This window comes from Mesorhizobium sp. M0761 (assembly GCF_040320205.1).
In the GTDB taxonomy this organism is placed as follows: domain Bacteria; phylum Pseudomonadota; class Alphaproteobacteria; order Rhizobiales; family Rhizobiaceae; genus Mesorhizobium.
This window is the reverse complement of sequence record NZ_JAMYPF010000015.1, coordinates 112,097-158,804: the sequence shown is the minus strand read 5'-3', so window position 1 is coordinate 158,804 and position 46,708 is coordinate 112,097. Positions and strand designations below refer to the sequence as shown.

48 protein-coding genes (1 of these 48 only partly in view) are annotated in these 46,708 nt (G+C 64.0%); 30 read left to right on the top strand and 18 right to left on the bottom strand.

Annotation, left to right across the window (positions count from 1 at the left end; genetic code table 11):
* The first annotated feature begins 298 nt into the window (after positions 1–298).
* Both NKI32_RS22955 and sbmA read left to right on the top strand, forming a co-directional pair.
* Positions 299–1,414: a YbfB/YjiJ family MFS transporter gene (locus tag NKI32_RS22955; RefSeq protein WP_352626054.1), complete on the top strand. Its 1,116-nt coding sequence runs from the start codon at positions 299–301 to the stop codon at positions 1,412–1,414.
* A gap of 115 nt (positions 1,415–1,529) precedes the next feature.
* Complete coding sequence (gene sbmA, locus NKI32_RS22950; protein WP_353003706.1) at positions 1,530–2,798, top strand: peptide antibiotic transporter SbmA; 1,269 nt, start codon at positions 1,530–1,532, stop codon at positions 2,796–2,798.
* Between the two features lie 26 nt (positions 2,799–2,824).
* Here sbmA and NKI32_RS22945 read toward each other — a convergent pair whose 3' ends face one another.
* A complete protein-coding gene (locus NKI32_RS22945) occupies positions 2,825–3,829 on the bottom strand; it encodes a polysaccharide deacetylase family protein (RefSeq protein ID WP_023834492.1) in 1,005 nt (334 codons plus the stop codon).
* 193 nt (positions 3,830–4,022) lie between these two features.
* On the opposite strand from NKI32_RS22945, the gene NKI32_RS22940 reads away from it, so the two are divergent.
* Positions 4,023–4,685: a tetratricopeptide repeat protein gene (locus tag NKI32_RS22940; RefSeq protein WP_023729304.1), complete on the top strand. Its 663-nt coding sequence runs from the start codon at positions 4,023–4,025 to the stop codon at positions 4,683–4,685.
* Positions 4,686–4,761: 76 nt separating this feature from the next.
* Positions 4,762–6,192, top strand: a complete 1,431-nt coding sequence (der, locus tag NKI32_RS22935; RefSeq protein ID WP_023692116.1) for a ribosome biogenesis GTPase Der — start codon at positions 4,762–4,764, stop codon at positions 6,190–6,192.
* A 239-nt stretch (positions 6,193–6,431) separates the two neighbouring features.
* Here der and NKI32_RS22930 read toward each other — a convergent pair whose 3' ends face one another.
* Positions 6,432–7,340 (bottom strand): LysR substrate-binding domain-containing protein, encoded by a 909-nt coding sequence (locus NKI32_RS22930; protein WP_023738457.1) that lies wholly within the window; start codon positions 7,338–7,340, stop codon positions 6,432–6,434.
* A 117-nt stretch (positions 7,341–7,457) separates the two neighbouring features.
* On the opposite strand from NKI32_RS22930, the gene NKI32_RS22925 reads away from it, so the two are divergent.
* From NKI32_RS22925 to NKI32_RS22895, 7 genes are all read left to right on the top strand, one after another.
* Positions 7,458–8,753, top strand: coding sequence for an MFS transporter (locus tag NKI32_RS22925; protein ID WP_023745507.1), 1,296 nt, complete (start codon positions 7,458–7,460; stop codon positions 8,751–8,753).
* Between the two features lie 136 nt (positions 8,754–8,889).
* Positions 8,890–10,074 carry a cell wall hydrolase gene (locus NKI32_RS22920; RefSeq protein WP_353003703.1) on the top strand — a complete coding sequence of 395 codons (1,185 nt, stop codon included), beginning with the start codon at positions 8,890–8,892 and terminating at the stop codon, positions 10,072–10,074.
* A 265-nt stretch (positions 10,075–10,339) separates the two neighbouring features.
* On the top strand, positions 10,340–10,732 hold the full coding sequence (locus NKI32_RS22915; RefSeq protein WP_023668486.1) for an AtpZ/AtpI family protein: 393 nt from the start codon (positions 10,340–10,342) through the stop codon (positions 10,730–10,732).
* 65 nt (positions 10,733–10,797) lie between these two features.
* Complete coding sequence (locus NKI32_RS22910; RefSeq protein WP_023745505.1) at positions 10,798–11,556, top strand: F0F1 ATP synthase subunit A; 759 nt, start codon at positions 10,798–10,800, stop codon at positions 11,554–11,556.
* 68 nt (positions 11,557–11,624) lie between these two features.
* Positions 11,625–11,849 carry a F0F1 ATP synthase subunit C gene (locus NKI32_RS22905; RefSeq protein ID WP_006206606.1) on the top strand — a complete coding sequence of 75 codons (225 nt, stop codon included), beginning with the start codon at positions 11,625–11,627 and terminating at the stop codon, positions 11,847–11,849.
* Between the two features lie 92 nt (positions 11,850–11,941).
* Complete coding sequence (locus NKI32_RS22900) at positions 11,942–12,541, top strand: F0F1 ATP synthase subunit B (protein WP_352512927.1); 600 nt, start codon at positions 11,942–11,944, stop codon at positions 12,539–12,541.
* Between the two features lie 10 nt (positions 12,542–12,551).
* Positions 12,552–13,043 carry a F0F1 ATP synthase subunit B gene (locus tag NKI32_RS22895; RefSeq protein WP_023668483.1) on the top strand — a complete coding sequence of 164 codons (492 nt, stop codon included), beginning with the start codon at positions 12,552–12,554 and terminating at the stop codon, positions 13,041–13,043.
* Between the two features lie 253 nt (positions 13,044–13,296).
* On the opposite strand, the gene rnhB is transcribed toward NKI32_RS22895, so the two are convergent.
* On the bottom strand, positions 13,297–13,995 hold the full coding sequence (rnhB, locus tag NKI32_RS22890) for a ribonuclease HII (protein ID WP_023726390.1): 699 nt from the start codon (positions 13,993–13,995) through the stop codon (positions 13,297–13,299).
* Between the two features lie 154 nt (positions 13,996–14,149).
* A complete protein-coding gene (locus NKI32_RS22885) occupies positions 14,150–15,304 on the bottom strand; it encodes a PA0069 family radical SAM protein (RefSeq protein ID WP_023754078.1) in 1,155 nt (384 codons plus the stop codon).
* Positions 15,305–15,454: 150 nt separating this feature from the next.
* Here NKI32_RS22885 and NKI32_RS22880 point away from each other — a divergent pair, with 150 nt between their 5' ends.
* Together NKI32_RS22880 and NKI32_RS22875 are read left to right on the top strand one after the other, a co-directional pair.
* Entirely contained in the window at positions 15,455–15,958 is a 504-nt protein-coding gene (locus NKI32_RS22880; RefSeq protein WP_023684377.1) for a glycosyltransferase, read from the top strand.
* A gap of 252 nt (positions 15,959–16,210) precedes the next feature.
* Entirely contained in the window at positions 16,211–17,185 is a 975-nt protein-coding gene (locus NKI32_RS22875; RefSeq protein WP_023745502.1) for a hypothetical protein, read from the top strand.
* On the opposite strand, the gene NKI32_RS22870 is transcribed toward NKI32_RS22875, so the two are convergent.
* From NKI32_RS22870 to NKI32_RS22840, 7 genes are all read right to left on the bottom strand, one after another.
* Positions 17,175–17,606, bottom strand: a complete 432-nt coding sequence (locus tag NKI32_RS22870) for a GFA family protein (RefSeq protein ID WP_023818988.1) — start codon at positions 17,604–17,606, stop codon at positions 17,175–17,177. The genes NKI32_RS22875 and NKI32_RS22870 overlap by 11 nt on opposite strands.
* Before the next feature lie 126 nt (positions 17,607–17,732).
* The gene (moaB, locus tag NKI32_RS22865; protein ID WP_023692108.1) at positions 17,733–18,287 is read right to left on the bottom strand and encodes a molybdenum cofactor biosynthesis protein B; all 555 of its coding nucleotides are present in this window, start codon (positions 18,285–18,287) and stop codon (positions 17,733–17,735) included.
* Positions 18,274–19,167 carry a 4-(cytidine 5'-diphospho)-2-C-methyl-D-erythritol kinase gene (locus tag NKI32_RS22860; RefSeq protein WP_353003701.1) on the bottom strand — a complete coding sequence of 298 codons (894 nt, stop codon included), beginning with the start codon at positions 19,165–19,167 and terminating at the stop codon, positions 18,274–18,276. The genes moaB and NKI32_RS22860 overlap by 14 nt, the downstream gene beginning before the upstream one ends.
* Positions 19,168–19,193: 26 nt before the next feature.
* Positions 19,194–19,379, bottom strand: coding sequence for a membrane protein (locus tag NKI32_RS22855; protein WP_023668475.1), 186 nt, complete (start codon positions 19,377–19,379; stop codon positions 19,194–19,196).
* Positions 19,380–19,451: 72 nt separating this feature from the next.
* On the bottom strand, positions 19,452–20,309 hold the full coding sequence (locus NKI32_RS22850; RefSeq protein WP_023823454.1) for a S49 family peptidase: 858 nt from the start codon (positions 20,307–20,309) through the stop codon (positions 19,452–19,454).
* A 120-nt stretch (positions 20,310–20,429) separates the two neighbouring features.
* On the bottom strand, positions 20,430–21,224 hold the full coding sequence (locus NKI32_RS22845) for a tRNA1(Val) (adenine(37)-N6)-methyltransferase (protein ID WP_353003700.1): 795 nt from the start codon (positions 21,222–21,224) through the stop codon (positions 20,430–20,432).
* On the bottom strand, positions 21,224–21,448 hold the full coding sequence (locus tag NKI32_RS22840) for a putative signal transducing protein (protein ID WP_023692106.1): 225 nt from the start codon (positions 21,446–21,448) through the stop codon (positions 21,224–21,226). The genes NKI32_RS22845 and NKI32_RS22840 overlap by 1 nt, the downstream gene beginning before the upstream one ends.
* Before the next feature lie 221 nt (positions 21,449–21,669).
* Between NKI32_RS22840 and NKI32_RS22835 the strand changes: the two genes are divergently transcribed.
* The 5 genes from NKI32_RS22835 to NKI32_RS22815 all read left to right on the top strand — a co-directional run bounded on the left by NKI32_RS22835 (position 21,670) and on the right by NKI32_RS22815 (position 26,877).
* On the top strand, positions 21,670–22,686 hold the full coding sequence (locus tag NKI32_RS22835) for a polyprenyl synthetase family protein (RefSeq protein WP_023668471.1): 1,017 nt from the start codon (positions 21,670–21,672) through the stop codon (positions 22,684–22,686).
* 87 nt (positions 22,687–22,773) lie between these two features.
* Positions 22,774–23,442 (top strand): GntR family transcriptional regulator, encoded by a 669-nt coding sequence (locus tag NKI32_RS22830; protein WP_023702055.1) that lies wholly within the window; start codon positions 22,774–22,776, stop codon positions 23,440–23,442.
* A gap of 351 nt (positions 23,443–23,793) precedes the next feature.
* Positions 23,794–24,384 (top strand): biotin transporter BioY, encoded by a 591-nt coding sequence (locus NKI32_RS22825; RefSeq protein WP_353003698.1) that lies wholly within the window; start codon positions 23,794–23,796, stop codon positions 24,382–24,384.
* Between the two features lie 109 nt (positions 24,385–24,493).
* On the top strand, positions 24,494–24,910 hold the full coding sequence (locus NKI32_RS22820; RefSeq protein ID WP_023740684.1) for a DUF1284 domain-containing protein: 417 nt from the start codon (positions 24,494–24,496) through the stop codon (positions 24,908–24,910).
* A 191-nt stretch (positions 24,911–25,101) separates the two neighbouring features.
* Positions 25,102–26,877 (top strand): tetratricopeptide repeat protein, encoded by a 1,776-nt coding sequence (locus NKI32_RS22815; protein WP_353003711.1) that lies wholly within the window; start codon positions 25,102–25,104, stop codon positions 26,875–26,877.
* Positions 26,878–27,082: 205 nt separating this feature from the next.
* Here the strand turns inward: NKI32_RS22815 and NKI32_RS22810 are convergent, their stop codons facing one another.
* A complete protein-coding gene (locus tag NKI32_RS22810; RefSeq protein WP_023687114.1) occupies positions 27,083–27,544 on the bottom strand; it encodes a GNAT family N-acetyltransferase in 462 nt (153 codons plus the stop codon).
* A gap of 200 nt (positions 27,545–27,744) precedes the next feature.
* Here NKI32_RS22810 and NKI32_RS22805 point away from each other — a divergent pair, with 200 nt between their 5' ends.
* The 3 genes from NKI32_RS22805 to glyS all read left to right on the top strand — a co-directional run bounded on the left by NKI32_RS22805 (position 27,745) and on the right by glyS (position 32,275).
* Positions 27,745–28,665 carry a glycine--tRNA ligase subunit alpha gene (locus NKI32_RS22805; RefSeq protein WP_023696573.1) on the top strand — a complete coding sequence of 307 codons (921 nt, stop codon included), beginning with the start codon at positions 27,745–27,747 and terminating at the stop codon, positions 28,663–28,665.
* A 397-nt stretch (positions 28,666–29,062) separates the two neighbouring features.
* Positions 29,063–29,464, top strand: coding sequence for an endonuclease domain-containing protein (locus NKI32_RS22800; protein WP_353003696.1), 402 nt, complete (start codon positions 29,063–29,065; stop codon positions 29,462–29,464).
* A 306-nt stretch (positions 29,465–29,770) separates the two neighbouring features.
* Positions 29,771–32,275, top strand: a complete 2,505-nt coding sequence (gene glyS / locus NKI32_RS22795) for a glycine--tRNA ligase subunit beta (RefSeq protein ID WP_353003694.1) — start codon at positions 29,771–29,773, stop codon at positions 32,273–32,275.
* 75 nt (positions 32,276–32,350) lie between these two features.
* On the opposite strand, the gene NKI32_RS22790 is transcribed toward glyS, so the two are convergent.
* Both NKI32_RS22790 and NKI32_RS22785 read right to left on the bottom strand, forming a co-directional pair.
* The gene (locus NKI32_RS22790; protein WP_352512920.1) at positions 32,351–32,734 is read right to left on the bottom strand and encodes a hypothetical protein; all 384 of its coding nucleotides are present in this window, start codon (positions 32,732–32,734) and stop codon (positions 32,351–32,353) included.
* 165 nt (positions 32,735–32,899) lie between these two features.
* Entirely contained in the window at positions 32,900–33,352 is a 453-nt protein-coding gene (locus NKI32_RS22785) for a hypothetical protein (RefSeq protein ID WP_352512919.1), read from the bottom strand.
* A 372-nt stretch (positions 33,353–33,724) separates the two neighbouring features.
* Here NKI32_RS22785 and NKI32_RS22780 point away from each other — a divergent pair, with 372 nt between their 5' ends.
* From NKI32_RS22780 to NKI32_RS22770, 3 genes are all read left to right on the top strand, one after another.
* Positions 33,725–34,690 (top strand): L-threonylcarbamoyladenylate synthase, encoded by a 966-nt coding sequence (locus NKI32_RS22780; protein ID WP_353003691.1) that lies wholly within the window; start codon positions 33,725–33,727, stop codon positions 34,688–34,690.
* Positions 34,691–34,708: 18 nt separating this feature from the next.
* Entirely contained in the window at positions 34,709–36,139 is a 1,431-nt protein-coding gene (locus NKI32_RS22775; protein ID WP_353003688.1) for an FAD-binding oxidoreductase, read from the top strand.
* 183 nt (positions 36,140–36,322) lie between these two features.
* On the top strand, positions 36,323–36,889 hold the full coding sequence (locus tag NKI32_RS22770; RefSeq protein WP_023668457.1) for a DUF6101 family protein: 567 nt from the start codon (positions 36,323–36,325) through the stop codon (positions 36,887–36,889).
* A 174-nt stretch (positions 36,890–37,063) separates the two neighbouring features.
* Here NKI32_RS22770 and ubiA read toward each other — a convergent pair whose 3' ends face one another.
* Positions 37,064–38,047, bottom strand: a complete 984-nt coding sequence (ubiA, locus tag NKI32_RS22765; RefSeq protein WP_353003709.1) for a 4-hydroxybenzoate octaprenyltransferase — start codon at positions 38,045–38,047, stop codon at positions 37,064–37,066.
* A gap of 51 nt (positions 38,048–38,098) precedes the next feature.
* Complete coding sequence (locus NKI32_RS22760; protein ID WP_353003686.1) at positions 38,099–39,010, bottom strand: LysR family transcriptional regulator; 912 nt, start codon at positions 39,008–39,010, stop codon at positions 38,099–38,101.
* A gap of 91 nt (positions 39,011–39,101) precedes the next feature.
* On the opposite strand from NKI32_RS22760, the gene NKI32_RS22755 reads away from it, so the two are divergent.
* Together NKI32_RS22755 and purD are read left to right on the top strand one after the other, a co-directional pair.
* The gene (locus tag NKI32_RS22755; protein ID WP_353003684.1) at positions 39,102–39,896 is read left to right on the top strand and encodes a phytanoyl-CoA dioxygenase family protein; all 795 of its coding nucleotides are present in this window, start codon (positions 39,102–39,104) and stop codon (positions 39,894–39,896) included.
* A 145-nt stretch (positions 39,897–40,041) separates the two neighbouring features.
* Positions 40,042–41,328, top strand: a complete 1,287-nt coding sequence (gene purD / locus NKI32_RS22750; protein ID WP_353003682.1) for a phosphoribosylamine--glycine ligase — start codon at positions 40,042–40,044, stop codon at positions 41,326–41,328.
* A 3-nt stretch (positions 41,329–41,331) separates the two neighbouring features.
* Here the strand turns inward: purD and NKI32_RS22745 are convergent, their stop codons facing one another.
* A complete protein-coding gene (locus tag NKI32_RS22745; RefSeq protein WP_023723281.1) occupies positions 41,332–42,444 on the bottom strand; it encodes a glycoside hydrolase family 25 protein in 1,113 nt (370 codons plus the stop codon).
* A gap of 447 nt (positions 42,445–42,891) precedes the next feature.
* Here NKI32_RS22745 and NKI32_RS22740 point away from each other — a divergent pair, with 447 nt between their 5' ends.
* Together NKI32_RS22740 and NKI32_RS22735 are read left to right on the top strand one after the other, a co-directional pair.
* The gene (locus NKI32_RS22740) at positions 42,892–44,661 is read left to right on the top strand and encodes an acyl-CoA dehydrogenase family protein (protein ID WP_353003679.1); all 1,770 of its coding nucleotides are present in this window, start codon (positions 42,892–42,894) and stop codon (positions 44,659–44,661) included.
* A 31-nt stretch (positions 44,662–44,692) separates the two neighbouring features.
* Positions 44,693–45,445, top strand: a complete 753-nt coding sequence (locus NKI32_RS22735; protein ID WP_353003677.1) for a crotonase/enoyl-CoA hydratase family protein — start codon at positions 44,693–44,695, stop codon at positions 45,443–45,445.
* 8 nt (positions 45,446–45,453) lie between these two features.
* On the opposite strand, the gene pdxH is transcribed toward NKI32_RS22735, so the two are convergent.
* Entirely contained in the window at positions 45,454–46,083 is a 630-nt protein-coding gene (gene pdxH, locus NKI32_RS22730) for a pyridoxamine 5'-phosphate oxidase (RefSeq protein ID WP_353003674.1), read from the bottom strand.
* A 28-nt stretch (positions 46,084–46,111) separates the two neighbouring features.
* Here pdxH and NKI32_RS22725 point away from each other — a divergent pair, with 28 nt between their 5' ends.
* Together NKI32_RS22725 and NKI32_RS22720 are read left to right on the top strand one after the other, a co-directional pair.
* The gene (locus NKI32_RS22725) at positions 46,112–46,573 is read left to right on the top strand and encodes an RT0821/Lpp0805 family surface protein (RefSeq protein ID WP_023731327.1); all 462 of its coding nucleotides are present in this window, start codon (positions 46,112–46,114) and stop codon (positions 46,571–46,573) included.
* Between the two features lie 125 nt (positions 46,574–46,698).
* On the top strand, positions 46,699–46,708 hold the beginning of the coding sequence (locus tag NKI32_RS22720; RefSeq protein WP_353003672.1) for a DnaJ C-terminal domain-containing protein. Its footprint extends 920 nt past the window's final position; the window shows 10 of its 930 coding nt (coding positions 1–10); the start codon lies at positions 46,699–46,701; its stop codon lies beyond the right edge, outside the window.

Below are 46,708 nucleotides of genomic sequence, written 5' to 3'. Positions count from 1 at the left end.
AAACCATCGCCGGTCCTCCGGCGGACAAGAAAACTGTCACCCATGCTATCGGTCCATTCTGTTACCTATCTATCCGGTTCGGACATAACCCCCTTCTCCCCGTCACTATATGGGGAGAAGGTGCCGGCAGGCGGGGCGGCGCGACGCCAAGTGGCCCTCGCGCCTCGGCACAGTCACGCCAACGGCCACTGTCGCCGCCGCCAAGTCTGGCCCAACGCAAGTGGATTGGTCTGATCGGTCCGCACCCTTATTGTGCGACGCAATGAACGCCGCGCCCTTACGCCTTTCTCTCGCTGGCATGATCGCTATGGCCGTCGCCATGGGCATTGGCCGTTTCGTCTACACGCCGATCCTGCCCGGAATGATGGAAGAACTGCATCTGTCGCCGGCCGATGCCGGCTGGATCGCGTCGGCCAACTACCTCGGCTACCTCGTCGGCGCGCTTGCGGCGGCCGGCGGCTGGGCGCATGGGCGCGAGCGGCTGCTGATGTTTGGCGGCCTTGCCGCCAGTGCTGCGCTCGCCGCCCTGATGGGACTGACCGAAACGATGACGGCCTTCATCCTCATCCGCTTCCTTGCCGGTCTCGCCAGCGCCTTCGTCATGGTGTTCATGGCCTCGATCGTCTTCGGTCACCTGGCAGCCGCCAACAGAAGCGACCTGCAGGCGCTGCATTTCGGCGGCGTCGGCCTCGGCATCGCGGCATCCTCAGCGCTGATGGCGGTTCTGGTCACCGAACATGCCGGCTGGGCTTCGGGCTGGCTGTGGTCGGCAGCGATTTCCGCCGCCGGCCTTGCGCTCGTCGCCTTGCTCGCCGGCGGCACCGCACCTGGCAGCGACGTGGCCGACCGCGAACCGGCACTGCCGAGGGACCGGTCGTTGGCAAAAGTCATCGTTGCCTACGGCCTGTTCGGCTTCGGCTATGTGGTGACGGCGACCTTCCTGGTCGCCATCGTGCGCCAGGGCGGCGGCGGCCGCGTCTTCGAGGCAAGCGTCTGGATGGTCACCGGCCTTTCCGGCTTTCCCTCGGTCTGGCTGTGGCAGAAGGTAGCGGCACGGATCGGGCTTTATACCGCCTATGCCGTGGGCTGCCTGGTCGAGGTGGTCGGCGTCACCGCCAGCGTCGCCATCGGCGGCACCGCCGGGCCGCTGCTGGCGGGCGTCCTGCTCGGCGGCACCTTCATCGCCATCACCGCGCTCGGCCTGCAGACGGCAAGGCAGCTCGTGCCGGAGGCGCCGCGCCGGATTTTTGCGCTGATGACCGCTTCCTTCGGCATCGGCCAGATCGTCGGCCCGATCGTCGCCGGACTGCTGGCGCAAGCCTCGGGCAACTTCTTCCTGGCCTCGATCGTCGCTGCTGGCGTATTGCTGGTATCTGCTGGGATCACCTGGTCGGCCGCGCCAAAATCGCCATGATTGTGGTCTTGCTCGATGCCGGGCATCGGGTACGGGCATTTGCTTTCCACCTAATGTGTGACTTTATGCCCGCCGAACCCCGCTGATTTGCGCACCGACCGAGGATTTCACCACAGTGTTCGTATCCTTCTTCCCGCAGCCGAAGCTGTTTTTCATCTCGGCCGTCGTCTGGACTGCGGTTCTCGTGGCAGCCTGGTTCCTCGGTGCTGACCAGCTTGGCGCGTTTCTCGGCTTGCCTCCGGCTCTTGCCGACGCGCCGCCCATCATAGGCGTCTCGGTGTTCTGGTCGCCTCCGTTCCTCTGGTTCTACATCTACTATGCGCTTGGCGTTTTGATATTCTATGGCTTCTGGCACTGGTATTCTCCGCACCCGTGGGACCAATGGTCTATCCTCGGCAGTTCGCTGCTCCTGTTCACGACCTACTTTCAGGTGCAGGTAAGCGTGGCGATCAACGCATGGTATGGACCATTCTGGGACCTCATTCAGGGCATCGTTAGCAAAACGGTCAACGCAACCGAGGCTGATCTTTACGCTCAAATAATCACTTTCCTCGGTATCGCTCTTGTCGCGGTTACCGTGTTCGTTTTGACAAACTTCTTCGTCAGCCACTGGGTGTTTCGCTGGCGCACTGCGATGAACAATTACTACATGTCCTATTGGCCGAAGCTGCGCCATATTGAGGGCGCTGCACAGCGTGTGCAGGAAGACACGATGCGGTTTTCCAAGATAATGGAAGACCTTGGCACTAGCTTCGTCGATTCCATCATGACGCTTATCGCTTTCATGCCGATCCTGCTCAGTTATTCTAAGCATGTCACAGAGTTGCCATTGATCGGTCATGTTCCTCAGCCGCTGGTTTTGGCTGCGATCTTCTGGGCAGTCTTCGGTACAGTCATCATTGCGACCGCAGGCATCAAGCTTCCTGGCTTGCAGTTTCGTAACCAGCGCGTCGAGGCAGCATATCGCAAGGAACTCGTCTACGGTGAGGACGATCCGGCCCGGGCGCAGCCGCAGACCGTCGCGGAGCTGTTTGCGAGTGTGCGGCAAAACTACTTTCGCCTGTATTTCCACTATGTGTATTTCAACGTGGTCCGCTATCTTTATCTTCAGACCAACAACGTCTTCTCCTACTTCCTGATGGTGCCTTCCATGATCGCTGGAACGCTGACGCTGGGTCTCATCAACCAGGTCAGTTCAGCCTTCAGTCAGGTAACCAACTCATTCCAGTATCTCGTCAATTCTTGGTCGACGATTGTCGAGCTTCTGTCAGTTCACAAGCGCCTTCGCGCCTTCGAGGCGACGATTCGCGGCGAGCCGCTGCCCGACATTGACCGCCACTTCATGGAGCGTCAGGAACAGGCAAAGGAACCCGACCCGGCTTGATCCTATTTGCACAGACGGTTGGCGGCTCAGCCGCCCACCGCCGCCTGCCTCTCGCTACCACGTTGCCGCTGCACATAATCGCGAAAACTGATGCACTCGACATCTGATTTGACGCAGTTTTCGCCGGCAAAGCGCTCCAGCGCGTCCCAGTAGGCGCCGTTGTTCATCGGCGTGAAGTGGAAGCTGAGCACCAGCGGGATGCGCTTGCCCTGATATTGCCTGTCGAAGGCGGCGCGGAACGCCTGGTACGTCCGCTCGGTGAAGTCTGCCGCCTGGCTTGGCCGCTCGAAGCCGCCGGAATGCCTGACATAGAGATTGTAGTCCATGGCGATCACCAGCCTACCATCAGGGCCTTCCGGGATCTGCGGCAGCGAAAAGCGGGTCAAGCCGCCGCCGGTCGGCGGCTCGACCGGGCCTTTCGAAACGCCGCTGGCATCATAGTGGTAGCCGGCTTCAGGCAGGGCCTCATAGAGCCCTTTGCTGGTCGAGAGGTACGGCGCGCGAAAGCCGACAACGGCATGGGCAATATCGCGCCATCCCTTGGGCTCGGGTTCAATACCGTTGATCGCATAGGCGTTTTCCAGAATGCGCTCGAACGAGGCGAATTCCTTCAGCCAGTCGGCCTTGCTCCAGTCCTTGCCGTCGAAATGGCCGCAGCCATGGCTGGCGATGTCGTGGCCTTCCGAAGCGGCGAGCCCGATCTGATCGAGCCGATCGGCGACGTCCTGCTTCGAAGCGGCAAAGCCGATGTTGGATTTGCCCGCGGACTTGGCCGGAGCTGTGTAGTCGGCCCGCGTCTGCGGCGACAGCAGGAAGACGCAGGACAAAAAGTAGGTGAAATGCGCGCCGGTGCGCTTGGCCAGCGCCCGGCTGCGCTGCCATTGCGAGATCTCCCGGGCGCTATCGAACGAGATGATGACGATTTGCTTCGGCTTTGCCGGGGCAGGCGGCGCCGGCGGGTCGGCGAAAGCCGCACCAGCCATGGCAAGCACGGCTGAGGAAAACGCAACAACGCGGGACAAACGTGGCATCGGCAATCTGGGCTTGATCTGGAGGCAGTCCAAGCCGGCTATCGGCAAAATGTGGCGTGGGTGCGATCAACGTCGGCAGCTATGCGCCCGGCGATTAGCCGATTTTCCTGCCGAGCCCCTTCCATGCCCGCGAAATTTCGCTAAAACGCGGGCTCAAGAAGCGCCCCTGTTAGGGCAGCAATGGTTTTGATTGATGTCCGACGACAGTTTTATCCGCGAAGTCAACGACGAGATCCGTCGCGAGCAGGCGCAGGCGCTATGGGACCGCTTTGGTCCGGCGATCCTTGGCCTCGCCATCCTGGTGGTGCTTGGCACCGCCGCCTTCGTCGGCTACCGCTATTGGGACGAGACGCGCGCCAACCGCTCCGGCGATGCCTTCTCGCAGGCGCTGAAGCTTGCCAATGACGGCAAGAGCGACGAGGCGCTGACCGCCCTCGAACAGCTGGAAAAGGACGGCTACGGCGCCTATCCGCTGCTCGCCCGCATGCGCGCGGCGACCGTCAAGGCCGACAAGGGCGACTTTGCCGCCGCCGTCGCCGATTTCGATGGCGTCGCCGCCGACAACGCCATTCCCCAGGGCATTCGCGACATGGCGCGCCTGCGGGCCGCCCTGCTGCTCGTCGATCACGGCTCCTTCGCCGACGTCTCCAGCCGCGTCGAGGCGCTGACCGCCGACAACAACACGCTGCGCCACACAGCGCGCGAAGCGCTCGGCCTTGCCGCCTGGAAGGAAGGCAAGACCCAGGATGCGCTGAAACTGTTCGACCAGATCGCCGCCGATGACGGCGCCCCGCGCAACGCGCGCCAGCGGGCGACGCTGATGTCGGAATTGATCCGCGGCTCGGGCGCGTCATGATACGCATCGCCCAAAGCCTGCCCTCGGGCCTGACCCAAGGGCGCGCTGCGGTTTGGGCGATGATATGGATAGCCGGATGAGCTTCAAAGTCGCCATTATCGGCCGGCCCAATGTCGGCAAATCGACGCTTTTCAACCGATTGGTGGGACGGAAGCTGGCGCTTGTCGACGACACGCCGGGCGTCACCCGCGACCGTCGCGTCCACGCGGCCAAACTCTACGATCTGCATTTCGATGTCATCGACACCGCCGGTTTCGAAGACGCCGCCGCCTCGACGTTGCCCGGCCGCATGCGCGCGCAGACCGAGATCGCGATCCGCGAAGCCGACCTGATCTTCTTCACCATCGACGCCAAATCAGGCCTTTTGCCCGACGACCGCACCTTTGCCGAGATCGTGCGCAAATCCGGCAAGCCGGTCGTGCTGGTCGCCAACAAGGCCGAGGCCAAGGGCGCCCAGGGCGGCATGCTGGAGGCCTGGGAACTCGGCCTCGGCGAGCCGATCCCGGTCTCGGCCGAGCACGGCCAGGGCATGCCCGATCTGCGCGACGCGGTGATCGAGGCGCTGGGCAAAGACCGCGCCTTCGGCGAGGAAGAAGACGAGGCCGAGGACGTCGCCGCCAGCGAGGTGCTGATCGGCGAGGACATCACCGATCCCGACGCCGAACCTGCCTATGACGACACCAAGCCGATGCGCATCGCCGTCGTCGGCCGTCCCAATGCCGGCAAGTCGACGCTGATCAACGCGCTGATCGGCGAGGAGCGGCTTTTGACCGGCCCGGAAGCCGGCATCACCCGCGATTCCATCTCGGTCGACTGGGACTGGCATGGCCGTCGCCTAAAACTGTTCGACACTGCCGGCATGCGCCGCAAGGCCAGGATCCACGAAAAGCTGGAAGTGATGTCGGTGCAGGACGGTCTGCGCGCCATCCGCTTTGCCGAGATCGTCATCATCGTGCTCGACGCCACCATCCCATTCGAGAAGCAGGACCTCCAGATCGCCGACCTGATCATCCGCGAGGGCAGGGCGCCGGTCATCGCCTTCAACAAATGGGACCTGATCGACAATCCGCAGGAACTGCTGGCCGAATTGCGCGAAAAGACCACACGGCTTTTGCCGCAAGTGCGCGGCATCCAGGCGGTGACGGTTTCGGCCGAGACCGGGCGCAGCCTCGACAAGCTGATGGATGCCGTCATCAAGACGCACAAGGTGTGGAACAGCCGCGTTTCCACCGGCAAGCTCAACCGCTGGCTGGAAAGCATTCTTGCGCATCATCCGCCGCCCGCCGTCGCCGGACGCCGGCTCAAGGTCAAATACGTCACCCAGGCCAAGACCCGGCCGCCGGGTTTCGTCGTCCAGTGCTCGCGGCCCGACGCGATGCCGCAATCCTATGTCCGCTACCTCTCCAACAGCCTGCGCGAAGCCTTCGACATGCCCGGCGTGCCGATCAGGATAGCGCTGCGGACTTCGGACAACCCGTTCGCGGGGAGAGCGAACAAGCGCAAGTGAGCGGTGACGGTTGCGAAATTCTCCGCAAGATTGGCGGGGCAGCACCCCCCTCTGCCCTGCCGGGCATCCCCCTCAAGGGGGGAGATCAGCAGCCGCTGCGGCCGTTCTCACCTTGCAAGATCAAAAATTGGCGAAAGCGTTGATGACAGCAATCTCCCCCCTTGAGGGCCCTTGAGGGGGAGATGTCCGGCAGGACAGAGGGGGGTGTGACGGAACGCGACACCGGGTGATCACCGCGTCTAAGCGACCTCTCTCAACCGCTCGTCCTGCGGCAGCGCCGCCACCGCCGCCTGCCACAAAATATCCGCCAGCCGCGTCGCCACCGGGTCCAGTTCGGCGTCTTTCTGGTGCATCACCAGCGCCATGGTTGGCAGCGCGGGTAAGCCCAACGTTTGCGGTGCCATCGTCCTGACATTGGCCGGCAGGCCGATATCCGTGCGGATGGTCAGGCCGAGGCCGGCGGCGACCGCCGCCCAGATGCCGCCAAGGCTGGGGCTGGAGAAGGCCATCCGCCATGGCAGGCCGGCGCGGTCGAGCGTTTCCGTCGTCACTGTGCGCAGCAGGCATGGCGCTTCCAGCGCCACCAGCGGCAGTGCCTCGCCCTCGCGTAGCCTGGTCTCGATCAGCTTTGCCGGCCCGATCCAGCGCAATTGCGCGTCGCCGACATGCCGGCTGTAAGGCAGCGCCTGGCCGCTGTCCCAGGCCAGCGCAATGTCGAGATTGCCTGATGTGATCCGCTCGGCGAGTTCATAGCTGCGCCCGATCCGCGCCTCGATCTTGACCTTGGGGTGCGCGCGGGCGAAGCGTCCGAGCACCTCCGGCAGCACCGCCTCGCCGAAATCCTCCTGCAAGCCGAGCCTGACCCAGCCTTCCAGTTCCACGTCGTGGATGGCCGAGGCCGCCTCGTCGTTCAACTCGAGCAGCCGCCTGGCATAGCCGAGCATGGTTTCGCCGGCTTCGGTCAACGCCAGTCCGCGGCCCGACTTGCGGAAGATCGGCGTCGCCGCCTGGTCCTCCAACTTCTTCAGTTGCGCGCTCACCGCCGAGGTCGAGCGGCCAAGCCGGTCGGCGGCCTTGGCGAAGCTGCCGAGTTCCATGCCGGTGACGAAGCTTCGGAGGACATCGAGGTCGAAGGTTACGCGGCGCATCACAACGATCCTGTTTTTCGGGAACAATTGTCAAAAACTTCCCGATATTCGGGATGAAGTTATGGCGGTAAAGACGAGGCGTCAAGGTCCCGAAAGGGCATCAACAGGAGTCCCGCCATGTCGATCGCCGACGCAAATTGTGAGCCAGGCCGGGTTGGCCGAGCCGCCGCCGTCACGTCGAAGGCTGAACGATTTCGCGCCAATCATCGCTGGAAGGTGCTTGGCATCGGCGTTGCCGCCAATGCCAGTTTCTCCGCCACCTTCGCCGGCATACCGGCGGCGGCGGTGTTTCTGCGGTCGGGCTATCACTTGAGCAATGGCAATCTCGGCCTGGTCCTCGGTCTTCTCGGACTGGGCGTTGCCTTGAGCGAACTGCCCTGGGGTCTGCTCACCGACCGCTGGGGCGATCGCGGCGTGCTATTGACCGGCCTTGGTGCGACCGCGGCGTGGCTCGCCCTGATGGCGTTGTTCATCGTGCCCTCAGTGACCTATGTGCCTGGCGTCGCAATGCTGGCCGCATGCCTTCTGGTCACCGGCCTGCTCGGCGGCAGCGTCAACGGTTCCAGCGGCCGCGCCATCATGGCCTGGTTCCACGAAGGCGAACGTGGCTTTGCCATGAGCATCAGGCAGACCGCGGTGCCGCTCGGCGGCGGGCTCGGCGCGCTGGTCCTGCCGTCGCTGGCATCGGTGCACGGTTTCGCGGCGGTCTTCGGGCTGCTGGCCGCCATGAACGCCGTCTCTGCGCTGTTTGCCTGGCGATGGCTGCACCAGCCGCCGGAACTGGACAATGCCGGCAGCATGGCCGTGGCAAAGTCGGGCGGTCCGGCGCCGCTGCGCAATGTCGAGGTCTGGCGCATCGCCACCGCCATCGGCCTGCTCTGCTTTCCGCAAGTGGCGGTGCTCACCTTCGCCTCCGTCTTCCTGCACGATTTCGCCGGCATGGCCACGCTCACGATCAGCGCCAGCCTTGCCGCGGTGCAGACCGGCGCGATGGTGATGCGCGTCTGGAGCGGCCGCTTCACCGACCGCCATGGCAACCGCCGCTGGTTCCTGCGCCTCTGCAGCATGACGAGCGCGCTTGGCTTCGCGGCCGTCGGCCTGCTGGTCCTGGCGGCAGGAGCCACGCCAGACGCCCATGCCGCGTTGATCCCGGCGATCGACGTGCTGCTGGTCGTTGCCGGCATTTCGGTCTCCGCCTGGCATGGCGTCGCCTACACCGAACTCGCCACGCTTGCCGGCGCCAGCCGCGCCGGAACCGCGCTCGGTCTTGCCAACAGCTTCGTCTTCATCGCCTTCTTCGTGGTGCCGACCGCCATTCCGGCTTTGCTGCTCATCTGGTCGTGGCCTGGCGTCTGGCTGGTGGGCGCGCTCTGCGCCATGATTGCATGGCCAATTTTCCTGCGGCCGAACTGACGGGTTGCCGGTCGGCAAACGGCGTCCCATTTCGGGCCGCTTCGGAAAAACACGATCAACCGCGTTAACCCCGCATCAAGGTTAATGCTTCACTTTGGCTCTCCAGTGGCTCAGTGGCGTTTCTGGAGAGTTCCCCGTGCATCGACGTGTCCTGAAGCGGCTGGCCGCCGCCGCCGGTGAGAAAAAACGTTCCTTCGTATCGCCATTGGTCATCGGGCTCGGCATCTGGATCGGCTTTCCAACTGTCGTCGCCTACCAGGACATGGGCAGCTTGATTTCCGGCCTCGAAGCTTCGGGCACCCGCTGGAACTCTTATGTCGAGCGCTCCGTCGCCGGCTCGGTTCATGCCGCCGAAATGCCTTTCATCGATTCCGCCACCACCGGTTCGCTCTCGGGCTCGGGCGTGCGCCTGCCCGGCGTCGGCAAGGTCTCGTTTCGCGGCAAGGGCAATGTCGCCGGCATCACGCCCGACGAGGACCGCATCATGCGCGCCGACAAGAAGGGCCGCATCATCCAGGTCTCGCCGGTGGCGCCGCCGAAGAACTTCAATGCCGGCTCAATCTTTCAGCGCACGTCCTCGCTGCTGCGGCCGAGCATGGACAGCGGCCTGAAGCTCGCCTTCGCCAAGCCCGGCATCAAGGGCAAGGAAATCCAGATCGCCCAGGCCTTCCATACCAATGTGGACAAGAAGCCCGATCCCGGCGTGCCGGCCATGCTTGCCGCGTTGGTCAACAATGACAGACCGGACGTGCTGGCCACCGCCTATGCCCAGGCCGAACCCGATTACGCCAAGGCCTCACCCTTCGAAGCGCTGCTGCAGGACGAGGAGCCGAGCAGCGGGCGCTTCATTCCGCCGATGGCCAAGGGTGACCACTCGTGGATCCAGAACCCGCTGCCGGCCAGCGTCTTCTCCACGAAGGAGCAGGCCTGCCTCGCCAACGGCATCTATTTCGAGGCGCGCGGCGAATCCGTGCGCGGCCAGGCCGCCGTCGCGCAGGTCATTCTCAACCGCGTCCGCAATCCGGCCTATCCGAACTCGATTTGCGGCGTCGTCTACCAGAACGACAACTGGCTGAACCGCTGCCAGTTCTCCTTCGCCTGCGACGGCCGCAAGAAGCGCATCGAGAGCCCCGCCCATTACAAGACCGCGCAGGACGTCGCGATGGCGGTCACCGCCGGCAAGATATTCATTCCCGAAGTCGGCTCATCGACCCACTACTACGCCAACTACGTCCATCCGGGCTGGGCGCGCACGATGCAGAAGATGACCAAGATCGGCCTGCATATCTTCTACCGCACCTATGGCGGCGGCTGGAGCTGAGCCCTTCGGCTTGCCTGTCGCAAACGAACCGCAAAGGCCCTGGAAGCCGAAATCGGACAACGGTCGCCGGACGGATTCGGGGCATGTGCCGACCCGATAGTGCCGGGCACGATGTCGCACCTCGCCAAGTGATTGATTCCAATAGAAAAAATACATGGCTTTGAAGTCCCGCCCGTGGCTTGACGGGCGCAAACCCTCTAACTATGTTGCCGGCGACTTTAGAAGCGGACGGACGGTGACGGTCTGACCGGGCAGGGGGGTTACGATGGCCGACAAGAACGGGCCAGACGGAACCGGAGAAACCGGCCGCGGCAGCAAGCACGAGGCCGACATCCGCGACGAAGATCTCGAACGCCGCCGGCGTGAGCTTGGAGCATCGCTTGCGACAAGACGGCCGGATCAGCTCGAGGGGAATGACGGCGCGAAGGCGACGGCCGGATATGGCCAGGCGCTCAAGCTGTCCAGCGAGTTCATCGCCGGGATAGTGGTGGGTGTGGGCCTTGGCTGGTTTCTGGATCGCGTGGCGGGAACCTCGCCATGGGGTCTGGTCGTCGGCTTGTTGCTGGGCTTTGGCGCCGGCGTGCTCAATGTCCTGCGTTCGTCAGGTGTTGTGGCGGAATTCGGAAAAAGCGAGAAGTCGCACGATCCGAAAGAATGAAATGGCGCGCCGCCAATGGCGCACAAGGACACTTAAGGCCGCTCGCGGTTTTGACGGGGATGTAAATGGCTGCTGACAAGGTCGATCCGATCCACCAGTTCCATATCGTCAAGCTGATTCCGATCAATATCGGCGGCTATGACCTGTCCTTCACCAATTCGGCTCTGTTCATGGTCGCGACCGTGCTCGTCGCATCGGCGTTTCTGTACCTCTCGACCTCCAGCCGCAGCCTTGTTCCCGGGCGCCTGCAGTCGGTTTCGGAAATGGGCTATGAGTTCGTCTCCAACATGCTGCGCGACGCCGCCGGAACGCAGGGCATGAAGTTCTTCCCCTTCGTGTTCTCGCTGTTCATGTTCGTGCTGGTCGCCAACCTGCTTGGCCTTTTCCCTTACTTCTTCACCGTCACCAGCCACATCATCGTCACCTTCGGCCTCGCAGCCCTGGTGATCGGAACCGTCGTTGTCTACGGCTTCACGAAGCACGGTCTGGGCTTCCTCAAGCTCTTCGTGCCGCACGGCGTTCCGGTGTTCCTGTTACCGCTGGTGGTGCTGATCGAGGTGATCTCCTTCGTGTCGCGCCCGGTCAGCCTCTCGGTTCGTCTGTTCGCCAACATGCTGGCCGGCCACATCACCCTGAAGGTGTTTTCGGGCTTCGTCGTCAGCCTGAGCGCGCTCGGCGCCGTCGGCGTTGCCGGTTCGGTGTTGCCGCTGGCCATGGCAGTCGCGCTGACCGCGCTGGAATTGCTGGTCGCTTTCCTGCAGGCCTACGTCTTTGCGGTGCTGACCTGCATGTATCTGAACGACGCCCTGCATCCCGGGCACTGACCTTAGAATTTCCGGCATCTTTCGCCGGATGGAATTGCAACGGAATTACAGATCCAAAGGAGTTCAAAATGGACGCAGAAGCAGCAAAGTACATCGGCGCCGGTATCGCTTGCCTGGGCATGGGCGGCGCGGGCATTGGCCTCGGCAACATCTTCGGCAGCTACCTGGCGGGCGCCCTGCGCAATCCGTCGGCCGCCGATGGCCAGTTCGGCCGCCTGATTTTCGGCTTCGCCGTGACCGAAGCTCTGGGCATTTTCTCGCTTCTCATCGCGCTTCTCGCCCTGTTCGGCTGAGCCCCTGTTCGGCCAATTATCGGTCGGACGAGCATTGGGAAGAATTGGCTGGCCGCATTCCTGCGGCCATGCCTGATATGAGGGGATAGTCCATGTTCGTGACATCTGCGTTTGCGCAAGAGTCCGCACCCGCCGCTGAAGGCGCCCACACCGGTACGGAAGGCGACACGCATTCCGGCACCGGCGTGCCTGCCGAGGCGCACGGCACGTTCCCGCCATTCGATCCGGCGACGTTTCCGTCCCAGCTTCTGTGGCTGGCGATCACGTTCGGGCTGTTCTATTTGTTCCTGAAGAAGGTGGTGATGCCGCGCCTTGGCGGCATCATCGACGTCCGCAGCGATCGCATCACGCAGGACCTCGACCAGGCCGCCAAGCTGAAGGGCGAGGCCGACGCCGCCGTTGCCGCTTACGAGCAGGAACTGGCGGAAGCCAAGGCCAAGGCCAACGCGATCGGCCAGCAGGCCAACGACGCTGCCAAGGCTGAAGCCGAGGCTGCCCGCAAGAAGGTCGAGGCCGCCCTCGACAAGAAGCTCGGCGAGGCCGAGGCCAGCATTGCTTCCATCAAGGCCAACGCCATGAAGGAAGTCGGCATGATTGCCGAGGACACCGCTTCAGCCATCGTCGATGCGCTTGTCGGCGGCAAGACGAGCAAGGCCGAGATCTCGGCTGCGGTCAAATCCGTGGCCCGGTGAGGAGCACATCATGGACGCCACATCTCTCGCAACGCTTTGGGCAACGGTTGCCCTCGTCATTTTCCTCGGCGTTGCCGTTTACATCAAGGTGCCAGGCCTGATCGCCAAGTCGCTCGACGCCCGTGCGACCAAGATCAGCGACGAGCTTGCGGAAGCCCGCCGGTTGCGCGAAGAGGCCCAGCAACTGCTCGGCCAATACCAGAAGAAGCGCAAGGAAGCCGAGCAGGAGGCCGCAGCCATCGTCGCTGCCGCCAAGCGCGAGGCCGACATGCTTGCCGCCGAGGCGCACAAGAAGACCGAAGACTATGTCACCCGTCGCACTGCGCTTGCCGAGCAGAAGATCGGCCAGGCCGAGCGCGAAGCCGTCGCCGAAGTGCGCGCCAGCGCCGTCGACATCGCCGTCGAGGCGGCCCGCACGCTGCTTGCCGGCAAGATCGACGCCAAGGCCGGCGCCGACCTGTTCAAGTCCGCGCTGCAGGACGTGAAGGCCAGGCTGAACTGAGCGGGGTTAACTCGCTGACATCAAGCCGCCCGGGCAACCTGGCGGCTTTTTTGTTGAGCGGCGACGGAGATTGGCGAAGGCGGTGGTGCGCCTGATCTCCCCCTCGAGGGCCCTCGAGGGGGGATGTCGCCAAAGGCGACAGAGGGGGTCCGTTCGACCAGGCGCGACGCTCTTTCTGCGACCAAGAAGGGCTAGCACTTCACGCGCGCGACCCCCTCTGGCCTGCCGGCCATCTCCCCCTCAAGGGGGGAGATTAGCTGTCCAACCCGACAAACCCTTCTTCTTCCACCACCTCAACCCCACCCAGCCTGAACGGCGCGAATGATGCCCGGTGCAGCCTTGCCACCGGCCCATGCGCTTCGATCGCGGTGCGGTGCCGCACGGTGGCGTAGCCCATATGGACCTCGAACCCGTAGCGCTCGTGATGGCTGCCGCAGCCGCACATCATGCGGTCGCGCATCACCTTGGCGACGATCGAGGCGGCGGCGATCGATTGCGAGCGCTGGTCGCCCTTGATCAGCGCGCGGCCTTCGCAGAGGAGGCCCGGCGGCACATCGCGGCCATCGGCCAGCGCCAGCTTCGCCTGGATCGGCAGGCCGGCAAGGGCGCGGCGCATGGCTTCCAGGCTGGCCTTGAGGATGTTGCTGCCGTCAATGCCTTCGGCGCTGACCGAGGCCATCGACACGCCGAGCGCTGACCCCAGGATTTTCAGGAACAGCGCCTCGCGCTGCAAATGGTTGAGCCGTTTGGAATCGTCGAGCCCGTCGGGAATGTTGGCGGGATCGAGGATCACGGCCGCCGCCACCACCGGCCCGGCCAGCGGACCGCGGCCGGCCTCGTCCATGCCTGCCACCGGCCACAGGCCTTCCGCCATCGCCTTCGTCTCGAAGGAGAAGTCGGGCTTTTCGACGATTTCGAAAAGAAGCGGAGAATCGGAACGTGCGCGAGCCATGTTGCGGCGAGGTTCGCATCGGCTCCGATTCTCCGCAAGTCCCTCCAAGGTCGAGTGGGGCAAGACCGGGAGGGCACCGTCTGCAGGCCGGGGGACAGGCCGGACGGGATTCTTGGGTCGCCTGACAGCCACGAGGGCAGGGCAGGCGCTACTCTCAGAGCAGCATCAGCTGCTCGGTCGCCTTGGCGGCGGCGACAAACTGGTCGGTTCGGAGCGTGCGCCGCTCGGCGTTGAGGCCGAGCCGCTTGGCCGTGATCTCGAAGCGCCGGCCGATCTGCCAGGCATAGGGGCCGGCGCCTTTCATCCGCTTGCCCCATTCCGAATCATAGTCCTTGCCGTCGCGCATCGAACGGATCAGCGACATCACGTGCCGATAGCGGTCGGGATAATGGCGCAGCAGCCAGTCCTTGAAGATCGGCGCCACCTCGAGCGGCAGGCGCAGGATGACATAGCCGGCCTCGCGGGCGCCTGCGGCGCGTGCCGAATCGAGGATGCGCTCCATCTCCTGGTCGGTCAGGCCGGGAATGATCGGCGCCACCATGACAGAGGCCGGAATGCCGGCATCGGAAAGCTGCCGGATCGCCTCAAGCCGCTTGGTCGGCGTCGACGCGCGTGGCTCCATGGTGCGCGCCAGCATGCGGTCCATCGTTGTCACCGACAGCGCCACCTTGGCCAAGCCCCGTTCGGCCATGCGCGACAAGATGTCGATGTCGCGCGTCACCAGATGGGATTTGGTGACGATGCCGACCGGATGGCCGCGCGCCTCCAGCACTTCGAGGATCTCGCGCATAATCCGGTATTGTTTCTCGATCGGCTGGTAGGGATCGGTGTTGGTGCCGATCGCGATGGTGCGCGGCTGATAGCCATCCTTCGACAGTTCCTTGTCGAGCAGCCGCGCCGCATCCGGCTTGGCAAACAGCTTCGCTTCGAAATCCAGCCCCGGCGACAGGCCCATGAAGGAATGCGTCGGCCGGGCGAAACAATAGACGCAGCCATGCTCGCAGCCGCGATAGGGGTTGATCGAGCGGTCGAAGGAAATGTCGGGCGATTCGTTGCGGGTGATGATGGTGCGCGGCTTCTCGACCTGCACTTCGGTCTTGAACGGCGGCAATTCCTCCAGCGAATTCCAGCCGTCGTCGAACACATCCCGGCTGACCGGCTCGAACCGGCCGGACGGGTTGATGCCCGCGGAACGGCCGCGGTTGCGATCCGGACGGACGCGCATGCCGCTCTGTTCGATCATCGCATTGGCCATCTCGGCTCGCCCTGCTCCGAAAGCAGCAATGTCCGCACGCACGATATGTTCCATTTTGGCCCTTTCCCAAGGACTGTCGGCTGGCTGTCGAATCGCTCTGTTCATGAAAATAATCCTATTTCGCTGATGAGAACAAAGCAAGAACTTTTTCGTTGGGCCATGCAAAACTGGCGCTGCGCCGGGCTTTCCGCTATTCGGCTAAAAATGCTCAGCGTTCTCATCGAAACCCGGGATGACGAAGAAGGCCTTGCCCGCACGCTCGCCTCGTTGATCGGCGGCGCGGTCGAGGGCGTGGTGCGCGATGTCATCGTCTGCGACACCGGCTCGACCGACCAGACGCATCGGGTTGCCGATCATGCCGGCTGCCACTTCGTGGCCGGCGGCATTGCCGCGGGAATCAGGCAGGCGAAGGGTGACTGGCTGCTGTTTCTGGAACCCGGCGCAAGGCTGGCGGAGGGCTGGATCGACGACGTTGTCGCTCACACGGCGCGGCAAACCATGCCGGCGCGCTTTTCCCGTGCGCGCGGCAGCCGCACGCCGTTCCTGTCACGGGTGTTTTCGGGCAACCGGGCGCTGGCCGAAGGGCTGGTCATCAGCAAGCGCCAGGCCGCTGCCCTGTCGAAGAACGCGCACAGCGCCGAAGCCCTTGCGCGCGGTCTCGCCACCAGGCGGCTCGACGCCGAAATCTGGCTGGCGCCGAAGAAGTGATCTTTCTCCCTTTTCCCGTTCCCAGGGAGAAGGGTGCCCGAAGGGCGGATGAGGGGCAGCGTCGGCGTCTCATCCGCATTGGCACGGTCGCAGCACCATCCCTCTTTTTCGCCGCAAAAAGCTATTGTGCATTGCACAAAAGCTGACGCGGGATTAGCATTCCGTTGATGCGGGATATCGGGGTTTGGGTAGTGCCGGAGCGGTAAGCAAGCGCCGCGTCGTCGTTGCTGCCGTTCATATCTGAGGACCCCGATGAACCTTTCGTCCCCTGACAAATCCGGCGCCCCCAGTCTGGAAGCCATTGCCCGCAACGGCAGCCAGCTCCGCCGCATTGCGGTGCGTATCCCGACCTATCTGTCCGACCTGCGCGAAAATCCCGCATGGCTGCCGATGTTCGTGCTTGCCCGCACCATGCCGGCGCGCAAACTGCACTGGCTTGGCGCCAAAGCCGCGCGCCCCGCGCAGAGTGCCGGAGCGACGATGTTCAGGGGCGTCGACCTCAAGTCGATCGTCGCGGCGCTGCGCGCCGATGGCCTGTTCTCCGGACTGGTCCTTCCGCAGGCAATCCACGAAGAGATCGCCAGCTTTGCTCAGAGCACGCCGTGCTTCGGCAATTTCGACCGCCGGCTCGAATTCATGCCCGGAGAACACGCAGAAGCCGAGAAGCGGTTCGGCCGCTCTTTGCTCAGCGGCCACTATTTCGAGCGCATCCTCAGCTGCAAGGCAGCACTCGCCATCCAAAACGATCCGCTGCTGCTCGACATCGCCCAGCACTATCTGGGCGGGCAGGCAAAGCTGATCACCACGCGTGTCTGGTGGAGCTTTCCGACCGGCGAGGCTTCCGACGCCGACAAGAACCTTGCCTCGCTCGGCAAATATCATTTCGATCTCGACGACTGGCGGATGCTGAAATTCTTCTTCTATCTCAAGCCCTGCGATGCCGGCACCGGCCCGCATGTCTATGTCAAAGGCAGCCACAACAGGCGCAGCCTCAAGCACCAGTTGACGCTGCTGGTCGGCCATCCGGCGCAAGACGTGCTCAAGGTCTATGGCGACGACAGCCCGGTCACGCTGACCGGCGAGGCCGGCCTCGGCTTCGTCGAGGACCCGTTCGGCTTCCACATGGGCACCGTGCCGTCCACCACGCCACGGCTGATGATGGAGGTCGGCTTCGGCGTCTCGCCGCCCTCGCGCCGCCGCTTCCACGGCGAACCGGTCATCCGCTGAGGCCGGAGCGGATCTCGACCGGCATCCAGCGCGCTTGCCGCCGGGCAATGCGACCCTCTTTGTTCTCGGCATCATAGTCCATTGGGACCGGCTCGCGGTTGAACCGCGGCCGGTCATCCAGCGCATTGACGATGACGATCGCTCTCGGTTCGCCGTCGGTGGTCACAGCAGCGACATAGACGCCGCAGTCCCGGCAGATGAGATAATCGGCGGTGCGCAATCCGAACCGGTATCGGTGCAGCCGCGCCTCGTCCTCGACCGAGACGATCAATCGGCCCTGCGGATCGGCGGCGGCGCGTGAGCCATGCCGGACGCAGAAGGCGCACTGGCAGGCGCGGATCTCCATCTCGGCCGGCTCCATTCCCGTTTCGAACGTCAGGTGGATGTTGCCGCAATGGCAGCCGCCGCGGTGCGCGCTCATTGGATCTCTTCCGTCTTGACTTGGCGACAGACTATCCGCCCGACGACCCGGAGGAAATGACCTCTCGAAGGCGCAGCCGCCATTCTGCCTGACAAAGGCAGCACTTGGCCGGCAGTTTGCCTTGGTTTACGAGGCGGCCTTGCCGCGCCGCAAATGCTCGTCCAGGCGCGGCATGATCTCGACGAAGTTGCAGGGCATGTGGCGGTAGTCGAGCTGCGGTTTCAGGATGCCGTCCCAGGCGTCCCTGCAGGCGCCGGGCGAGCCCGGCAGCACGAAGACGAAGGTCGCGTTGACGACGCCGCCCGTCGCCCGACTCTGCACTGTCGAGGTGCCGATCTTGTCGTAGGAAATGCGGTGGAACACTTCGGAAAAGCCATCCATGCGCTTCTCGAAGATCGGCTCCAGCGCCTCCGGCGTCACGTCGCGGCCGGTAAAACCGGTGCCGCCGGTGGTGATGACGACATCGATGTCTTCGTCGCGCGACCAGCCCAGCACCTTGTCGCGGATTTTCTCCCGGTCGTCGGTGACGATGTCGCGCGCGGCCAGGACATGGCCGGCCTCGGCGATGCGATCAGCCAGCGTCTGGCCGGATTTGTCGTCGGCAAGGCTGCGCGTATCGGACACCGTCAGCACCGCGATGCGCACCGGAATGAACGGCCGGCTCTCGTCAATTTTGGCCATCGGCCCCCTCCGAAGCGATGCTTCGTGTCGCGGCGACAAACCACTCCGGTTCGCGGCTGCGAATCTCGGCGGCGGCGCGCTTGGCGACATTGCCGGTCTCGAACAGCCCGAAGCATGTCGCGCCGGATCCCGACATGCGCGAGAATCCAGATCCGGCCCTGTTCAGCAGGGAAAGCGCTCTGCCGATGGGCGGCTGTATTGCTTGCGCCGGTTCCTCAAGATCGTTGCGGGTGATCTCCAGCCAATTGCGGACGCCGTGGAAATCGAAACCGCGCGGCAGCGGCGGCAGTCCTTCATTGTCGCGTTTTTCAAGTGCATTGAACACATCGGGCGTCGAGACGGCGACGCCGGGATTGACCAGCACCAAAGCGAGCGCCGGAAAATCCGGCACCAGCGACAGCTCGTCGCCGACGCCACGCGCAACCAGCGGTTTTGCCGCAAGACACATCGGCACGTCGGCGCCGAGCGTGAGACCGATCCGGCTCAGTTCGGCCTCGCCGATGTCGAGCCCCCAGGTCCGGACAAGACCCTGCAATACCGCCGCCGCGTCGCTCGAGCCGCCGCCGACCCCGGATGCGACCGGCAGGTTCTTTTCCAGCCGGATGGCAACCGGCGGCGTGCTCTGCTGGCCGGCCTGCCTGCGCAGCGCCTCGCGCGCCTTCACCACCAGATTGCTGTCGTCGATCGGCACGGAAGTCGCGTAAGGGCCCGATACGGAGAACCGGTCGGCGTCGGCAGGCTCGATCTCGACCCTGTCGCCGAAGCGGGTGAAAACGACCAGGCTCTCGAGCAGATGATACCCGTCGGCGCGCCTGCCGGTGACGTGCAGCGCCAGATTTATCTTGGCGGGCGCAAGCCACGTCCGGGCTGCGGCATCCAAACTGTCGGCTGCTGACGGGATGATGCTCAGTCCTTGGCCAGGCGGTATTCGCCGGTCTTGGGATCCTGGACCAGCGTGCCGTTGGTGCCGTTGGCTGCCTGCTTTTCGGTGCGCCGCACCTTGGCGGTCACGCGTTCGGCCTCGCGGACGAAAGTGCGGTAGCCGAAATAAGCGGCGGCGCCGACAACTGCGAAGAAAATGATCTGTGGCATTTCAAAGCTCCTCCCTCGCAAGACGGCAAGGCAGACTGTCAAGCGCTCATGCTAGACGCTTTCCCGGCTTTTTCAAAGCCCGAAGCGCGCCCACAATGCGCGCTCTTCCGCCGCATCGATCACGCCGCTTGCGGCGGCGGCGGCAATATCGGGCGCTGAAAAGTTCGAGCCGAACAGGCCGATACGTCCAAACAGGCCACGCGGCGCGGTGACCAGCCTGAGCTGGGTTTTCGCGCCGAAGCGGGTTTTCAATACCGTGCGCATGTCGCTCAACGCATCGACGAGGCCAAGCTCCAGCCCTTTCTTGCCGGTCCAGAACAGGCCGGTGAACAGGTCCGGATCGTCCTTCAGCTTGGTGCCACGGCGTTCTCTGACCAGATCGATGAAGGTCTCGTGCACCTCAAGCTGCAGCGCCTTCAGGCGCTCGACGTCTTCCTTCTTTTCCGGCTTGAACGGGTCGAGCACCGCCTTGTTCTGGCCGGCGGTGTGGACGCGACGCTCGACACCGATCTTCTTCATCAGTTCGGGAAAGCCGAAGGAGGCCGAGACGACGCCGATCGAACCGACGATGGAGGACGGATCGGCAAAGATCTCGTCGCCGGCGACCGCGATCATGTAGCCGCCCGAGGCCGCCACATCCTCGACGAAGACCAGCACCTTCTTGTTCTTCTCGACCGCGAGGTCACGGATGCGCTTGAAGATCAGCCGCGACTGCACCGGCGAGCCGCCAGGCGAATTGATCGAAATGGCGACGGCGGGCGCATCGAACAGGAACGCCTTTTCGATGAGGGCGGCGGTGGACGCTAAGGAGAGGCTCGGCCGGAACGGGCCGCCGCCGGCCATGATGGTGCCATGCAGCCTGATGACGGGAATGGTGACGACGCTGGATCGCCAGGATTTCGGCAGCAGGCGGTTGAAAAGGCGTTTCACGAGGTGGCTGTCTCCAAATGGCTTCAACGCATGTAGGGATTTGCCGGTCAACGGCAATGCTGCAATCCATCTCAGCCAACTGTGTGCCGGTTTTGCGGCAACGACACTGACGGGCCCAAATCAATCGCCAAACAGCGACGCCAGTCCGTTGTTGATCATCTCGGTTCGTTCCGACGGGCCGTCGCCCGTTTGCCCATGCAGCATCAAAGGCTGGCGGATCGACAGCTTGCCGCGCGCGCCGAGCACTGCCCTGACGACAATGCGGATTGCGGCTGCTTCCGGGCGCGGATGCACGGCCAGCATCTCGGCGTCGCCGAAGCGGCCCGACAGCGCATGGAGGAGGTCGCCAAGCTGTTCCGGCCGCGCAATGACGGCCAGGCCCCCGCGCGGCTTGGCGACGGCAGCCGCACTCCGGATCCAGCTTTCGAACAGCCCCTGTTCCATCACATGCGCCTGCCGCCGCAGCGGATCGGGCGTGGCGCGATCTTGTGCCGCGTTGAAGGGTGGGTTCATGATGACGAAATCGAAGGAATTGTCGGCAAGGCCGGCTTGCGTCCGCGCCCGGCCCGACAGCGTGACGTCGGCGGTCAGCACCGAGGCGCGATTGCCGAGATGCGCATTGCCGGGATGGGCGAGCGTGGTTGTGGCGAAGGCTGCCATCTCGGTCGACCGTTCGACGAGCACGACCTGCGCCTCTGGGCAGCGCGACAGCACGGCAAGACCCGCCGCACCGGCGCCGGCGCCGAAATCGGCGAGGCGTCCAGCAAAGCCGGATGGAACTGCTGCCGCCAGCATCATGGCATCCATCCCGGCGCGATGCCCTGTCCTGGGCTGGACCAGCCAGAAGCGGCCGCGATGGAAGGCATCGACCGTATGGGCCGGCGTATCGCTGGTAAGCGCGCTCGCTTCAGCCATTATGTCTGGCGGATTTCGTTCTCGATGCCGGCGTCTTTCAAGATGCGCCGCGCCTGATCGGCCTGGTCGGCATCGACCATGACGCGCTTCTGCAAAAGACCGATCGACCCTTCGAGAATGCTCATGTTCTGGTCGGCGACGAAGCAGGCAATCCCGGCATCGCGCATCAGCGATTCGACAAAGGAGATGATCACGGCATCGTTGGTGCGCACGAGTTCTATCATCGGACGAAGTTCGCAGGTTGCAGCGTTGATGTAAACGCTGGAGCATGGCGCCGAAAAGTGTGGAGCGGTTTTCGGGCAACGGCATGCGGTCGCTAAGGTTGACACGCCGTCACCGCAGCCGCGCCAATTCGCCTCTTGCCGTGCCCGTATGTGCCGCCCTAGAGTCCCAGGCGGGACCAGGGTGCCGTCGCACGCGTGATCAAAGACGGGAGTGTTTGTTGGTGGGTGTCGTTCTCAACATCGAAAACGGGAAGCGGGAACCCGCCTCCATCAAGGATCTCATCGACCTGACAGCAGCCGATATGGGGCGCGTCAACAAACTGATCCTGTCCAAGGCCGGCTCCGACGTCGAGATGATCCCGGAGGTCGCCAATCATCTGATCTCGTCGGGCGGCAAAAGGCTGCGTCCCATGCTGACGCTCGCGGCGGCCCAGATGTTCGGCTATTCCGGCGAGGGCCACGTCAAGCTCGCCACCGCGGTCGAGTTCATGCACACCGCCACGCTGCTCCATGACGACGTCGTCGACGAGAGCGGCATGCGGCGCGGCAAAAAGACTGCCCGCATGATCTGGGGCAACCAGGCGAGCGTGCTGGTCGGCGATTTCCTGCTCGGCCAGGCTTTTCGCATGATGGTCGATGTCGGTTCGCTGGAAGCGCTCGACATCCTGTCCAGCGCCGCCTCGATCATCGCCGAGGGCGAGGTGATGCAGCTGGCGGCCGCCAAGAACCTCGATACCACCGAGGACGAGCATTTCGCCGTCATCAAGGCCAAGACCGCGGCGCTGTTCTCGGCTGCCGCCGAGGTCGGTCCGGTCATCGCATCGGCGACGCGCAACGATCGCGCCGCATTGCGCTCCTACGGCATGAATCTCGGCCTTGCCTTCCAGCTCATCGACGATGCGCTGGATTATGGCGGCTCCAGCCAGGAGCTGGGCAAGAATGTCGGCGACGATTTCCGCGAAGGCAAGGTTACGCTGCCGGTCATCCTCGCTTACCGGCGCGGCACCAAGGCCGAGCGCACCTTCTGGAAGCGCGCCATCGAGGACAATGTCACCGACGATGCCGGACTGGAAAAGGCCATCGGCCTGATGACCCGCCATGGCGCCATTGCCGACACCATCGGCCGCGCCCGCCATTTCGGCGAGATCGCCCGCGACGCGCTGGCGCCGCTGGAGGCGACGCCGCAGAAATCGGCGCTGATCGACGTCATCGACTTCTGCATCAGCCGGGTGAACTGACCCGCGCCTGGCGCCAAAGCAAGTTTGCACGCAAAATCGGGCAATCACCGCTCGACAATCGGTTGCGGCGCAAATTATCTATAAAACATGGCAAAGACCGCAGACGACACCATCGCCGTGCGCATCAGCAAGGTGCTGGCGGATCGCATCATATCGGGTGCGATCGAACCCGGCGCCCGGCTGCGGCAGGATCACATCGCCGAGGAATTCCAGACCAGCCATGTCCCGGTGCGCGAGGCCTTTCGGCGCCTGGAGGCGCAAGGGCTGGCGGCCAGTGAGCCCAGGCGGGGCGTACGCGTCGCTGCTTTCGATCTCGGCGAGGTAAGGGAAGTCGCCGAAATGCGGGCAGCGCTCGAAGTGTTGGCGCTGCGCCATGCCGCGCCGCATCTGACGGCTTCCATTCTCAATCTTGCCGAAGAAGCCACAAAGGCCGGCGACAAATCCCGCGATGTCCGCTCTTGGGAGGAGGCCAACCGCACCTTCCACCGGCTGATCCTGGCGCCCTGCGGCATGCCGCGGCTGATCGCCACCATCGACGATTTGCACGCAGCAAGCGCCCGCTTCCTGTTCGCCGCCTGGCGCTCGGAATGGGAAATCCGCACCGACCAGGATCATCGCGCGATCCTCAGCGCGCTGCGGCAAGGCAACACCGAATCGGCCGCCGCCACGCTTGGCCGGCACGTGCAGTGGATCGGCCAGAAACCAGTCAAGACCGCGTCGGGCAAGATGCGCGAAGCGTTTGCCATCGTCGGGTAGGGACGAAGGGACAAGTCGTCGGATTCCGCGCGTAGCGATCCTTCACACCCCCTCTGTCCTGCCGGACATCTCCCCCGCAAGCGGGGAGATCAACAGCTTTGCCGTTGCGTTAGTCCTGCAACGTCGGCCATTGGCGAAAGCAAAGGCGACATCCGATCTCCCCACTTGCGGGGGAGATGGCCGGCAGGCCAGAGGGGGGTGCTGTCCCGCCAGCCTTTCCAAATGTCCTTTATTCGACACGCAAGCCCAAGCCTTTTTAGGGTGAGGGTTGCCATTCCCGCGCAAATATGGATTCGATAATAGATCGAACAACAAAATTATCTATAATTTCAAACCAGCTAGGAAGCAACCATGACCGACATCGACTTTTCGCCGTCCAAGCCGTCCTTCAGCCCGTTGCGCCTGCAAACCCGCTCGCATAGCTGGCAGGCCGCGGCCGTCGTCCTCGGTACGCTGTTTCTGGCGCTGTTGTCCCAGATCGAGGTGCCGATGGTGCCGGTGCCGGTCACCATGCAGACCTTCGCCGTGACGCTGGTCGGCGCACTTTATGGCTGGCGGCTTGGCGCCATGACCATCATCGCCTGGCTCGCCGAGGGCGCCGTGGGCTTTCCTGTCCTGTCCGGAGGGGCAGCGGGCGCGTCGTATTTCGTCGGGGCAACGGGCGGTTATCTCTTCGCCTTCCCGCTCGTCAGCGCGCTTGTCGGCTGGCTGGCCGAGCGCGGCTGGAACGGCAACCGCGTGCTGCTCGCCTTCGCCGGCATGGTCCTCGGCAACCTCGCCTGCCTGGTTCTCGGAACGGCCTGGCTCGCCGTCATGATCGGCCTCGAACAGGCCATCGCCTTCGGTTTCCTGCCGTTCCTCGTCGGCGGCCTGCTGAAATCGGCGCTCGGCGCCGCGACGCTCAAGCTGTTTTCCGGTAAGGCGGACCCGGCAGGAGCATGATCCCGAAAAATGAGTCCGGTTTTCGGAAGAGATCATGCTCAAACAAAAAGATGGAGCCCCATCCCGATACCATCGGGATGGAACAGGCTCCGCTGGCGCGTCCTGACCGATGACCGTCCGGCTGCGCTCCCACCATCTGCTTTGCCTGCTAACCTATATCGGCGAAGGGTACAGCGCAGCCTTCGTCGCCAATTATGACGTGATCGCGAAACGTCTGGGCCGGGGCGAGGATATTCTGATCGTCTCCGGCCCCGACGACATCTGTCGGCCGCTGCTCGGCGAGGCCGAGCCCCACTGCTTGCGCGAAAGCGCCGCAGGCCGGGACGAGCTGGCAGCACGCGATGTCGGCAAGCTGCTGACCCGGCCGATCCGGGCCGGCGTCCGCTTCAGCCTCGACGCGGCAACGCTTGCCGCCTTGCGCGCGGCCTTTTCAGCCGGCGTGACGCGTGAGGCCTGCCAGGGTTGCGAGTGGGCCGGCCTGTGCAGCACGATAGCGGCAGGCGGATATCGCGATGTCAGGCTGTAGCTCCCAACCCCGATCTGCTATTGTCGGAACTGACAGTGTCTGCGTCGCCATGGTTTGTTAATCGGGTGACCCGATTGTGAATTCGGCCCGGATTGAAGCCTGACCCCAAAAAGGCCATGCTTTGTCAGGAAACATCGAGTCTATGGCTTCTCCGCGCCGACGCGGGATGGCGCTTGGCTGAAAGGGATACGATGCGGCAAGGACGTGCGCGCTGGCTCGCGGGGCTGGCAATTGTGGCAGGGATGGCGATTTCTCCGCTGCCTGCCTACGCCAAGGAATCGACCGACCCGGTCAAGATCACCTCCTTCTCGGGCGCCTATCTCGCCGCCCGCATCGCCGAAGGCGACAACGACCTCGACAACGCCATCGCTTATTACAAGCAGGCGCTCGCCTTCAATCCCGGCGACACCTCGCTGCAGCAAAGCCTGATGCTGTCGCTGATCGCGCAAGGCCGCTTCGAGGAATCGCTGGTCTATGCCGACAAGCTCAAGGCAGTTCCCGACGTCGAGCGCTTCTCGCGTCTGGCTCTGGCGGTCGATTCCTTCCACAAGAAGGATTTCACCAAGGCGCAGTACTGGCTCAAGCTGTCGCCCGAATCCGATCTCGACCGGCTGATTTCCGGCGTCATGTCCGGCTGGGCACAAGAGGGCGCCGGCGACCCCACCGGGGCGATGGCCTCGATCGACAAACTGCAGGGGCCTGACTGGTTCGGCCTGTTCAAGTCCTTCCACCGCGCGCTGATCGCCGATGCCGCAGGCCTGTCCGACAAGGCCGACGCGCTTTATGACGCGACCCTGACCGACGTCACGGCCGGCGGTGCCGCGCCCGAGACATGGATGCGCAACGCCCAGGCCTACGCGTCTTTCCTGGCGCGCAAGGGCAACAAGAACAAGGCGCTCTACGTGCTCGACAAGGCCGAGGCGTTCGCGCCCGGCAAGCTCGACATCCAGGCGCTTCGCGACAGGATCAGCAAGGGCGACAAGATCGAGCCCTTCGTCGCCAGTCCCTCCGAGGGCGCCGCTGAAATCCTGCTCGACCTCGCCATCGCGCTCAATCGCGGCGGCGGCGAGCCGTTCGTGCGCCTCTATCTGCAATATGCGCTCGCGCTCAAGCCCGACAGCGACGCCGCTTTGGTGCAGCTTGCGGCCGTTGCGGAGCAGCTGAAGGACGGCGAAGGCGCCATTGCGCTCTATAGCCGCATTCCAGCCTCCTCGCCGCTGAAGGAGCTTTCCGACCTGCAGCTCGGCCTCAACCTTGCCGATCTCAACCGTCACGACGAGGCGATCGCCCATCTCAAGGCATTCGTCGAAGCTCACCCCGATGACATGCGCGCCTATCTGGCGCTGGGCGGGGTCTATGCCTCGAAGGAGGATTTCCGCTCCGCCGCCACTCTCTACGACAAGGCGGTCGCGGTGCTGAAGACGCCGACCAATGCCAACTGGAACATCTACTATCAGCGCGGCATCGCCTATGAGCGGCTGAAGGAATGGCCCAAGGCCGAACCGAACTTCCTCAAGGCGCTGGAACTGTTCCCCGACCAGCCGCAGGTGCTGAACTATCTCGGCTATTCCTGGGTCGACATGAACATGAACCTCAAGGAAGGGCTGGCGATGATCCAAAAGGCCGTCGACCTCAGGCCAAGCGACGGCTACATCGTCGATTCGCTGGGCTGGGCCTATTTCCGCATGGGCCGGTTCGAGGACGCCGTGCGCGAAATGGAGCGCGCCGTGTCGCTCAAGCCGGAAGATCCGGTGCTCAACGACCATCTCGGCGATGCCTATTGGCGCGTCGGCCGCAAGCTCGAAGCCACATTCCAGTGGAACCAGGCGCGCGACCTGAAGCCGGATCCCGATGTGCTTGCCATTTTGCAGCAGAAGCTGATGAAGGGCCTGCCGCCGATCGAATCCAACACGGCGCAGGAAACCCCGAAGGTCAAGCCGGCCACCCCGCCAGCGCCGAAGGGGTGATCGGGCCATACTTCTTATGAAACGGGGCTCGCTGAGCCCCGTTTTTTCGGCTTGGCGTCTTAGAGCAATTCCAGGAAAGTGTGCGCGGTTTTCCGTTCGGAATTGCGACAGAAACAAAGAGATAGAGACGCCCTATCGCGATCGTCATTCTATGGCGGAGCAAGGAGCGAAGCGACGCGGCGCAGACCCAGCGTTGGCGCTCATTCTAGAACAGCTTTCGGTAGACGACGAACCCCGAGAGATCGCCGATCTTGTCGTAGAGCTTCATCGCCGTGTGGTTGGTTTCGTGTGTCAGCCAGTAGACGCGGCTGGAGCCTGCGGTTTGCGCCCTGGTATAGACGTCTTCGATCAGTGCCCGGCCGACGCCCTTGCCGCGCGACGCCTCATTGGTGAAGAGATCCTGCAGATAGCAGTTCGGCGAAATCGCCGTCGTGGTGCGGTGGTAGAGATAGTGGACAAGGCCGAGAAGCTTGCCTTCGCTCTCGGCGACCAGCGCATGCATCGGCTCATAGGCATCGAAGAAGCGCGACCATGTCATTGCAGTGATGTCACCGGGCAAGGCGGTCTCGCCCGAGCGGCCGTAAAACGCATTGTAGCCGTCCCACAGCGGCAGCCATTGCTCGTAATCCTCTCGGGTGACGGGGCGTACGGTGAACTGGCCTTGCATGGCTGAACCTTTGTCGTTGAAGCTGGGCGAGCAAACGGCCACCGGCACCGTCCGGCAATGGGCCAGTCCGAAGCAAAGCGTTCAACCTCTCATCAAGGCGGCGATAGGCGCTGCCTTGACGCCTACCGGCCCGGCAACTAGGGAATGGCATCATTTCAGCGCTTTCCGAGGCCGCCGTGACGTCAGACAGTCCAGTCCATATGCATCCCAGCCGCTCGTTCCAGGGGCTGATCCTGACCCTGCACAATTACTGGGCCGCCTATGGCTGCGTCATCCTGCAGCCTTACGACATGGAAGTCGGCGCCGGCACCTTCCATCCGGCCACCACGCTGCGCGCGCTCGGGCCCAAGGGCTGGAACGCCGCCTACGTCCAGCCCTCGCGCCGGCCCAAGGACGGCCGCTACGGCGAAAACCCCAACCGGCTGCAGCATTATTACCAGTACCAGGTGATCCTGAAGCCCAACCCGCCGAACCTGCAGGAACTCTATCTCGGCTCGCTCAAGGCAATCGGCGTCGATCCGTTGCTGCACGACATTCGCTTCGTCGAGGACGACTGGGCAAGCCCGACGCTTGGCGCCTGGGGGCTCGGCTGGGAGTGCTGGTGCGACGGGATGGAAGTGTCGCAGTTCACCTATTTCCAGCAGGTCTGCGGCATCGAATGCGCGCCGGTGGCGGGAGAACTGACCTACGGCCTGGAGCGGCTGGCCATGTATGTGCAGGGCGTCGACAATGTCTACGACCTCAACTTCAATGGCCGAGAAGGCGCCGAAAAAGTCACCTATGGCAATGTCTTCCTGCAGGCCGAGCAGGAATATTCCAGGCACAATTTCGAATATGCCAACACCGCCATGCTGCTCAGGCATTTCGAGGACGCCGAAGCCGAATGCAAGGCGCTGCTCGCGGCCGGCGCCCCGGCTTCGAACGACAATCTGCCGATGCACCGCATGGTCTTCCCGGCCTATGACCAGTGCATCAAGGCCAGCCACGTCTTCAACCTGCTCGACGCGCGCGGCGTGATTTCGGTGACCGAGCGGCAGAGCTACATCCTGCGGGTGCGCAATCTGGCGAAGGCCTGCGGCGAGGCATTTTTGCAGACCCAGGCCGGCGGGCTCGCCGCCTGAGGTTCACTTCATCATTTCGGGGGACATGTTGATTGGGGCCAACATCGGGCCAGTCGATCCGGCCATGGTCCGCATAGCCTGCCGTACGCCCGGCATTGAGAAGGCGCCATGCACTTGCGCGGCGAAACAGGCGCTGAGCGCGATGATCTGGAGGAGTCTCGATGCCGTTTTCATGGTCGTTCAGCCAATAGGTCCCTGCCTGAGCGTTGGTCGCTTCAGCGCTGCGTTTGGTTCATGGAAATCTTTGATCCAAGGACGGGCGGGCTGGTTGCGGCCCGACAGGGGCGGTCAAAATTTCTGGAAACAGCGGTCAGCCGAGTTGCTATGCCCTCTTACCTCCCCCTAGATGGGGGAGGTCGCCGCGAAGCGGCGGGTGGGGGTGACAGCGCGACGTTCCATGCCAAAACTCGATCGATTCAAGCTGCAGTCTGCGCAAAGGCTTCGCGCGGCGATGACCGACGAGGAACGCATCCTGTGGCGGCATCTGTGGCGCATTCCAGTAGAAGGCACTCATTTTCGCAGGCAGGCGTCGGTAGGCGTTTACTTCCCTGATTTCACCTCCCACCGGCTGAAGCTGATCATTGAGGTGGACGGTGTCCATCACAGCTTCGATGGCCAACAGCACCATGACGAACGTCGAACGAAATGGTTTGAGAGCCAGGGTTATCGAGTCATCCGCTTCTGGAACCATGAAATCAAAAACGAACTGGATTCCGTGCTCGATACGATCTATGCGGCGGTGGAAGAACGAAAATCACACCTGCGTTTGCGCGATGGTGCCGAAGGTATCGGCGGCTGAGAGGTCGCCACCCCACCCCGGCGCTGCGCGCCGACCCTCCCCATCGAGGGGAGGGTGGGAGCCTGACCATGCCTGACCTGCTTCTAGAACTCCGCTCGGAAGAGATTCCCGCCCAGCCGCGCAACCGCAGCGCCGGAGGCGCGAGGACGCGCAAACGGGAAGAAGGCATGCGGGTGGAGAAACTCTGATGCCGGATTTGTTGCTGGAATTTCGCTCCGAGGAAATACCGGCCCGGCTGCGCGCCCGCAGCGCCGGAGGCGCGAGGACGCGCAAACAGGAAGAAGGCATGCGGGTGGAGAAACTCTGATGCCTGATCTTTTGCTAGAACTTCGCTCCGAGGAAATCCCCGCCCGCATGCAGCGCAAGGCGGCGGGCGATCTCAGGAAGATGCTGACCGACGGTCTGGTCGAGGCGGGTCTGACCTATGACGCCGCGCGCGAATACTGGACGCCGCGGCGCCTGGCGCTCGATGTCAGGGGCCTGACCGCGCGCTCGAAGGACATCCACGAGGAGATCAAGGGGCCGTCGACGGCGGCGCCGGAACAGGCGGTGCAGGGTTTTCTGCGCAAGGCAGGCCTTGCCTCGGTTGGCGAGGCGCATGTCCATTCCGATCCGAAGAAGGGCGATTTCTACGTCGCCCATATTTCGAAGCCGGGCAGGGCGGCGGAAGAAATCGTCGCCGAACTGGTGCCGGCCATCATTCGCAGCTTCCCGTGGCCGACATCGATGCGCTGGGGGCCGGCTTCGGCCAAGCCCGGTTCGCTGCGCTGGGTGCGGCCGCTGCAGACGATCCTGTGCACCTTCGGCCCGGAGACCGAGGAGCCGGCGGTGGTCGATTTCGAGATCGATGGCATCCGCTCGGGCAATATCACCTATGGCCATCGTTTCATGGCGCCGGGTGAAATCACCGTGCGCCGCTTCGACGATTACGTGACCAAGCTGGAAGCGGCCAAGGTCGTGCTCGACGGCGACCGGCGCAAGGAGATCATCCTTGCCGACGCCCGCAACCTCGCCTTCGCCAACGGGCTCGATCTGGTCGAGGACGAAGGGCTGCTGGAGGAAGTGTCGGGCCTGGTCGAATGGCCGGTGGTGCTGATGGGCGAATTCGAGCAGGCCTTTCTTGCCATTCCGCCCGAGGTGGTCCGGCTGACCATCCGCGCCAACCAGAAATGCTTTGTCACCCGTCCGCAAGGCGACGGCGAAAACCTCTCCAACCGCTTCATCCTCACCGCCAACATCGAGGCCAAGGACGGCGGCAAGGAGATCGCGCACGGCAACGGCAAGGTGGTGCGTGCCCGCCTGTCGGACGCGCTGTATTTCTGGAAGACCGACCAGGGCGATCTGCCGGATCTGGAGCAGCTCGAGGCGTCGGCGAAGAAATTCGGGCTCGATCTGAAAAAGCCGCTCGACCAGCGCATGGCCCGCCTCGACCATCTCAACGTCACCTTCCACGCCAAGCTCGGCACGCAAGGCGAGCGGGTGCAGCGGATCAAGCGGCTGGCGGAGGAACTGGCGCCAACAGTGGCGCAGTCAATCTCCCCCCTTGAGGGGGAGATGGCCGGCAGGCCAGAGGGGGTCGCTTCGGCTGCCGCGACGCCGCCCGGTCTCTCGAAGAAAGAGGGAGTTGGCGCTCCACGCGAGACGACCCCCTCTGTCGCCTTCGGCGACATCTCCCCCTCAAGGGGGGAGATTACCGCGCTCGCCGGGCGTGCGTCGGTGCTCGCCAAGGCCGATCTTACGACCGAAGCAGTGGGCGAGTTTCCGGAACTGCAAGGCGCCATGGGGCGCAAATACGCGCTGCTGCAGGGCGAGCATCCGTCCGTGGCTGCGGCCATCGAGGAGCACTACAAGCCGCAAGGCCCGTCTGATCGCGTGCCGACCGATCCGGTGTCGATTGCCGTCGCGCTGGCCGATAAAATCGATACGCTGGTCGGTTTCTGGGCCATTGATGAAAAGCCGACGGGGTCTAAGGACCCTTACGCGCTGAGAAGGGCCGCACTGGGTGTAGTCAGGATATTGGTCGAGAATGGCATCAAGCTGGCAATGTTGAGTTTGCTAAGAGCTGCTCATACCGCCCAATACGACCGGCTGCACAGCCGCAAGCTAGTGGTAACGGAGATAGATCCGACGGACTTTGAATTGCCAGAGGACCATCCGGACACCCTTTGGGGGCAGTATGATTTTTCGGACGAAGGTCGGGAGATTTACCTAACAGACGGCTGTAACTATGCACGTTTTGAAAGCGGTCAGATCGCGGAGGTGTATACGTTTCGAGGCTCGTTAGAAGTTCTCTCCGACCTCATCGCCTTCTTCCACGACCGCCTGAAAGTCTATCTCCGCGACCAGGGCGCCCGCCACGATCTCATCGATGCGGTCATCACGCCGCAGTCGGATGACCTCCTGCAGATCGTGCGCCGCGTCGAAGCGCTCGGCTACTTCCTCGACACCGAGGACGGCAAGAACCTGCTCGCCGGCACCAAGCGCGCGGCCAACATTCTGGCTGCCGAGGAGAAGAAGAAAACGCGTGTCGCCGCGACTGTTGAGCCGGCGCTGTTTCGCGAGGAGGCCGAGAAATCGCTGTTTGCGGCGGTGAATCAGGCGGAGAGAGAAGCCGGCGAAGCGATTCAAAACGAAGACTTTTCCGCCGCCATGCTGGCGCTTAGCGTGTTGCGTGAACCGGTTGATTCATTCTTTGAACGCGTTCTCGTGAATGATGAGGACCAGGCCGTGCGCGCCAACCGCCTGGCGCTGCTGGCTCGCATCCGCACGGCCACCGATCAGGTCGCGGATTTTTCCAGAATAGCTGGCTAAGCGACGGACAAGCCCGAACACGGGCGGCGTTCACACGCCGCCCGTCTTGTTTTCAGTCCTCCCGAGGCTGACCCGTCAGTCCTCCAAAATGCTGACATGCACGCTGTCTGAATAGACGTCGACCTGGATCAGCGGCTCGCCATTGACGATGGCGTTCCGTGTCGAGGAGCTCATCGCGCCACCGCGCTTCAGCATGCGTTCCAGATACGCGCGATCATCGTTGCTGCGGAACCAGTCATCGCCCTGGTCGTCGGCATCGCGCCGGTGGAACTTGTGCCAGTTGGCACGGTCCTGCCGCACCATCTGTGCTGCGCTGCTCAGCCCATAGCCGTCGCTGGCATGGTGGTCGCGATCGGAAATGCGCGCGACGTAGGACCCTAGCTCGTCACCGGCCTGCGCGCCGCCGACAGCTATAGGTGACGCCAGCAACAGGCCGGCAATAGTCAAAGATTTCGTCATGTTCATGATAACCCCTCGCTCTCCTAGAACCCGGCGCGCTCATGCCAAACCCGATTGGCGAAATTGGGGCCGCCGCCGCCAAGCCGATCGTGCGCCGGGGCGTCGATCCGCGTCAAGCGGCATGGATCGGCCGACTGTCTTGGCCGACTGTTTTGGCTGAATGGCCTACTCGGCTTTGCCGACGCCCTCGATCAGCTGCTGCGGTGTTGCTGCCGGCTGCGGCGCTGCCGGTTGCGACTCGGGCTTGCCGTTCGATGCCGTTGCAGTTCCGGCTGGTGCGGTCTCTGCCGTCGGCTCAGTTGCCGGCGCCGCGGCGCTCGCCCTGGCCGGAGCCGGCGCGGCGAAGGCGCCGCCGACGATGCCGCCGCGAATGATCATCGGGTCCTGCCTAGGCTTTTCGGGGATCGCCGCGACCTTTTCATAAGTCACATCGGGCTGGGCATCGCCGAGTGCGACGATCGATGGCGACGAGGCGATCCTGACCGGTTCGGATCCGCCAACCTTGATGACCGATGGCGTCGAGGTCGAGACGCCGAGAAAGACGATCGACGAGGCGTGCGCCCCACCAGTCATCGCCGCCAGGGTGAAACCAAGCGCTCCAAGCACACGCATCGACATCGAAACCGTCCCCTTGCCCGACAAGCCGCCAGCCCTAACCGCAAATAGCCTTAACCCCAGTGGATTGATGCCGGCTTGCAGGGAAACGTAGCATTTTAGGCATTGATAATTCGCCAACGCCGGCTTGCCCGAAAACCACTGCCGTATTAGAGCAATTCCAGGAAAAGTGAGTAGCGGTTTTCCGTCCGGAATTGCGCAAAAACAAATACTTAGAGCGTTTCAGCGAACCGCTGAACCGCTCTAATGCATGTCGTTCAAAAGTGGCCCCGGTTTTGAGAGAACGACATGCATCAAAACAAAGACCTAAAGCGCGTCGCATGAATCCGGTTCAGCGCGACGCGCTTTAGGTCCGGCGCCTGTGAGGTGAAGCGAGTGGCTGAGATACTATCCGTCGGCGAAGCGATGGAGCGGGCGTTGGCGCTGCTCGAGGGCGGCGAAGTTGTCGCCATCCCGACGGAAACCGTCTACGGACTGGCCGGCGATGCCACCAATGGCGTTGGCGTCGCCCGCATCTTCGAAGCCAAGGGCCGGCCGCGCTTCAACCCGCTGATCGCCCATGTCGCCGATCTCGCGATGGCCGAGCGCATTGCGATCTTCGACCCGCTGTCGAAGCGGCTGGCCGAGGCGTTCTGGCCGGGGCCGCTGACGCTGGTGCTGCCGCTCCGACCCGGCAACGGCATCCATCCGCTGGTCACCGCCGGGCTCGATACGATCGCGCTCCGCATGCCGAGGGGCTTCGGCGGCGAGCTGATCGCCAGGCTCGGCCGGCCGCTGGCCGCGCCCAGCGCGAACTCTTCGGGCAAGATAAGCGCCACGACGGCGCAAGCCGTGGCGGCCGATCTCGGCGCCAAAATCCGGCTGGTGGTCGATGGCGGCGCCACCCCGGTCGGGCTGGAATCGACCATCGTCAAGGTCGAAGGCAACAGCGTGCGGCAGCTGAGGCCAGGCGGCATCGCCGCCGCCGATGTCGAGGCCGTCACCGGCATCAAGCTGCAGCGCGGCGCGACAGCCGGCATCGAGGCGCCCGGCATGCTGGCGTCGCATTATGCGCCGAGCGCATCGGTGCGGCTCGATGCACAGAGTGTGGCTGAAGGCGAGGCCTTGCTGGCCTTTGGTGGCGACCGCGCCGAAGGCTGGCAAGCGGCGGCCGCCTTGCGCAACCTGTCCGCATCGGGCGATTTGCGCGAAGCCGCAAGCAATCTGTTCGCGTATTTGCAGGAACTCGACCGCAGCGGCGCGGCGACGATCGCCGTCGAGCCGATCCCGGTCGAAGGGCTCGGCGAGGCGATCAACGATCGGCTGTTTCGTGCCGCTGCCCCCCGTGACAAGCTCGACTGAGCGCCATAGTTTGCGCCCATGAACGACGCACCCTTCGACCTCGACCCCGCTCTCATCGACCGCTTCGCGGCAATCGTCGGCGACAAATATGCGCTGCGCGACCAGGCCGATATTGCGCCGTATCTTACCGAGCGGCGCGGCCTATGGCACGGCAGGACCGCCTTGGTGCTGCGTCCCGGCAGCGTCGACGAGGTCAGCCGGATCATGCGCCTGGCGAGCGAGACGGGAACGCCGGTCGTGCCGCAAAGCGGCAACACCGGGCTGGTCGGCGCCCAGGTGCCGGATGCCTCCGGCCGCGAGATCGTGCTGTCGCTGTCGCGGCTGAACCGCATTCGCGAGATCGACGTCTTCTCCAACACGGTAACCGTCGAGGCCGGCGTCATCCTGCAGACGCTGCAGGAAGCCGCCGACGCCGCCGACCGGCTGTTTCCGCTGTCGCTTGCCGCGCAAGGGTCCTGCCAGATCGGCGGCAATCTCTCGTCCAATGCCGGCGGCACCGGCGTGCTTGCCTATGGCAATGCGCGCGAACTCTGCCTTGGTGTCGAAGTCGTGCTGCCGACCGGCGAGGTGTTCGACGATCTGCGCAAACTGAAGAAGGACAACACCGGCTACGATCTGAAGAACCTGTTCGTCGGCGCCGAAGGCACGCTCGGCATCATCACCGCGGCGGTGCTGAAACTGTTTCCCAAGCCCAAGGGGCGCGAAGTCGCCTTTGCCGGCCTGTCGTCGCCGGAAGCAGCGCTTGCGCTGTTCAGCCTGGCGATGGACCGGGCAGGGGCGGCACTCACCGCCTTCGAGCTGATCGGCCAGCGTCCTTATGATTTCACGCTGCGCCATGCGCAGGGCGTCACGCGGCCGCTGGCGCAGGATTGGCCATGGTATGTGTTGATGCAGGTGTCGTCGGGCCGTTTGGCCGAGGACGCCAGGGGGCTGATCGAAGAAGTGCTGTCGGCAGGCCTCGAACAAGGCATCGTCGGCGACGCGGTGATCGCGGCCAGCCTGGCGCAGGGCGACGCGTTCTGGAACTTCCGCGAGGTGCTGCCGGATTCGCAAAAGCCCGAAGGTGCTTCGATCAAGCATGATATTTCGGTGCCGGTGGCATCCATCCCGGCGTTTATCGAAAAGGCGGCCGGTGCAGTGGCTTCGGTCAGTCCGCAGGCGCGCGTGGTCTGCTTCGGTCATATGGGCGACGGCAATCTGCACTACAACATCTCCCGGCCGGAGGGCGGTGACGACGAAGCGTTTCTCGGCCTCTACCACGCCATGAACCATGCCGTGCACGATGTCGTGCGCTCCTTCCACGGTTCGATCTCGGCCGAGCATGGCATCGGCCAGTTGAAGCGCGACGAACTGATCGCCACCGCGCCGCCAATGGCGATCGAACTGATGCGCCGGGTGAAGGCCGTCTTCGATCCGGCCGGCATCATGAATCCCGGTAAGGTTATCTGATCCTTTCAACATTTTGTGGCTGGTCTCATTCCGATAACCATCGCCTGAGATCAGCAAAATTTAACTGACTTTCTTAAGCCGGGCGGCAGAAGCTCGCGCTAATGTTTCACACAACGAGGCCGGGAAAACCGGCCCGGAGAGACCCGCAAAACGGCTCTCAGGAGAAACACAGGAAGGCAGCAGATGAACAGTGTATTGAAGCCCGTCTGGGCCGGGCGCAACATGCGCCTCGACCCATTCCGCCTGCCGCAAGTGGTGAGCTATGCCACGCGCGACGACTATGGCGACGTTACCTTCACCATCGACCAGCGCGGCGCCGTCATCCGCCGCACGCTCGAGATGAGCGGCGTGCCGGCGATCATCGCGCTGCCCGCCAACGCGTTTCGCGGCGTCGCCGCCCGCGCGATGGAGGATGCGCAAGGCAATGTCACGGTAACCCTCGAACTCCTGCACAACGACCCGATGCTGTCGGTGCCGCTGCTGGTGGCCGACGATCTCGACGACGTCGCCGCCGACTGGCGCGCCTGGGCCGATGCTTACCGGCTGCAGATGCTGCTGATCGAATCCGACGGCATTGCCCGCACGCTTGAGGAATCGCTCGGCGCCGCCATCAAGGCGCTGCCGGCAAAGGATCGCCGCAAGGGCCGGGTCTCGACCACGCGCCGCCCGCGCTTCCTCGCCCGCCGCAGGGCCGGCAATCTCGGGCTGAGACTGGTGATCGACGGCCAGGAGATTATTTCGAGAGAATAGAGCGCTCTTCTCCTTCCCCCCCTTGTGGGGGAAGGTGGATTGCCGCGAAGCGGCAAGACGGATGAGGGGTGTTCCAGGGAACGCCAACGCCTCACTCCGCTGGAGCACCCCTCATCCGTCTCGGCGCTGCGCGTCGATCCACCTTCTCCCACAAGGGGAGAAGGAAGAGGGAGCCTACACCAGCGGCTTCAGCGCCACCCACAGCGCACCGCCGATCAGGCCGAGGAAGATCAGCCAGCCGACCTGGTTGTTCGATTTGAACAGCCGCAGGCATTGATCGGGATCGTTGATATCCAGAACCGCTATCTGCCGCGCCATATGCGCGCCGGCGGCGATCAGCCCGGCCAGCGCCACCACAGGCGCCTGCGCCGAGGCGAAGGCGATGGCGAAGCAGACCAGCGTGCCGCCATAAAGCCCGACCAGCCAGGTCTTGGTGTTGTCGCCGAACAGCCGCGCCGTCGAGCGCACGCCGACGATGGCGTCGTCTTCCTTGTCCTGATGTGCATAGATGGTGTCGTAGCCGATCACCCACAGGATCGAGCCGATATAGAGCATGATGGCCGGGCCATCGAGATCGCCGAACTCGACCGCCCAGCCCATTAACGCACCCCAGGAGAAGGCGAGCCCGAGCACCAATTGCGGCCAGTTGGTGAAGCGCTTCATGAAGGGATAGACGGCAACGATGACCAGCGAGACGATGCCGAGCGGAATGGCGAAGTCGTTGAACTGCAGCAGCACGACGAGGCCCAGCAAGGCCTGGATGACCAGGAACGCCCAGGCCTGGCGGCGCGTCACCTTGCCGGCCGGCAATGGCCGCGAGCGCGTGCGCTCGACCTTGTTGTCGATGTCCTGGTCGACAATATCGTTATAGGTGCAGCCGGCGCCGCGCATGGCGACGGCGCCGACGAAGAACAGGAACAGGAACCATGGCGACGGGAGCAATGTGAGCAGCGGGTCGCTTGCGCGCGGATAGGCGCTGGCCGCTAGCGCTGCCGACCACCAGCAGGGCCACAGCAGCAATTGCCAGCCGATCGGCCGGTCCCAGCGCGCAAGCTGCGCGTAAGGCCACAGCCAGCGCGGCAATATCTTGTAGACCCAATGGCCGCTCGGCGCGTCGGCGACGCGGCCCTGTGCGGCTTTCGACTGGATGGTTTCCATCGTGCTGGAGTGGCAGCAGCGGCGTGCGCCGTCAAGCGGCCGCATTGTCGCTCAGGCGGTGAAAATATCGTGGCTGCCAAACCATTCCTTCGCCACCTCCGTGAAGGCCAGCGCCGCCTTCGACAGCCTTTGCCTTGTGTCATGGGTGAGGATGATGCGCTGCATCGGCAGCGGATCGGACAGCGGCTTGCAGACCAGCGGCAGCCCGTCATAACTCCTGTCGCCATAAGGCCTGGTGTAGCTCACCGCGACGCCGAAGCCGTTGGCGACCATGCTGCGCTGCAGTTCGAACGAACTCGCCGTCGATTGCGAGACCGGCGACAGGCCGCGGCTGAGGAACAGGTCCAGCATATGCTGCCAGCTGTGCGGCTGGTCGGTGGTGATCAAGGGATGGGTCGCCAGCTCCGCCAGGCTGACGCTCGCCTGGCTGGCCAGCGCATGGCCCTGCGGCAGAAGCGCGTGCGGCCGCAGCTCGTGCAGCAGGATGCGGGCGAAGTGCGAGGGCAAGCCGAGATCGTAGGTCAGGCCGAGATCTATTGCCGCATCGCCGAGCCGCCGGCCCAGCGTCTCGAAGGTCTCGTCGCGCACGACTACGGTGACCGCCGGACAGCGCTGCGAAAAAGCGCGGATCAGCGCCGGCGCGAAATAGGGCGCCAGATCCTCGAAGCAGCCGAGCACAAGTTCGCCCCCGACATCGGCGTCGCGCGTCCCGAGCCCAACCAGTTCGTCCGCTTCGGCCAGCACCTGCTTTGCCTTCGCCACCGCGCTGCGGCCGAACGAAGTCAGCGCGATGCCGCTGCCGCGCTGGCGCACGAACAATTTCTGGCCGAGCGTCGCTTCGACATTGTCGATCGCCACCGAGATCGACGGCTGTGAGACGTTCAGCATCCGCGCGGCCGCGGTGACGCTGCCATGCCGTGCGACGGCGACGAGGTAACGCAGCTGGGTGAGGGTCAGATTCATAGTCTAAAACTATAAGAGAGATGAGAAGTTATTATTTTACGCGATGTGCGGCGGCTGCGATAGTCGGTCATCGAAACAGGGAAGACATGAGATGGCCGCCAGACATATCGATGCCGCAGCGATTGCCGATTACCAGCGCGACGGCGCGGTCTGCATACGCGGCGCTTTCAAAGACTGGGTCGGCACCATCGCCGCCGGCATCGAGCGCAACATGCAAAACCGCAGCGCCGCGGCGTCGGACATCGCCAACGGCAAAGGCAGCTTCTTCGACGATTACTGCAACTGGGAGCGCATTCCCGAATTCTTCGACGTGGTGCGCAATTCGCCCGCCGCCGAACTGGCCGCAGCCGCGATGCAGTCGCGCAGCGCGCAGTTCTTCCACGACCATGTGCTGGTCAAGGAGCCGGGCACCCAGAAGCCGACGCCCTGGCACCAGGACATTCCGTACTATTTCGTCGACGGCACTCAGACAGTCAGCTTCTGGATCCCGATCGATCCGGTCAAGGAGGCGACGCTGCGGCTGATCGCCGGCTCGCACAAATGGGACAAGATGGTGCTGCCGGTGCGCTGGCTTAACGATGATAATTTCTATGCCGGCGAGGGCAACTATCGGCCGGTGCCCGATCCCGACAACGACCCGTCGCTGAAGGTGCTCGAATGGGAGATGGAGCCGGGCGACGCCATCCTGTTCGACTTCCGCACCGCGCACGGCGCGCGCGGCAATCTTACCTCGGCGCGGCGCCGGGCGCTGTCGTTACGCTGGGTCGGCGACGACGCGCGCTACGTCGAGCGCCCCGGCCGTACCTCGCCGCCCTATCCCGGCCATGACATGAAGCCCGGCCAGAAACTGCGCGAGGACTGGTTTCCAGTGGTCTTCCAGAGCTGAGCCGCGAGAGCCGCGCTTCTGCTTCGGCTTGCCGGTGCGTGCGACGTTGCCGTGCGCAACCGGCAAGCAGCGGACCAAAAGTCTTGACCCGCGCCGCGCAGCGCAATAGCGCAGTCCCTGTCGTGAAATGACAAGGGACATCGGCATGCGCGTTTTGTTGATCGGCTCCGGCGGCCGCGAACATGCCTTGGCCTGGAAGATCGCGGCCTCGCCGCTTTTGACCAAGCTCTATGCCGCGCCCGGCAATCCGGGCGTCGCCCGCGAGGCCGAACTGGTCAAGCTCAACATTAGCGACCATGCCGCTGTCGCAACCTTCTGCAAGGACAATGCGATCGACCTAGTCGTCGTCGGGCCGGAAGGGCCGCTGGTCGCCGGCATTGCCGACGATCTGCGCGGCGAGGGCATCCGCGTCTTCGGCCCGTCGAAGCGGGCAGCGCGGCTCGAAGGCTCGAAAGGTTTTACCAAGGACCTTTGCGCCAAATACGGCATCCCGACTGCCGCCTATGGCCGCTTCACCGATCTTGCCTCGGCGAAAGCCTATGTCGAAAAGGTCGGCGCGCCGATCGTCATCAAGGCCGACGGGCTTGCCGCCGGCAAGGGCGTCACCATCGCCATGACGCTGGACGAGGCGCGCGCCGCCCTCGATGCTTGTTTCGACGGCGCATTCGGTGACGCCGGCGCTGAGGTAGTAGTCGAGGAATTCATGACCGGCGAGGAGGCGAGTTTCTTCTGCCTGTGCGACGGCACGACCGCACTTCCCTTTGGCACCGCGCAGGACCACAAGCGCGTCGGCGATGGCGATACCGGCCCCAACACCGGCGGCATGGGCGCCTATTCGCCGGCGCCGGTGATGAGCCCCGAAATGGTCGAGCGCACCATGCGCGAGATCGTCGAGCCGACCATGCGCGGCATGGCCGAGCTTGGCGCGCCGTTCGCCGGTATTCTGTTTGCCGGGCTGATGATCACCGACAAGGGGCCGAAGCTGATCGAATACAACACCCGCTTGGGCGATCCCGAGTGTCAGGTGCTGATGATGCGGCTGAAGGACGATCTGCTGGTGCTGCTCAACGCCGCCGTCGACGGCCAGTTGGCGCACAGTTCGATCCGCTGGCGCGACGATGCCGCGCTGACCGTGGTGATGGCGGCACAGGGCTATCCCGGGACGCCGGAAAAAGGCTCGGTCATTCGGGGTCTCGACGAAGCCGCTGGCGAAGGCGTTGAGATTTTCCATGCCGGCACTGCCATCAATGGCGGCGCGCTGGTCGCCAATGGCGGCCGCGTGCTCAACGTCACGGCATCAGGCAAGACGGTGGGCGAAGCGCAAAGCCGCGCTTACGCCGCGCTCGACCGTATCGACTGGCCGCAAGGCTTCTGCCGCCGCGACATAGGCTGGCAGGCGGTGGCGCGGGAAAAGGCCAGCGCCGCCACATAAGCCTCAGCGCTCGCGAACCAGTTCCGTCGAAGCGGTGCTGACCGGGTCGGCGGCCTGCGAGAAGGCGGCCTCGAGCAGAGCCTCCGAACGATACGTGGTCCGCTTCCAGGCGACATACTCGGCAATGCCGAAGCGCGCGCGGCGCGGCACCGTCTTGACCACCGGCATGCGGAAGGCGGCGCGGAATGTCTGCCAGCGCGCGCCGAGCACCGCCACCATTTCCTCGACCGTCGGTGGCGTCGCCACATCGGCGTATGTGATGGTGACTTTGCCGGCGAGCCCGGCCGCGCGCGACACCGGCACCGGTATCGAGGCGAGGTAGTCGGGCGGCACGTCGATCAGGCCGCCGAAGGGCCATTGCTGGCGCAGTGCCGCCGCGTCCATCGGCGCGACGTTGACGTCGATATCGTTGGGCGTGCCGGCGACGCGGTAGGGGCAGCGCAGGCGCCCGCAATTGGCCTGCGCCGAGAACTGCCACAGCGCATAGCCCTGCCAGTTGCCCATCGGAAAATGCACGTCGATGTCGGGCTTGTAGCGCGCATACCAGAGCGGCAGCCGCGACAGCAGACGGTATTGGTAGCGGTTGTCGGCGATGTACTGGGCGGTCTTGCCGTTGGTGTAGAGGATCGGGAAACGGCCGAGCCGCCGGTGCACCTGGCGCACGAATTCCTCGGCATCCTCGAGCGACATCCATTGCGAGGGGTCGTTGCCTTCGAGATCGAGGGCGAGCAGATCGTCAGGGGCTGGCTCGGCGAAATCGATGAAACTGTTGGCCTGCTCGAGCGGATTGCCGGGGCGGGCAAGATGATACGCGCCCCATTTCAGGCCGAGCGCCTTGGCCACCACCTTGCGCGTCTGAAACAGCTCGCGCGTCACCGCAAAGCGTTTCCACAATGTCTTGCAGAGTTTGACCGTAGGCTCGTCGCCGTAGCAGAAATAGGGCGGCGGCAGCCCGTCGGAGGCCTTGTTGATGAAGCCGACAATGCGCTTGTCGGTTGCAAGCTGCGCCCAGTCGATGGAATTGTATTCATAGGCGTCGACCACCAGCGCGCGGTCGCCATCCCGCCAAGGCTCGGAAAAGTCCGAGGCTGTAGCCGCTGACGTCAGCGCCATCATCGCCGCGAGAGCGATCGCTGAGCGGCGAAGAAGATGCGCCGGCGTTTTCAAACAGGGGATCCCCGCTGACCAAACACCGATGGTGGACCGGTATGGTTAAGGAAGTGCTTTCGGGCAGGAGTCCTGTCGCTCTCGCGACTTCTTCATTCTATGGCGGAGCAAGGAGCGAAGCGACGCGGCGCGGACCATAGTATGCATTCCGCGACTTCGAAGCGTTGCCACGGCGCGGAATTCTGCACCGTTGCGCCCCTGGCGCGAGGTCGCGACATGGTACTCGGCGTCCGCTACGCTCCCGCTCCACCCGTGGACGACGGAGTTCGATGAAAATCCGCGTGACAAAGTTTGACGTTTACGTAAAAAGAACGCCGGAGGCCGCCCATAGGCGGATGGTTTTGCATCGGCCCGGGTCCTAGGATCGAGCGATCGGAGCAGCGGAGGAGAAGCGGCATGTACAAGGCCCCGGTCGACGACATTTCGTTCACGCTCAAGCATGTCGCCGGGCTCAAGCCGGCACTCGACAGCGGCGCGTTCGGGGACCTCGGCGAAGACCTTGTCGACGCCATCCTGGCCGAGGCCGGCCGCTTCGCCAGCGAGGAGGTGGCGCCGCTCTACAAGATCGGCGACCAGCACGGCGCGGTGCTGAAGGATGCAGCCGTGACCATGCCGCCCGGTTGGAAGGCGCTTTACCGCAGCTGGATCGACGGTGGCTGGAACGCGCTGCCGGGGCCGGAAGAATTTGGTGGCCAGGGCCTGCCGACCATGCTCGGCGTTGCCGCGCTCGAGATGTGGAACTCCGCCGCCATGGCCTTCGGCATCGGCCCGACGCTGACCATGGGCGCCGTCGAGGCGCTGGACAAGCATTCCTCCGAAGCGCTGAAGGCAAAGTATCTGGCAAAGCTCGTCTCCGGCGAGTGGATGGGGACGATGAACCTGACCGAGTCGCAGGCCGGTTCCGATCTCGCCGCCTTGCGCACCCGCGCCGAGCCTGCCGGCGACGGCACCTACCGCATCTTCGGCCAGAAGATCTTCATCACCTATGGCGAGCATGATTTCACCGACAACATCATCCATCTGGTGCTGGCGCGGCTGCCGGATGCGCCGGCCGGCACGCGCGGCATTTCGTTGTTTTTGGTGCCGAAATTCCTGGTCAATGATGACGGCTCGCTCGGCGCCCGCAACGACGTCTTCTGTTCGGGCCTCGAGCACAAGCTCGGCATCCATGCCTCGCCGACCTGCACCATGATCTATGGCGACGGGTTCCAGGGTGCTGCGCCCGGCGCCATCGGTTGGCTGATCGGCGAGGAGAACAAGGGGCTCGCCTGCATGTTCACCATGATGAACAACGCGAGGCTTTGCGTCGGCATGCAGGGCGTGGCAGTGGCCGAAGCCGCGACGCAGAAGGCGATCGCCTATGCCAATGAGCGCCGCCAGGGCAAGGCATCGGACTTTTCAGGCGCCGGGATGGCGCCGATCGTCCATCACCCCGACGTGCAGCGCAATCTCTTGACCATGAAGGCTTTGACCCAGATCGCCCGCGCCATCAGCTATTCCTGCGCCCATGCCATCGACCTCGCGCGAGTCTCGCCCGGCGATCAGGCCGCGCATTGGCGCGACCGCGCCAATCTGCTGACGCCGCTGGCCAAGGCCTTTTCCACCGATATCGGCGTCGATGTCGCATCGCTCGGCGTCCAGGTCCACGGCGGCATGGGCTTCATCGAGGAGACGGGCGCGGCCGCGCTCTATCGCGACGCCCGCATTGCGCCGATCTATGAAGGCACCAACGGCATCCAGGCGATCGACCTTGTAGCCCGCAAATTGCCGCTTGGCGGCGGCGAGCATGTGCATGGCTATATCGCCGAACTGAAGGCCATCGCCGACGAGGTGCGGACCTCGAACCTGCAGGGCTTCGGCCGCACCGCCGAAGCGCTTGACCAGGCGTTCGACGATCTCACCGAGGCGACGCGCTTCCTGCAGAAACTGCTAGCCGACGGCCGTCTGGACGAAGCTCAGGCCGGTGCGACACCCTATCTCAGGCTGATCTCGCTTGCTGCCGGCGGCGCCTATCTGGCGCGCGGCGGACTTGCCGAGCAAAGCCGCATCGCCCTTTGCCGCTTCTTCGCCGAAAACCTGCTCGGCGAAGTCAGCGCCTTGAAGGAACGCGTCATCGATGGCGCCGAGAGCCTCGCTACCGCCGGCAAGGCGCTGATAACGGCCTGAATACCAGAGCGCTCACCAGGGAAGAATGACCGTGACAGACCATATTCTCGTCGAGCGCCAGGGCGCCATCCAGATCATCCGCATGAACCGTCCCGACAAGAAGAACGCACTGACGCGCGCCATGTACGCGACAATGTCCAAGGCGCTGGCCGATGGCGATGCCGACCCGGCGGTTCGCGTCCATGTCTTCCTCGGTGTGCCTGGCGCCTTCTCTTCCGGCAACGATCTCGCCGATTTCCTGGTCATCGCCACCGGCGGTGAGGGCGGCAACGAGGTCTGGGACTTCCTGATGGCGCTGGCCAAAACGGAGAAGCCGATGGTCTCCGGCGTCGACGGGATTGCGGTCGGCATCGGCACCACGCTCAATTTGCATTGCGACCTGACTTTCGCCACGCCGCGCGCGGTGTTCCGCACACCCTTCGTCGACCTCGGCCTGGTGCCGGAGGCGGGCTCCAGCCTGCTGGCCCCGCTCATCCTCGGCAGGCAGGGCGCCTTCGCCTTGCTTGGCCTCGGCGAAGGTTTTTCCGCCGAGCGCGCCAAGGCCGCCGGCCTGATCTATGAGGTGGTCGAGGAGGACCGGCTAGAAGCCGCGGTACGCGCAGCGGCCGGCGAGATCGCCGCCAAGCCTCCGCAGGCGCTGAAGATCGCCCGTGACCTGATGCGCGCGCCACGCGACGAGCTTGTCGCCCGCATCAAGGTGGAGAGCGAGCATTTCTCCGAGCGGCTGAAGTCCGACGAAGCGCGCGCCGCGTTGACCGCCTTCATGACCAGGAAGAAGGCCTGAACCTCTCCTCAGGGATAAAGCCGTGTCTTGTCCCAGCCGCCTCCGGCGTTGCGCGAAAAGACCAGCCGATCGTGCAGCCGGAATGGCCGATCGTGCCAGAACTCGATCGCCTGCGGCACGATGCGGAAGCCCGACCAGTGCTTTGGCCGCGGGATTTCGCCCATAGGGTAGCGCGCCGTGTATTCGGCCACCGCCTTCTCCAGGGCAAAGCGGCTTTCCAGCGGCCGCGACTGTTTCGAGGCCCATGCGCCGATCCGGCTGCCGCGCGGCCGCGTCGCGTAATAGGCATCCGCCTCGGCGTCGCTGACGATCTCCACCGGTCCGCGTATGCGCACCTGGCGGCGCAACGATTTCCAGTGGAAGCACATCGCCGCCTTCATGCTGCCAAGAATCTCGCGGCCCTTGGCGCTCTCGAAATTCGTGTAGAAGACAAAGCCGCCCTCGTCGAACCCCTTGAGCAGCACCATCCGCACATCCGGCATGCCGTCGGCATCGACGGTTGCAAGTGCTACGCCGTTGGCGTCGTTGATTTCGCTTTTCTTGGCGTCCTCCAGCCACTCGGCAAAGAGCCGGAACGGCTCGGCGGCTTCGGTAAAGTCACTACTTGTTAACTCAGTGTCACTCATAGTTTTTCTCAAATCGTCTCGAGCTTCAGGAGGTTGCCGATTGTCGCGTATCGCGCAAGCTTTTGACAGCGGGCAATGGAGCGTTATCGCTTCGGCCAGTTCGAAAGCCGTGATCGTGATTATCGCACTGCCGCTTGCCGCCTGCGGCGCCGGCGGCTTCAGCCTGGAAAAGGCCGAGGTCGATCGTTCCATCGTCACCTCAAGCGCGCCGGCCAGGGTGACATCGACGGACGCCGACAGCGCTTCCGACCAGACCACGATCGGCAATGCGGTGTCTTCGGCCGACATCGAGGAGCTTCGCGGCCAGGCCGTGCCGTGGGCGAATGCCGACACCGGCTCGCGGGGCTCCATCACCGAACTCGCCGAAGTGCAGGACAACGGCCAAGACTGCCGCAGCTTTACCGCCTCTCGCGAAAGCTTCGACGGCGTCGCTTTGTTCAAGGGGCAATTGTGCATCGTCGCGGCCGGCGGCTGGCACATGCAGGACTTCAAACCGCTCTGAGTTTTCGAGGTTTGCGGGCGCTGCAATTTCAACCCTCGATAAGCCTGTGCGCCACTGGAATTTCTTCCTATGGGAGCGCATATAAGGGCCAACGTGGATTTAACTCATTTTCCAGGGCAGGACGCATGCGCGACC

Excerpts from the sequence above, each read along its gene's own strand:
- NKI32_RS22955 (WP_352626054.1), top strand. The coding sequence starts at position 299 with ATGATCGCTATGGCCGTCGCCATGGGCATTGGCCGTTTCGTCTACACG.
- NKI32_RS22945 (WP_023834492.1), bottom strand. The coding sequence starts at position 3,829 with ATGCCACGTTTGTCCCGCGTTGTTGCGTTTTCCTCAGCCGTGCTTGCC.
- NKI32_RS22940 (WP_023729304.1), top strand. The coding sequence starts at position 4,023 with ATGTCCGACGACAGTTTTATCCGCGAAGTCAACGACGAGATCCGTCGC.
- der (WP_023692116.1), top strand. The coding sequence starts at position 4,762 with ATGAGCTTCAAAGTCGCCATTATCGGCCGGCCCAATGTCGGCAAATCG.
- NKI32_RS22930 (WP_023738457.1), bottom strand. The coding sequence starts at position 7,340 with ATGCGCCGCGTAACCTTCGACCTCGATGTCCTCCGAAGCTTCGTCACC.
- NKI32_RS22925 (WP_023745507.1), top strand. The coding sequence starts at position 7,458 with ATGTCGATCGCCGACGCAAATTGTGAGCCAGGCCGGGTTGGCCGAGCC.
- NKI32_RS22915 (WP_023668486.1), top strand. The coding sequence starts at position 10,340 with ATGGCCGACAAGAACGGGCCAGACGGAACCGGAGAAACCGGCCGCGGC.
- NKI32_RS22910 (WP_023745505.1), top strand. The coding sequence starts at position 10,798 with ATGGCTGCTGACAAGGTCGATCCGATCCACCAGTTCCATATCGTCAAG.
- NKI32_RS22905 (WP_006206606.1), top strand. The coding sequence starts at position 11,625 with ATGGACGCAGAAGCAGCAAAGTACATCGGCGCCGGTATCGCTTGCCTG.
- NKI32_RS22900 (WP_352512927.1), top strand. The coding sequence starts at position 11,942 with ATGTTCGTGACATCTGCGTTTGCGCAAGAGTCCGCACCCGCCGCTGAA.
- NKI32_RS22895 (WP_023668483.1), top strand. The coding sequence starts at position 12,552 with ATGGACGCCACATCTCTCGCAACGCTTTGGGCAACGGTTGCCCTCGTC.
- rnhB (WP_023726390.1), bottom strand. The coding sequence starts at position 13,995 with ATGGCTCGCGCACGTTCCGATTCTCCGCTTCTTTTCGAAATCGTCGAA.
- NKI32_RS22885 (WP_023754078.1), bottom strand. The coding sequence starts at position 15,304 with ATGGAACATATCGTGCGTGCGGACATTGCTGCTTTCGGAGCAGGGCGA.
- NKI32_RS22880 (WP_023684377.1), top strand. The coding sequence starts at position 15,455 with ATGCTCAGCGTTCTCATCGAAACCCGGGATGACGAAGAAGGCCTTGCC.
- NKI32_RS22875 (WP_023745502.1), top strand. The coding sequence starts at position 16,211 with ATGAACCTTTCGTCCCCTGACAAATCCGGCGCCCCCAGTCTGGAAGCC.
- NKI32_RS22870 (WP_023818988.1), bottom strand. The coding sequence starts at position 17,606 with ATGAGCGCGCACCGCGGCGGCTGCCATTGCGGCAACATCCACCTGACG.
- moaB (WP_023692108.1), bottom strand. The coding sequence starts at position 18,287 with ATGGCCAAAATTGACGAGAGCCGGCCGTTCATTCCGGTGCGCATCGCG.
- NKI32_RS22855 (WP_023668475.1), bottom strand. The coding sequence starts at position 19,379 with ATGCCACAGATCATTTTCTTCGCAGTTGTCGGCGCCGCCGCTTATTTC.
- NKI32_RS22845 (WP_353003700.1), bottom strand. The coding sequence starts at position 21,224 with ATGGCTGAAGCGAGCGCGCTTACCAGCGATACGCCGGCCCATACGGTC.
- NKI32_RS22840 (WP_023692106.1), bottom strand. The coding sequence starts at position 21,448 with ATGATAGAACTCGTGCGCACCAACGATGCCGTGATCATCTCCTTTGTC.
- NKI32_RS22830 (WP_023702055.1), top strand. The coding sequence starts at position 22,774 with ATGGCAAAGACCGCAGACGACACCATCGCCGTGCGCATCAGCAAGGTG.
- NKI32_RS22825 (WP_353003698.1), top strand. The coding sequence starts at position 23,794 with ATGACCGACATCGACTTTTCGCCGTCCAAGCCGTCCTTCAGCCCGTTG.
- NKI32_RS22820 (WP_023740684.1), top strand. The coding sequence starts at position 24,494 with ATGACCGTCCGGCTGCGCTCCCACCATCTGCTTTGCCTGCTAACCTAT.
- NKI32_RS22815 (WP_353003711.1), top strand. The coding sequence starts at position 25,102 with ATGCGGCAAGGACGTGCGCGCTGGCTCGCGGGGCTGGCAATTGTGGCA.
- NKI32_RS22810 (WP_023687114.1), bottom strand. The coding sequence starts at position 27,544 with ATGCAAGGCCAGTTCACCGTACGCCCCGTCACCCGAGAGGATTACGAG.
- NKI32_RS22805 (WP_023696573.1), top strand. The coding sequence starts at position 27,745 with ATGCATCCCAGCCGCTCGTTCCAGGGGCTGATCCTGACCCTGCACAAT.
- NKI32_RS22800 (WP_353003696.1), top strand. The coding sequence starts at position 29,063 with ATGCCAAAACTCGATCGATTCAAGCTGCAGTCTGCGCAAAGGCTTCGC.
- glyS (WP_353003694.1), top strand. The coding sequence starts at position 29,771 with ATGCCTGATCTTTTGCTAGAACTTCGCTCCGAGGAAATCCCCGCCCGC.
- NKI32_RS22790 (WP_352512920.1), bottom strand. The coding sequence starts at position 32,734 with ATGACGAAATCTTTGACTATTGCCGGCCTGTTGCTGGCGTCACCTATA.
- NKI32_RS22785 (WP_352512919.1), bottom strand. The coding sequence starts at position 33,352 with ATGTCGATGCGTGTGCTTGGAGCGCTTGGTTTCACCCTGGCGGCGATG.
- NKI32_RS22775 (WP_353003688.1), top strand. The coding sequence starts at position 34,709 with ATGAACGACGCACCCTTCGACCTCGACCCCGCTCTCATCGACCGCTTC.
- NKI32_RS22770 (WP_023668457.1), top strand. The coding sequence starts at position 36,323 with ATGAACAGTGTATTGAAGCCCGTCTGGGCCGGGCGCAACATGCGCCTC.
- ubiA (WP_353003709.1), bottom strand. The coding sequence starts at position 38,047 with ATGGAAACCATCCAGTCGAAAGCCGCACAGGGCCGCGTCGCCGACGCG.
- NKI32_RS22760 (WP_353003686.1), bottom strand. The coding sequence starts at position 39,010 with ATGAATCTGACCCTCACCCAGCTGCGTTACCTCGTCGCCGTCGCACGG.
- NKI32_RS22755 (WP_353003684.1), top strand. The coding sequence starts at position 39,102 with ATGGCCGCCAGACATATCGATGCCGCAGCGATTGCCGATTACCAGCGC.
- purD (WP_353003682.1), top strand. The coding sequence starts at position 40,042 with ATGCGCGTTTTGTTGATCGGCTCCGGCGGCCGCGAACATGCCTTGGCC.
- NKI32_RS22745 (WP_023723281.1), bottom strand. The coding sequence starts at position 42,444 with ATGATGGCGCTGACGTCAGCGGCTACAGCCTCGGACTTTTCCGAGCCT.
- NKI32_RS22740 (WP_353003679.1), top strand. The coding sequence starts at position 42,892 with ATGTACAAGGCCCCGGTCGACGACATTTCGTTCACGCTCAAGCATGTC.